51 protein-coding genes and 1 riboswitch are annotated in these 55,830 nt (G+C 68.4%); of the genes, 21 read left to right on the top strand and 30 right to left on the bottom strand.

Annotation, left to right across the window (positions count from 1 at the left end; translation table 11 throughout):
• Positions 1–264, bottom strand: a 264-nt coding sequence (locus ACTJLD_RS18125) for a COG4315 family predicted lipoprotein (RefSeq protein WP_440659392.1), incomplete at its 3' end; no start/stop codon positions are given.
• On the opposite strand from ACTJLD_RS18125, the gene ACTJLD_RS18130 reads away from it, so the two are divergent.
• Positions 263–475, top strand: a complete 213-nt coding sequence (locus ACTJLD_RS18130) for a hypothetical protein (protein WP_440659393.1) — start codon at positions 263–265, stop codon at positions 473–475. The two genes, ACTJLD_RS18125 and ACTJLD_RS18130, sit on opposite strands and share 2 nt — an antisense overlap.
• Before the next feature lie 75 nt (positions 476–550).
• On the opposite strand, the gene ACTJLD_RS18135 is transcribed toward ACTJLD_RS18130, so the two are convergent.
• The 3 genes from ACTJLD_RS18135 to ACTJLD_RS18145 all read right to left on the bottom strand — a co-directional run bounded on the left by ACTJLD_RS18135 (position 551) and on the right by ACTJLD_RS18145 (position 5,761).
• Entirely contained in the window at positions 551–3,169 is a 2,619-nt protein-coding gene (locus ACTJLD_RS18135) for a beta strand repeat-containing protein (RefSeq protein WP_440659394.1), read from the bottom strand.
• 500 nt (positions 3,170–3,669) lie between these two features.
• Positions 3,670–4,914 carry an NAD(P)/FAD-dependent oxidoreductase gene (locus tag ACTJLD_RS18140; RefSeq protein ID WP_060207084.1) on the bottom strand — a complete coding sequence of 415 codons (1,245 nt, stop codon included), beginning with the start codon at positions 4,912–4,914 and terminating at the stop codon, positions 3,670–3,672.
• Positions 4,915–4,981: 67 nt separating this feature from the next.
• The gene (locus ACTJLD_RS18145) at positions 4,982–5,761 is read right to left on the bottom strand and encodes an ABC transporter substrate-binding protein (RefSeq protein WP_059698940.1); all 780 of its coding nucleotides are present in this window, start codon (positions 5,759–5,761) and stop codon (positions 4,982–4,984) included.
• 378 nt (positions 5,762–6,139) lie between these two features.
• Between ACTJLD_RS18145 and ACTJLD_RS18150 the strand changes: the two genes are divergently transcribed.
• The 5 genes from ACTJLD_RS18150 (at position 6,140) to ACTJLD_RS18170 (ending at position 11,519) form a co-directional block, all read left to right on the top strand.
• Positions 6,140–7,102, top strand: coding sequence for an ornithine cyclodeaminase family protein (locus tag ACTJLD_RS18150; RefSeq protein WP_060174631.1), 963 nt, complete (start codon positions 6,140–6,142; stop codon positions 7,100–7,102).
• Positions 7,099–7,893, top strand: coding sequence for a helix-turn-helix transcriptional regulator (locus tag ACTJLD_RS18155; RefSeq protein WP_081066281.1), 795 nt, complete (start codon positions 7,099–7,101; stop codon positions 7,891–7,893). Before ACTJLD_RS18150 ends, ACTJLD_RS18155 begins: the two co-directional genes overlap by 4 nt.
• Before the next feature lie 230 nt (positions 7,894–8,123).
• On the top strand, positions 8,124–8,855 hold the full coding sequence (locus tag ACTJLD_RS18160) for a DsbA family oxidoreductase (protein WP_440659395.1): 732 nt from the start codon (positions 8,124–8,126) through the stop codon (positions 8,853–8,855).
• A gap of 136 nt (positions 8,856–8,991) precedes the next feature.
• On the top strand, positions 8,992–10,431 hold the full coding sequence (locus ACTJLD_RS18165; RefSeq protein WP_175862063.1) for a DHA2 family efflux MFS transporter permease subunit: 1,440 nt from the start codon (positions 8,992–8,994) through the stop codon (positions 10,429–10,431).
• A 299-nt stretch (positions 10,432–10,730) separates the two neighbouring features.
• Complete coding sequence (locus ACTJLD_RS18170; RefSeq protein WP_027788233.1) at positions 10,731–11,519, top strand: sulfite exporter TauE/SafE family protein; 789 nt, start codon at positions 10,731–10,733, stop codon at positions 11,517–11,519.
• A gap of 156 nt (positions 11,520–11,675) precedes the next feature.
• Here ACTJLD_RS18170 and ACTJLD_RS18175 read toward each other — a convergent pair whose 3' ends face one another.
• The 3 genes from ACTJLD_RS18175 to ACTJLD_RS18185 all read right to left on the bottom strand — a co-directional run bounded on the left by ACTJLD_RS18175 (position 11,676) and on the right by ACTJLD_RS18185 (position 16,718).
• On the bottom strand, positions 11,676–13,511 hold the full coding sequence (locus ACTJLD_RS18175) for a S10 family peptidase (RefSeq protein ID WP_027788234.1): 1,836 nt from the start codon (positions 13,509–13,511) through the stop codon (positions 11,676–11,678).
• 614 nt (positions 13,512–14,125) lie between these two features.
• Entirely contained in the window at positions 14,126–16,216 is a 2,091-nt protein-coding gene (locus ACTJLD_RS18180; RefSeq protein ID WP_124533993.1) for a D-(-)-3-hydroxybutyrate oligomer hydrolase, read from the bottom strand.
• A gap of 136 nt (positions 16,217–16,352) precedes the next feature.
• A complete protein-coding gene (locus tag ACTJLD_RS18185) occupies positions 16,353–16,718 on the bottom strand; it encodes a BON domain-containing protein (RefSeq protein ID WP_021157129.1) in 366 nt (121 codons plus the stop codon).
• 423 nt (positions 16,719–17,141) lie between these two features.
• On the opposite strand from ACTJLD_RS18185, the gene ACTJLD_RS18190 reads away from it, so the two are divergent.
• The 3 genes from ACTJLD_RS18190 to ACTJLD_RS18200 all read left to right on the top strand — a co-directional run bounded on the left by ACTJLD_RS18190 (position 17,142) and on the right by ACTJLD_RS18200 (position 20,333).
• Positions 17,142–18,584 (top strand): TAXI family TRAP transporter solute-binding subunit, encoded by a 1,443-nt coding sequence (locus tag ACTJLD_RS18190; RefSeq protein ID WP_027788236.1) that lies wholly within the window; start codon positions 17,142–17,144, stop codon positions 18,582–18,584.
• Between the two features lie 94 nt (positions 18,585–18,678).
• Complete coding sequence (locus ACTJLD_RS18195; RefSeq protein ID WP_060193526.1) at positions 18,679–19,317, top strand: DsbA family protein; 639 nt, start codon at positions 18,679–18,681, stop codon at positions 19,315–19,317.
• Between the two features lie 68 nt (positions 19,318–19,385).
• Positions 19,386–20,333 carry a LysR family transcriptional regulator gene (locus tag ACTJLD_RS18200; protein ID WP_021157131.1) on the top strand — a complete coding sequence of 316 codons (948 nt, stop codon included), beginning with the start codon at positions 19,386–19,388 and terminating at the stop codon, positions 20,331–20,333.
• 96 nt (positions 20,334–20,429) lie between these two features.
• Here ACTJLD_RS18200 and ACTJLD_RS18205 read toward each other — a convergent pair whose 3' ends face one another.
• The 4 genes from ACTJLD_RS18205 to xdhA form a co-directional block, all read right to left on the bottom strand.
• The gene (locus tag ACTJLD_RS18205; protein WP_440659396.1) at positions 20,430–20,831 is read right to left on the bottom strand and encodes a nuclear transport factor 2 family protein; all 402 of its coding nucleotides are present in this window, start codon (positions 20,829–20,831) and stop codon (positions 20,430–20,432) included.
• Between the two features lie 88 nt (positions 20,832–20,919).
• On the bottom strand, positions 20,920–21,537 hold the full coding sequence (gene xdhC / locus ACTJLD_RS18210) for a xanthine dehydrogenase accessory protein XdhC (protein WP_333994423.1): 618 nt from the start codon (positions 21,535–21,537) through the stop codon (positions 20,920–20,922).
• Positions 21,538–21,621: 84 nt separating this feature from the next.
• Positions 21,622–23,985 carry a xanthine dehydrogenase molybdopterin binding subunit gene (xdhB, locus tag ACTJLD_RS18215; protein ID WP_027788240.1) on the bottom strand — a complete coding sequence of 788 codons (2,364 nt, stop codon included), beginning with the start codon at positions 23,983–23,985 and terminating at the stop codon, positions 21,622–21,624.
• A gap of 18 nt (positions 23,986–24,003) precedes the next feature.
• The gene (gene xdhA / locus ACTJLD_RS18220) at positions 24,004–25,548 is read right to left on the bottom strand and encodes a xanthine dehydrogenase small subunit (protein ID WP_440659397.1); all 1,545 of its coding nucleotides are present in this window, start codon (positions 25,546–25,548) and stop codon (positions 24,004–24,006) included.
• A gap of 359 nt (positions 25,549–25,907) precedes the next feature.
• Between xdhA and ACTJLD_RS18225 the strand changes: the two genes are divergently transcribed.
• A complete protein-coding gene (locus ACTJLD_RS18225) occupies positions 25,908–27,122 on the top strand; it encodes an MFS transporter (RefSeq protein WP_059698925.1) in 1,215 nt (404 codons plus the stop codon).
• 96 nt (positions 27,123–27,218) lie between these two features.
• On the opposite strand, the gene ACTJLD_RS18230 is transcribed toward ACTJLD_RS18225, so the two are convergent.
• The 3 genes from ACTJLD_RS18230 to ACTJLD_RS18240 all read right to left on the bottom strand — a co-directional run bounded on the left by ACTJLD_RS18230 (position 27,219) and on the right by ACTJLD_RS18240 (position 29,500).
• Positions 27,219–27,815 (bottom strand): RES family NAD+ phosphorylase, encoded by a 597-nt coding sequence (locus tag ACTJLD_RS18230; RefSeq protein ID WP_440659398.1) that lies wholly within the window; start codon positions 27,813–27,815, stop codon positions 27,219–27,221.
• Positions 27,816–27,824: 9 nt separating this feature from the next.
• Positions 27,825–28,496, bottom strand: a complete 672-nt coding sequence (locus ACTJLD_RS18235; protein WP_440659399.1) for a hypothetical protein — start codon at positions 28,494–28,496, stop codon at positions 27,825–27,827.
• Between the two features lie 113 nt (positions 28,497–28,609).
• Positions 28,610–29,500, bottom strand: coding sequence for a DMT family transporter (locus ACTJLD_RS18240; RefSeq protein WP_027788245.1), 891 nt, complete (start codon positions 29,498–29,500; stop codon positions 28,610–28,612).
• A gap of 137 nt (positions 29,501–29,637) precedes the next feature.
• Between ACTJLD_RS18240 and ACTJLD_RS18245 the strand changes: the two genes are divergently transcribed.
• Positions 29,638–30,573 carry an AraC family transcriptional regulator gene (locus ACTJLD_RS18245; RefSeq protein WP_027788246.1) on the top strand — a complete coding sequence of 312 codons (936 nt, stop codon included), beginning with the start codon at positions 29,638–29,640 and terminating at the stop codon, positions 30,571–30,573.
• Between the two features lie 18 nt (positions 30,574–30,591).
• Here the strand turns inward: ACTJLD_RS18245 and ACTJLD_RS18250 are convergent, their stop codons facing one another.
• Positions 30,592–31,803, bottom strand: coding sequence for a pyridoxal-phosphate-dependent aminotransferase family protein (locus tag ACTJLD_RS18250; RefSeq protein ID WP_059698916.1), 1,212 nt, complete (start codon positions 31,801–31,803; stop codon positions 30,592–30,594).
• Between the two features lie 756 nt (positions 31,804–32,559).
• On the opposite strand from ACTJLD_RS18250, the gene ACTJLD_RS18255 reads away from it, so the two are divergent.
• The 5 genes from ACTJLD_RS18255 (at position 32,560) to ACTJLD_RS18275 (ending at position 38,184) form a co-directional block, all read left to right on the top strand.
• On the top strand, positions 32,560–33,543 hold the full coding sequence (locus tag ACTJLD_RS18255; RefSeq protein ID WP_059497303.1) for a LysR family transcriptional regulator: 984 nt from the start codon (positions 32,560–32,562) through the stop codon (positions 33,541–33,543).
• Between the two features lie 30 nt (positions 33,544–33,573).
• A complete protein-coding gene (locus tag ACTJLD_RS18260) occupies positions 33,574–34,572 on the top strand; it encodes a 2-hydroxyacid dehydrogenase (RefSeq protein ID WP_027788249.1) in 999 nt (332 codons plus the stop codon).
• A 179-nt stretch (positions 34,573–34,751) separates the two neighbouring features.
• Complete coding sequence (bluB, locus tag ACTJLD_RS18265) at positions 34,752–35,510, top strand: 5,6-dimethylbenzimidazole synthase (RefSeq protein ID WP_124839547.1); 759 nt, start codon at positions 34,752–34,754, stop codon at positions 35,508–35,510.
• A gap of 240 nt (positions 35,511–35,750) precedes the next feature.
• Entirely contained in the window at positions 35,751–36,920 is a 1,170-nt protein-coding gene (locus ACTJLD_RS18270; protein WP_176113603.1) for an MFS transporter, read from the top strand.
• Between the two features lie 103 nt (positions 36,921–37,023).
• Positions 37,024–38,184 carry an MFS transporter gene (locus ACTJLD_RS18275; protein ID WP_021157148.1) on the top strand — a complete coding sequence of 387 codons (1,161 nt, stop codon included), beginning with the start codon at positions 37,024–37,026 and terminating at the stop codon, positions 38,182–38,184.
• A 168-nt stretch (positions 38,185–38,352) separates the two neighbouring features.
• Here the strand turns inward: ACTJLD_RS18275 and fahA are convergent, their stop codons facing one another.
• Genes fahA through ACTJLD_RS18300 form a run of 5 tightly spaced genes read right to left on the bottom strand, consistent with a single transcriptional unit; the run spans position 38,353 to position 44,273 of the window.
• A complete protein-coding gene (gene fahA / locus ACTJLD_RS18280; RefSeq protein ID WP_334047045.1) occupies positions 38,353–39,657 on the bottom strand; it encodes a fumarylacetoacetase in 1,305 nt (434 codons plus the stop codon).
• Complete coding sequence (gene hmgA, locus ACTJLD_RS18285; protein ID WP_059698909.1) at positions 39,654–40,988, bottom strand: homogentisate 1,2-dioxygenase; 1,335 nt, start codon at positions 40,986–40,988, stop codon at positions 39,654–39,656. Before hmgA ends, fahA begins: the two co-directional genes overlap by 4 nt.
• Before the next feature lie 15 nt (positions 40,989–41,003).
• On the bottom strand, positions 41,004–42,365 hold the full coding sequence (locus ACTJLD_RS18290) for an MFS transporter (RefSeq protein ID WP_060084026.1): 1,362 nt from the start codon (positions 42,363–42,365) through the stop codon (positions 41,004–41,006).
• On the bottom strand, positions 42,362–42,592 hold the full coding sequence (locus ACTJLD_RS18295) for a DUF2783 domain-containing protein (RefSeq protein ID WP_021157152.1): 231 nt from the start codon (positions 42,590–42,592) through the stop codon (positions 42,362–42,364). Before ACTJLD_RS18295 ends, ACTJLD_RS18290 begins: the two co-directional genes overlap by 4 nt.
• 28 nt (positions 42,593–42,620) lie before the next feature.
• On the bottom strand, positions 42,621–44,273 hold the full coding sequence (locus ACTJLD_RS18300) for an FAD-dependent oxidoreductase (RefSeq protein ID WP_175853369.1): 1,653 nt from the start codon (positions 44,271–44,273) through the stop codon (positions 42,621–42,623).
• 373 nt (positions 44,274–44,646) lie between these two features.
• On the opposite strand from ACTJLD_RS18300, the gene ACTJLD_RS18305 reads away from it, so the two are divergent.
• On the top strand, positions 44,647–45,450 hold the full coding sequence (locus ACTJLD_RS18305) for an EAL domain-containing protein (protein WP_027788254.1): 804 nt from the start codon (positions 44,647–44,649) through the stop codon (positions 45,448–45,450).
• A gap of 145 nt (positions 45,451–45,595) precedes the next feature.
• Here the strand turns inward: ACTJLD_RS18305 and ACTJLD_RS18310 are convergent, their stop codons facing one another.
• Entirely contained in the window at positions 45,596–46,006 is a 411-nt protein-coding gene (locus ACTJLD_RS18310; protein ID WP_027788255.1) for a GFA family protein, read from the bottom strand.
• Positions 46,007–46,161: 155 nt separating this feature from the next.
• Complete coding sequence (locus tag ACTJLD_RS18315; RefSeq protein WP_027788256.1) at positions 46,162–46,953, bottom strand: IclR family transcriptional regulator; 792 nt, start codon at positions 46,951–46,953, stop codon at positions 46,162–46,164.
• A 164-nt stretch (positions 46,954–47,117) separates the two neighbouring features.
• Here ACTJLD_RS18315 and ACTJLD_RS18320 point away from each other — a divergent pair, with 164 nt between their 5' ends.
• Complete coding sequence (locus ACTJLD_RS18320) at positions 47,118–48,305, top strand: acyl-CoA dehydrogenase (RefSeq protein ID WP_440659400.1); 1,188 nt, start codon at positions 47,118–47,120, stop codon at positions 48,303–48,305.
• Positions 48,306–48,454: 149 nt separating this feature from the next.
• Here ACTJLD_RS18320 and ACTJLD_RS18325 read toward each other — a convergent pair whose 3' ends face one another.
• Entirely contained in the window at positions 48,455–49,093 is a 639-nt protein-coding gene (locus ACTJLD_RS18325) for a peroxiredoxin (RefSeq protein WP_021157158.1), read from the bottom strand.
• Positions 49,094–49,411: 318 nt separating this feature from the next.
• On the opposite strand from ACTJLD_RS18325, the gene ACTJLD_RS18330 reads away from it, so the two are divergent.
• The 3 genes from ACTJLD_RS18330 (at position 49,412) to ACTJLD_RS18340 (ending at position 50,714) form a co-directional block, all read left to right on the top strand.
• Positions 49,412–49,714: a DUF883 family protein gene (locus ACTJLD_RS18330; RefSeq protein ID WP_006494044.1), complete on the top strand. Its 303-nt coding sequence runs from the start codon at positions 49,412–49,414 to the stop codon at positions 49,712–49,714.
• A gap of 123 nt (positions 49,715–49,837) precedes the next feature.
• Complete coding sequence (locus ACTJLD_RS18335) at positions 49,838–50,227, top strand: phage holin family protein (protein WP_021157159.1); 390 nt, start codon at positions 49,838–49,840, stop codon at positions 50,225–50,227.
• 43 nt (positions 50,228–50,270) lie between these two features.
• Positions 50,271–50,714 carry a DUF3318 domain-containing protein gene (locus ACTJLD_RS18340; protein ID WP_059698903.1) on the top strand — a complete coding sequence of 148 codons (444 nt, stop codon included), beginning with the start codon at positions 50,271–50,273 and terminating at the stop codon, positions 50,712–50,714.
• A gap of 54 nt (positions 50,715–50,768) precedes the next feature.
• Here the strand turns inward: ACTJLD_RS18340 and ACTJLD_RS18345 are convergent, their stop codons facing one another.
• The 7 genes from ACTJLD_RS18345 to glyA all read right to left on the bottom strand — a co-directional run bounded on the left by ACTJLD_RS18345 (position 50,769) and on the right by glyA (position 55,560).
• Positions 50,769–51,215, bottom strand: coding sequence for a type IV pilin protein (locus ACTJLD_RS18345; protein WP_416360329.1), 447 nt, complete (start codon positions 51,213–51,215; stop codon positions 50,769–50,771).
• A complete protein-coding gene (locus ACTJLD_RS18350; protein WP_440659401.1) occupies positions 51,212–51,736 on the bottom strand; it encodes a hypothetical protein in 525 nt (174 codons plus the stop codon). The genes ACTJLD_RS18345 and ACTJLD_RS18350 overlap by 4 nt, the downstream gene beginning before the upstream one ends.
• 140 nt (positions 51,737–51,876) lie before the next feature.
• Entirely contained in the window at positions 51,877–52,710 is an 834-nt protein-coding gene (locus ACTJLD_RS18355; RefSeq protein ID WP_440659402.1) for a PilW family protein, read from the bottom strand.
• Positions 52,700–53,089: a hypothetical protein gene (locus ACTJLD_RS18360; RefSeq protein WP_440659403.1), complete on the bottom strand. Its 390-nt coding sequence runs from the start codon at positions 53,087–53,089 to the stop codon at positions 52,700–52,702. The genes ACTJLD_RS18355 and ACTJLD_RS18360 overlap by 11 nt, the downstream gene beginning before the upstream one ends.
• A 20-nt stretch (positions 53,090–53,109) precedes the next feature.
• Positions 53,110–53,673, bottom strand: coding sequence for a GspH/FimT family pseudopilin (locus ACTJLD_RS18365; RefSeq protein ID WP_027788262.1), 564 nt, complete (start codon positions 53,671–53,673; stop codon positions 53,110–53,112).
• A gap of 153 nt (positions 53,674–53,826) precedes the next feature.
• Complete coding sequence (gene nrdR, locus ACTJLD_RS18370) at positions 53,827–54,306, bottom strand: transcriptional regulator NrdR (protein WP_006476792.1); 480 nt, start codon at positions 54,304–54,306, stop codon at positions 53,827–53,829.
• Between the two features lie 6 nt (positions 54,307–54,312).
• Complete coding sequence (gene glyA, locus ACTJLD_RS18375) at positions 54,313–55,560, bottom strand: serine hydroxymethyltransferase (RefSeq protein ID WP_021157166.1); 1,248 nt, start codon at positions 55,558–55,560, stop codon at positions 54,313–54,315.
• A gap of 137 nt (positions 55,561–55,697) precedes the next feature.
• Positions 55,698–55,798: riboswitch (ZMP/ZTP riboswitch) on the bottom strand.
• Positions 55,799–55,830: the final 32 nt, after the last annotated feature.

Below are 55,830 nucleotides of genomic sequence, written 5' to 3' on the forward strand. Positions count from 1 at the left end.
ATACGCCCGTTGCTGGCGGCCGTCGTCGCGCGCGACGAGACTCAGTGCACCCACGGCCTTGTCGTACGCGTCGGCGAGCGCGGGCGGCCAGTTGGCCGCGCACGCGCTGTCGCACGCGCTCTTGCCGGGCGCGTCGCGATCGAACACGTACAGCGTCATGCGATCTTCGTCGACCAGCTTGCCGTCGCCGGCACGGGGCGGTTCCGCGGCGGCCGGCCGCACGATAGCCGCCGTCAGCGCGGCGGCAACGAGTATCCGTTTCATGTCCTTTCTCCTTGGCACGGCATCGCGACACGGCGGCACCGGCAGGGACGATCGGCTTCGTCGCGACCATTATCCCGCCGGCCGGCGCTGCCGGGATTCGGTATGTAAACGGGCGAAGGAGGCCGATTATTCCGCGCCGGCCGACGAATGCCGGCCGCGGCCGTTCATGCGACGAAAGAAAGCGCGCCCCAAAAAGGACAACGCGGCATGACATCCCTGTCATGCCGCGTTGCGCGACCCGTTGCGCACGGCGGCCGATCTCGCGCCGCCGTGCGTGTCCGGCCGATTACCTCGGCAGTGCGCCCGTCAGCGACTGGAGCAGCGACGACACCGGTGCGAGCGGGTTGCCCGGCGCGCTGTTGCCCGAATGCGGCGTGACCGACAGGCCCGGCGCGGAGCCGAGCGCCGTGCCCACCGTCGTGCCGACCGCGTTGACGACCGTCGCCGTCGCGTTGCCGCCCGTCGTCAGCAGCGAGCCAACCGCCCCCGCCGTGCCGCCGGCCGCGTTCGCGCCCGAGCCAAGCAGGCTGCCGCCCGCCGCTGCCGTCGAACCGGCCGCGCCCGACAGCGCGCCGGCCGCCTGCCCGAGGGCCACCGGACCGTTCGCGAGTGCGCCCGTCACCGAACCGAGCGCACCGGTCAGTGCGCCGGCCGGGTTGCTGCCGCCCGTCAGGCCGCTCACGAGGTTCGTGATCGGTGCGATCGGGTTGTTGCCCGCCGCGCCCGACAACGTGCCGACGACCTGGTTCACGACGCCTTGCACCGGCGCCAGCGGGTTCGACCCGCCGAGGTTGCCGAGCGTACCGACCACCTGGTTCACGACGCCCTGCACCGGCGCCAGCGGGTTCGTGCCGCCAAGGTTGCCGAGTGCGCCCACGACGGAGCCGACCGCGTTACCCAGTGCGTTCGTGGCCGTGCCGACCGCATTGCTGTTGCCCAGCGTGCCGACGACCTGGTTCACGACACCCTGCACGGGTGCCAGCGGATTCGAGCCACCGAGGTTGCCGAGTGCGCCCGTCACCGAGCCGAGTGCACCGGTCAGCGCACCAGCCGCGTTGCCGCCCGTCGGCAGCGCGTTCTGCAGGCCGTTGACGAGGTTCGTGATCGGCGCGATCGGGCTGCCGCCACCGGCGCCGGACAGCGTGCCGACGACCTGATTCACGACGCCTTGCACCGGCGCCAGCGGATTCGAATCGCCGAGCGTGCCCGCGAGCTGCGTGACGACACCCTGCACCGGCGCCAGCGGGCTGCCCGCGCCGCCGACGTTGCCGAGCGTGCCCGTGATCGTGTTGACCGCGTTGCTCAGCGTGCCGGCCGGGTTGCCGCTGCCGAGCGTACCGGTGACCTGGTCGACGACGTTCTGGATCGGGGCCAGCGGGTTCGAGCCACCGCCGATGCCGCCCAGTGCGCCCGTCACTGTGCCGAGTGCACCCGTCAACGCACCAGCCGGGTTGCCGCCGCCGAGCGCGCCCGTGACCTGGTTCACGACGCCTTGCACCGGGGCCAGCGGGTTCGAATCGCCGAGCGTGCCCGCGAGCTGCGTGACGACACCCTGCACCGGCGCCAGCGGGCTGCCCGCGCCGCCGACGTTGCCGAGCGTGCCCGTGATCGTGTTGACCGCGTTGCTCAGCGTGCCGGCCGGGTTGCCGCTGCCGAGCGTACCGGTGACCTGGTCGACGACGTTCTGGATCGGGGCCAGCGGGTTCGAGCCACCGCCGATGCCGCCCAGTGCGCCCGTCACTGTGCCGAGTGCACCCGTCAACGCACCAGCCGGGTTGCCGCCGCCGAGCGCACCCGTGACCTGATTCACGACACCTTGCACCGGGGCCAGCGGGTTCGAACCGCCGCCGATGCCGCCCAATGCGCCGAGCGCCCCCGTCACGTTGCCGATTGCACCGGTTACCGTGCCGGCCGGATTGCCAGCACCGAGCTCACCCGCCACGGTACCGAGCGCACCCGTCAATGCGCTGGCCGGGTTGCCGTTATTGAGCGCAGTCGTGACTTGATTGACGACGCCTTGAACCGCCCCCAGCGGGTACGAGCCGCCGCCGATACCACCCAGTGCGCCCGTGACCGTGCCGAGTGCGCCGGTCAGCGCACCAGCCGGGTTGCCACCGCCGAGTGCACCCGTTACTTGATTGACGACGCCTTGAACCGGCGCCAGCGGATTCGCCCCTCCGCCGACATTGCCCAGCGCACCCGTCACCGTACCGAGTGCCCCCGTCAACGCACCAGCCGGGTTGCCACCGCCGAGCGCACCCGTTACTTGATTGACGACGCCTTGAACCGGCGCCAGCGGATTCGACCCGCCGCCGACGTTGCCGAGCGCACCGGTCACCGTGCCGAGTGCACCCGTCAACGCACCGGCCGGGTTGCCACCGCCGAGTGCACCCGTCACTTGATTGACGACACCTTGAACCTGCGCCAGCGGATTCGCGCCACCGCCGACGTTGCCCAGTGCCCCCGTCGCCGTGCCAACCGCATTGCCCAACGCCCCCGTCGCCGTATTCAGCGCACCGGTCAACGCGCCGGCCGGGTTGCCGCCGCTCAGCGCACCCGTCACCTGGTTCACCACACCCTGAACCGGCGCGAGCGGCTGCACCGTGCCGCCGCCACCGCCGAGTGCACCCGTCACCGCCCCCACGGCGCCCGACAGTGCCTGGCCGGGGTCGCCAAGGGACGTCTGGATCGCGCCCGCCCCGCCCGCCGCCACGGTGACCGAACCCAGCGGCGACGTCCCCGTCGCGACCAGCCCGACCGAGACGCTGTTCGTCGGCGGGTTGACGATCACTTGCGGGATCGGCAGCCCATCAAGGGGCCCCGCTACCGCGGAACCTGAAGCCAGCACCCCGAACACCGTCGCGACCGACAGCGCTGCACCCGTCAATTTCAGATTTTGTCCCATCTTTGTTTTTTCCCCATCTCGGTTGGCACAACGTTGATAAAGCATGGGGACGGATTGCACGAAGTGTGCCAATTCGAAAAACCGGATTGATTCGTCTGTCTATTAGCGAGCAATAACGCTTTTTTAATCGAATTCAGACGAAAAGCATGACCCCGGCATCGCAATCATCTGATGAAAAACGGCGTCGGAGCACGGATGTAACGTAACGTTTGCGAGCCCCGTGGTAACGTGTTCCGGTACATTCCGCGTAACACCGGAGCGCGCCGCCAAGGTGGTGCATCAGACCGTCACAAGCGGCTGCCGATTACACATTTCAGCAAAATGAAAATGCATTGATAAATCGCCGATTTGCTGATTTTCTTTATTTGGCGATCATCTTTCTTGCCGATTACGCAGATCATTTCCGATTGCGCGATTTCCGGTAATTCGGATAGCAGAATGAAACATTGTAAAGGCCGCGTCGCAACCGGCGCGCGCGCGAGGCTGCGCGCGCCGCCGGATCAGCCGAAGCGTGCGGGCCGGTACGGATGGGGATCGATATAGGTCGGCGCGCCCGTCATCATTTCGGCGAGCAGGCGCCCGGTTGCGGGGCCGAGCGTGAGCCCGTGGTGACAATGGCCGAACGCGAACCACAGGTGGCGATGGCGCGGCGCGGGCCCGATCACCGGGCGCATGTCGGGCGTGCACGGCCGCATCCCGAGCCACGGCTCGGGATCGAGCCGCTCGCCGATGCCGAACGCGTCGCGCGCCAGCGGCTCCGCACGCGCGAGCTGCACGCCGGTCGGCGGTGCGCCGCGCAGCGCGATCTCGACGCCGGTCGTGAGCCGCAGGCGGCCGCCTTCCATCGGCGCGACGACGAAACCTTCCTCGGTATCGCACACCGGCACGTTCAACGGCGCGCGCGTCGGCCGGTAGTGCATGTGGTAACCGCGCTTCGCGCGCAGCGGAATCCGGTAGCCGAGCGGCGCGAACACGTGATCGGACCACGGCCCGAGCGCGACCACCGCCGAGCGCGCCGAGATCGGCCCGTGTTCGGTACCGACCTGCCAGCCGTCCTCCACCTGCGCGAGCGTCTTGGCATCGCCGAGCACGAACGTGCCGCCGTCGCGCTCGAACAACCGGGCGTAGGCCTTGGTCAGCCCGCCCGGGCTCGACACGGTCTTCGGGTCCTGCCAGTGGAATGCGCCGCAGAACGCGTCGCTGACGCCGGGCTCCGTCGCGCGCAACGCACGTGCGTCGAGCACCGTCATCCGCAGCCCGTGCGCGTCGGCCACGCGCTGCTGCACGCGCGTTTCCGCATCGAACAGCGCGGGCGAACGGAACGCCTCGATCCACCCGCCGTCGTGCACGAGCGGCTGCGCATCGGTACGCGCGAGCAGCGCGTCGTGCTCGACGACGCTCGCCGCGACGAGCGGCAGCAGGTCGCGCGCGGCGGCCGCGAGCCGCTGCGGCGACGATTCGCGCCAGAAGCGCGCGAGCCAGCCCGCATACGCGGGCAGCGCGCGGTAGTCCCAGTAGAGATCGACCGAGCGGTTGCGCGCATAGCGCAGCAAAGTGCCGAGCCGGCGCGGAAACGCGTACGGCACGACCGACGAGCGTTCGATCAGCCCCGCATTGCCGTGGCTCGTTTCCTCGCCGGGCGCGCGCCGGTCGACGAGCGCGACGCGCAACCCGCGATCCTGCAGATGCAGCGCCGACGACACGCCGACGATGCCGGCCCCCAGAACGATGACGTCGAAATCCATGGTTCCCCGTACTGCGTCGAAATTCGATGCGGCACACACCGGCCCGGCGGCCGGCGCGCGGCGGTCATTACTTCGCGACGATGTCGCGCTTGAAGTACTTCTGCGACAGCGCGCCGAGCGTGCCGTCCTTCTTCAGCGCGTCGAGCGCGCCGACGATCTTCGCCTGCAGCGCCTTGTCGTTCTTGCGCATCCCGAAGCCCGTGCCTTCGCCGAGCGTCGCCGGATCCTTCAGCGGCTCGCCGACGATCTGGTAGTCGCGGCCGGCCGGCTTGTCGAGGAAACCCTCCTGCGCGGTCTGCGCTTCCTGCACGGCCGCGTCGAGACGACCCGCGACGAGATCGGCGTAGATCTGGTCCTGATCCTGGTACGACACGACGGCCACGCCCGCGTTGGCCCAGTGCGCCTTCAGGAAATCCTCCTGCGACGAGCCCTGCAGCACGCCGACGTGCTTGCCGCGCAGGCTCGCGACGTCGGGCCGCAGCGGCGAGCCATGCTTCGCGACCATCACGATCGGCACCACGTAGATCGCCGGCGTGAAGTCGATGCTCTGCTTGCGCTTCGCGGTGATGTTCATCGCCGAATTGATCGCATCGAACTTGCGCGCCTGCAGCGCCGGAATCAGGCCGTCGAACGAATTCTCGACCCACACGCATTTCATGTTCAGCTTCGCGCACACCGCGTTGCCGATGTCGACGTCGAAACCCTGCAGCTGACCGGCCGGCGTCTTGCTCTCGAACGGCGGATAGGCGGCTTCGATCCCGAAGCGCAACGTGGTCTGTTCCGCGTGGGCCGTGACGGCCGCACAGGCGAGCGCCGCAGCGGCGCAAAGGGAGAGCTTCCAGTTCATGACGGTCCTTCCGTTCTGGATTGAGGCGATGAAGATCGGTACACGACGGCCGCGGCCGGGCGCTGGATCGGCATTCGAAGCAGGCGGTCGCCGCGCGGCGGCGGGTCGTGTCCTGCACGCGAAATATAGACTCAAAGTCTACTATAGACTATAGGGGATACGAGAATCGTGCCCCGATACGCGGCATCTGAAATTCGCCCGACATCGAAAACACCCTTGATTTATCGATGTTTTTCCCGAATCTCGCGATGACACACAGTCTCGAAAAGAAAAATTCTCCCGATTCCGTTTGTCTATATTAGACTTTTCGTCCATCACGAACACTGCCGGACACGTCGATCGAGACAGTCCAGTCCGGCCCCGACCGGAGATGTCCTCATGACGCAAACCGCCCCGACCCTGCCGCTGACCGTCGACGAAGCCGCGGTGCGCGCGGCCCTGCCGTCGCTCGACGTGCTCGGCACGCTGCGCAGCATGTTCGCGTCGCTCGCCGCGGCGCGCGCGGTGCAGCCGCCGCAAACGCTCACGCTGTTTCCCGAGCAGGCCGGCGACTTCATCACGTATCTGGGCGCGCTCGCCGACGCGCAGGTGTTCGGCGCGAAGCTGTCGCCGTATGTCGTGACGGGCGGCAAGCCCATCGTCACCGCGTGGACCGCGCTGATGTCGATGCGCACGGGCCAGCCGCTGATGTGGTGCGACGCGGGCCTGCTGACGGTCGAGCGCACGGCCGGCACGACCGCGCTCGCGGTCGATTGTCTCGCGCCGGGCAACGCGCGCCATCTCGCGATCGTCGGCGCGGGCGCGGTCGGCCTCGCGCACCTGCGGCACACCGCGGGATTGCGCGACTGGGAGACGATCCGCGTGTACTCGCCCGCGCTCGCCGGCGACGCGGCGCAGCAGGCGGCGCTTGCACAGCTCGACCCGCGCGCACGCGCCGCGGCGAGCGTCGAAGCCTGCGTGCGCGACGCGGACGTCGTGATGCTGTGCACGTCGTCGGGCACGCCCGTGCTCGGCGACGGGATGCTCACGCGCCCCGCGCTCGTCACGTCGATCAGCACGAACGTCGCGCGCGCGCACGAGATCCCGCCCGCCTGGCTGCCCGGCATGGACGTGTACTGCGACTACCGGCACACGACGCCCGCGAGCGCCGGCGAAATGCAGATCGCGACGGCCGAGCACGGCTGGGAAGCCGCACGGATCGCCGGCGACCTGCCCGCGCTCGTCGCTGGCACCTGCCCCGCACCGTCGTACGCGCGTCACGCATTCTTCCGCTCGATCGGCCTCGGGCTCGAGGACATCGCGATCGCGCACGCGCTGTACGCGCACCTGACGCGCGCATGAGCGGCACGCGAGCGCGGGGCCGATACAATGGCGCAACCGCCGCGGCGGCCGCGCGCGGGCGCACGGGCATGCCGGCCACCGGCACGCCGCCTCGCCGGCCCGATGGGCTGCCCGGCCCCCGCCCACCCGAGATGGCGACACCGATGCGCAAGAAGAAATCCCCCGTCAAAGACCTGCTGCTCACCCGCTATGCGCCGATCGCCGACGGTATCGCCGCGCTGTTCTTCCCGTACGCGGAAGTCGTGATCCACGACCTGCACGACCAGACCGTGCTGTATCTCGCGAACAACCTGTCGAAGCGCGAGGTCGGCGACGATTCCGCGCTGGAGGAAATCGATCATTCCGCGCGCGAGCGCGTGATCGGCCCGTACGAGAAGCTGAACTGGGACGGCCGGCGGATGCGCTGCGTGAGCAACGTGCTGTTCGACGACGAAGGCCACCCGGCCGGGATGATGTGCATCAACTTCAACATCGCGGTGTTCGACGAGGTGCGCGCGACGCTCGACCTGTTCATCAAGGGTGCGGGCGTGGTCGCGCAGCCGGACGAGCTGTTCCGCGACGACTGGCAGGAGCGCATCAACACGTTCCTGCACGGCTGGCTGCGCGAACGGCAGGTCGGGCTGAACGGGCTCACGCGCGAGCACCGGCGCGAGCTCGTCGAAGCGCTGTACGCGGAGGGCGCGTTCCGCGGCAAGAGCGCGGCGAACTACGTCGCGAATGTGCTCGGGATGGGCCGCGCGACGGTCTACAAACACCTCAAGCACCTGAAGGAAACGCAGGGCGACGCGTAAGGGAAACGCGGGGCGGGCGGGTTCGCCCGTTCGCCGGGACGACGAAACGCCTGTTCGTCGGAACGCGCGGCGGCGGCCCGTATCGGCCGTCGCTATCGGTGCGCCGCTTCCGTGTCTATGCTTCGTGATGCGGCGGGCGCCCGTTTCACGCGCCCGCCCGGCCTGGACGAAGCGTCGAAGCACAAAGTGATATAGTCCCGGTTACATTTTTTTGCTGCCCGGAATCGCCCATGACGACCGCTCCCGCCCCGATTGCCCGCCCGACCCTGACCGTCGAAATCTGGTCCGACCTGATCTGCCCGTGGTGCTGGATCGGCAAGCGCCGCTTCGACGAGGCGCTCGCCGCGTTCGCGCACGCCGAGCGCGTCGACGTCGCGCTGCGCGCATACCGGCTGATGCCGGGCCAGCCGGTCGAGCCGGTCGAGGCGATGCTCGCCGGCAAGTACCGGATGTCGCCCGCGCAGGTCGACCAGATGCTGCACCAGGTGACCGAGGCGGCCGCGAGCGTCGGGCTGCATTACGACCTGCCCGGCACGCTCGTCGGCGACACGCTCGACGGCCACCGGCTCGTGAAGCTCGCGGAAGCGACGGGCCGCGCGCACGCGCTGACCGAGCGGCTGTACCGCGCGTATTTCTGCGAGCACGGTTCGCTGTTCGATCACGCCGAGCTGACCGAATTCGCGGTCGAAGCGGGGCTCGAGCGCGCGGCCGTCGAAGACGTGCTGCGCAGCGACCTGTACCGCGACGAAGTCGAAGCCGACATCGCCCGCGCCGCGCAGATCGGCGGGCGCGGCGTGCCGCTGTTCGTGTTCGGCGGCCGTTACGCGGTGTCGGGCGCGCAGCCGGCCGACGCGTTCGCGCAGGCGCTCGACCAGGCATGGCGCGACGGCATCGTCGAACTCGACGGCAGCGACGCGGCCGCATGCGGCCCCGACGGCTGCGAACTGCCGGCGCGCGCGTAACGCCCGTCGCATCCGTCACGCGCGTCCCGCCCGGACGCGCGACTACGCATCGCTCCTGCCACAAACCGGCAGGAAGCCCGCGCCGAGGGGGCCTACAATGCATCCTTTCAAATAACTATCAGAAGGCTGCAAGCCCATGACCCACGGGATCCACGGCGAGAAGCGCTGGTACGCGCTGATCGTCCTCTGCCTCGGCGTGCTGATGATCGTGCTCGACAGCACGATCGTGAACGTTGCGCTGCCGTCGATCAGCACCGACCTCCATTTCACCGAAACAGCCCTCGTGTGGGTCGTCAACGCGTACCTGCTGACGTTCGGCGGCTGCCTGCTGCTCGGCGGCCGGCTCGGCGACCTGTATGGCCAGCGGCGCATGTTCCTCGCCGGCCTCGTCGTCTTCACGCTCGCGTCGCTCGCATGCGGCCTCGCCCAATCGCAGACGATGCTGATCGCCGCGCGCGCGGTGCAGGGGCTCGGCGGCGCGGTGGTGTCGGCCGTGTCGCTGTCGCTGATCATGAATCTCTTCACCGAGCCCGGCGAACGCGCCCGCGCGATGGGCGTGTACGGCTTCGTCTGCGCGGGCGGCGGCAGCATCGGCGTGCTGCTCGGCGGGCTGCTGACGAGTTCGCTGTCGTGGCACTGGATCTTCCTCGTCAACCTGCCGATCGGTATCGCCGTCTATGCGATGTGCGTCGCGCTGCTGCCGCGCCTGCGCGCGCCGGCCGGCACCGCACGGCTCGACGTCGCGGGCGCGGTCACCGTGACCGCGTCGCTGATGCTGGCGGTCTACGGGATCGTCGGCGGCAACGAAGCCGGCTGGCTGTCGACGCAGACCGTCGTGCTGATCGGCGCGGCCGTCGCGCTGCTCGCCCTGTTCATCGCGATCGAGGCGCGCGCCGCGCATCCGCTGATGCCGCTCACGCTGTTCGCCGCGCGCAACGTCGCGCTCGCGAACGTGATCGGCGTGCTGTGGGCGGCCGCGATGTTCGCGTGGTTCTTCCTGTCCGCGCTGTACATGCAGCGTGTGCTCGGCTACGGGCCGCTGCAGGTCGGTCTCGCGTTCCTGCCGGCGAACCTGATCATGGCCGCGTTCTCGCTCGGGCTGTCCGCGCGCATCGTGATGCGCTTCGGGATCCGCGGCCCGATCGCGGCCGGCCTGCTGATCGCGGCCTGCGGCCTCGCCCTGTTTTCGCGCGCGCCGGTGGACGGCGGCTTCGTCTGGCACGTGCTGCCCGGCATGACGCTGCTCGGCATCGGCGCGGGCGTCGCGTTCAACCCGATGCTGCTCGCCGCGATGAGCGACGTCGATCCGGCCGATTCCGGGCTCGCGTCGGGGATCGTCAACACCGCGTTCATGATGGGCGGCGCGCTCGGCCTCGCCGTGCTCGCGAGCCTCGCGGCCGCCCGCACCGACGTGCTCGCGGCCGCGAATGCCGCGCCGCTCGACGCACTGAACGGCGGCTACCATGCGGCTTTCGCGTTCGGCGCGGCATTCGCTGCCGCCGCCGCGCTGATCGGGCTCGCGCTGCGCATCCGGCGGCAGGACGCCGTCGAAGGCGCCGGCCCCGCGATGCACTGACGCCGACGAGCCGCAGGCGGCGGACGAATCCGGCCGTTTGCATCGAACCTGGGGCGCGCACCGTCGCGCCCTTTTTCTTCTTCCGGATGCCGCGCACCGCCCGTCCTGTCGTGGCTGGCCGGAGCCGGCCATCACGTTGTGCCTGCCCCGTTCAAACGCCCGTTTCACCGCCGCCTGCCGCCCGCGCCTTCCCGGCCGATTTTTAACGCAGTCGTACACCGACCCGCCACATTTGCGACAATGGCGGACTTTGACCCACGCGCCGCTGCCGCCGAACGCCGCATAACCGCCTCCTTCCGATGTCGCTTCCCCATATCGATCTGCTGTACTCGTTGTCCGGCCTGTTCGTCGGCATCCTCGTCGGCCTGACCGGCGTCGGCGGTGGTTCGTTGATGACGCCGATCCTCGTGCTGCTGTTCGGCGTCCACCCTGCGACGGCGGTCGGCACCGACCTGCTCTATGCGGCCGCGACCAAGGCTACCGGCACGCTCGTCCACGGCCTGAAGGGTTCGATCGACTGGCGCATCACGGGCCGGCTCGCGACAGGCAGCGTGCCGGCCGCGGCCATCACGCTGTGGTGGCTGCACACGCACGGGATGAACACGCCGGGCACCGCGCGGATGATCCAGCTCGTGCTCGGCGTCGCGCTGCTGCTCACGTCGCTCGCACTGATCTTCCGGCCGCAGCTCACCGCGTTCGCCGCGCGCAACCCGCTCGCGCCGAACCCCGCGCGCACGCTGTGGTCGACCGTGCTGACGGGCGCCGTGCTCGGCGTGCTCGTGTCGATGACGTCGGTCGGTGCCGGCGCGATCGGCGTCACCGTGCTCCTGCTGCTGTATCCGATGCTCGCGACGACCCGCATCGTCGGGTCCGACATCGCGCACGCGGTGCCGCTCACGCTGGTCGCCGGCATGGGCCACTGGCTGCTCGGCTCGGTCGACTGGTCGATGCTGCTGTCGCTGCTGCTCGGCTCGTTGCCGGGCATCGTGCTCGGCAGCCTGCTGTCGGCGCGCGCACCCGAGCGGCTGCTGCGCAACCTGCTCGCCGCGACGCTCGTCGCAGTCGGCGTAAGGCTCGTGCTCGCGTAGGCGGGCGCCGATCCCGCCCTTCGCCCGCGGTTGCGCCTTTTCCCGGCCAGCGCATCCGACGCGCGGCGCCCTCCGCTGCCGATAAAAAAACAGCCCGACCGGCCTGCGCCGATCGGGCTGTCGCCTGTCCGGGGCGGCTCGAGCCGCCCGCCGCGCTTACTGCCCCTGCTGCTGCAGTTTCTGCTGCTTGAGCTGCTGCGTGCGCGCCTGCAGCTTCAGCACCCGCTGCAGGGCGGTGCGGTTCGCGAGGATCCCGTCGTAGAAGTTGGCGAGATCGCCCTTCAGCGCGGTCCGCGACGCGTCGTTCAGGTAGATCATGTGGCCCGACGGGTAGTTCTTGATCGTCAGGTTCTGCGCCTTGAGCGTCGGGTCGAGCGGCATCTGCGCGAGCGTCAGCTCCGTCTGGTGGAACGGCGTGACGGCGTCGAAATAGCCGTTCGCCGACAGCACCTTCAGGTCCGGGTTCACGCTCATCGTCGACGCCAGGTCGCCGGCCGTGTACAGCGTGTTGCCGCCGCCCTTGTTCGCGCCGGTCGGGTCGGTATGGCTGAAGTCCCAGTTATTGAAGACCTGGTCGTTCAGGTCCACGAACGACGACGTCGACGTGTACTTGAGGTCGGTGTTGATGTAGCTGTTCCACAGCACCGTGTACGCGCCGCCGACGTTCGTGATCGACGGATCGTTGCTGCCCGAGTTCGGCAGGATGTACGGCGCGATGCCCTTGCCCGTGAAGTTCGCGCGACCGTCGTACTGGCCGATCTGCGTGCCCGGCACGAGCGTCAGGAAGAACGTGTACGGCGGGTTGTCGTCCGACGACGGCACGTTGCCGAGCGCGGCCGGGTTGCCGAACGTCTGGATCAGCGACGTCGGGTCCGTGCCGATGTACGCGCCCATCTGCTGCGCGGTCTGCAGGTTCAGGTTCAGCCGCACGTTCACGAAGCCGCCGTCCTGCGGGTTCGGCTTCTGCGCGAGCGGCGCGAGCGTGTTGTCCGCGTAGTTGCGGGCCTGGACCATGTACGCGTCGAGATCGGTCGGCGTCGGGTTGAGCGTCGTCTTCTTCCAGTAGAACGCATCGGCCGCGAGCGTCGGGAACGTGCCCGGCGCGGACAACGCATTCGCGTAGTCGAGGATCGACGACTGCAGCGTGATCCCGTTCAGGTCGATGCCGTCCTCGTGCAGCACCCACGACACCACCGCGCTGCGCGCGGTGCCGTACGACTCGCCGTACAGGAATTTCGGCGAATTCCAGCGCGAATACTTGGTCAGGTAGCGCTGGATGAAGCGGTCGATCGAGCGGGCGTCCTGGTCGGTGCCCCAGAAGTCCTTGTTCTTCGCCGGGGCGATCGCCGTCGAATAACCGGTGCCGACCGGGTTGATGAACACGAGGTCGGTACGGTCGAGCAGGCTGTCCGGGTTGTCGAGCAGCTTGTACGGCGCGGGCGGCGTGAAGTTCGGGAACGACGACTGCAAGCGCTTCGGCCCGTACGAGCCGAGCAGCAGGTAGACCGACGACGAGCCGGGGCCGCCGTTGTAGAAGAACGTGACCGGGCGCGGCTTCGACGGGTCCGGATTGTCCTGCGTGTACGCGACGTAGAACATCTTCGCGTTCGGCGCCGAGGTGACCGGGTCGATCGTCGTCAGGTGGCCCGTGGTGGCCGTGTACTTGATGGTCTTGCCGCCGATCGTGACCGAACGGTGGACGACGGCCGCCCCTTCCGTGGAATCCGTGACCGCGTCGTTCGGCCCGGTGCCGTACACGTCGTTGTCGACGTACGGCTGGTCGGCCGCCGCGGCCGTTGCGTTGGTGTTGGCCGACGTGCTGGCGCCGGCCGACGTCGCAGCCGCGGCGGCGGCCGAAGCAGCCGGGCTCGGCCCGTCGTCGCCGCCGCACCCCGTGACGAGCAGCGCCGCGGCCGCGGCTGCGGCGAGCGGCACGCTCAGTGTCGTTCCGAATAGCGCGAAACCGTCTTTCAAGGACTTCCGTGTCGTCATTATTGCCTCTCGAACAGAACGATAAATACCGCCGGTCGCAAAGGATCATTTGCGCCGGCGCTCCGCACCAGGAATGCATTCGTTATGCGACGCACTCCGAGTTTTTTACCGGATCGGTGAATACCGATCGGCACGATTTACCCCACCCATGTTTTTTTGCAACCGCACAATGGAATCAATTCCATTGCAAACGGCAATTCAATAATCCGCAGCAATACGAATTCATTGCACGAATTTGCATGCACACAAAATCGACGGCAAAAAACACACCCCGCAAGGCCGCCTGACAAGGGCGCCTCGCTTGGAACAGACGAACGATCCCCCTCGGCGAGATACCGATTAATCGCGGAATGGCGATCAACCGCGACTCGAGCCGATTTAACAAAATCGAAAGGATCGATTAACTAAACGGAAAGGATTATCTTCGTATCTGTAATTTATTAAATTAAGTGAAAATACCGGCGCATATTAGGGTTCTGATTTACCGCCGTAAAGTAAGAATTTGTTACAGCGCTCGCCATTCGGACAAAAGCCAATCCGGGACCGATTCCATTCGCACAAAGGAAAAAGCCGGACGGCTGTCCGGCTTCGTGCAGGCGGCGCGACGGGCGCCGTCAGAGCGGCACGTCGATCGTGCCGGCGCCGGTCGTGATCGCGTTCGCCCCCGGCGCGGCCGAGATCGGCGGCAGGTTTGCGCTCGTCAGCGCGGGCGCGGCGCCCGGCGTGCCGCCGCGCGGCACCGTGCGGATCACCTGCGACGGCGGCAGCGGCGCACCGTTCTTCAGGTGCCGCCACATCAGGTTCAGCGCCTGCACGTTGTAGTAGTGAACCGGCACGAAGCGTGTGTCGAAGCCCGGAACCGGCAGGAACGCGTCGAAGTGCTGGCCGTTCGTCACCTCGTAGAACACGAGCCGGCTGCGTCCGCCTTCGCTGATGCCGTTCTGCGCGACGTACGCGCGCGATGCGTGGTTCACGGGCACCAGCGCATCGCTGCGGCCCTGGACGATGATCGCCGGCTTGCCCTGCAGGTTCGCGTTCACGCGCACCGCATCGACGTTCGCGGGCATCCCGAGCATCCCGTTGGTCCAGAGCCGGCGCAGGCACAGCGCGCCCGCGAAGCTCGCATCGGGTGTCGCGAGCCGGTGGTCGATACCCGCGCCCGTGTTGAACACGAGGTCGATGCCGGCCGTCGGCGGCACGCCGTTGCCGACGCCGAATACGGCCGGCATCGGCGATGTGGCCGGCGCGGCGACGGCGCCCGTCGCCGGGTTCGTCGTCGCGAAGCTGAAATTGCACAGGTTGTCGGTGACGCGCGAGCGCGTGTACGCGTTCGCATACGTGACGGCGATCGCCGGAATCGCCTGCGAATCCCACATCGGCGCTTGCAGCAGGTCGGAATCGGCAAGGTAGCCGGCCGCGTGGAGCTGCGCGAGCGCGTCGGCGGCCTGGCTTTGCGTATCGGCCCCCGACACGAGCCCGGCCGCGGCGAGCGTCGCGCAGCGCTGCGTGCGGATCGACTGCGTGGTCGCCGCCGGCAGCGCGCTCAGGTACGGCGCACCGGCAAGCGACGCCGACGCGGCCGCGCACGGCTGAAGCAGGTTCGCGAGGGTCGCGTAGTCGGCCAGCGGCCGGCCGAACGACGGCACCGGCTGGCCGCCCGAGCGCACGACCGCGTTCGGCGCCATCCGCACGTTGATTTGCGGCTCGCCGACCACGACCGCGGTGATCCAGCCGCGATTGTCCTGCTCGGCCGCCGCGAGCGACGCGCCGCCGCCGTTGCTGACCGACGCGGCGATCGTCGTGATGTCGCCCGCGCGATAGCGCACGCCGTGATGCGAGCTGTCGATCAGCGGGCCGAACTGCTCGTTGAGCGCCCAGTACGCGAACTCGACCGACTGCAGCGTCACGCGCCCCCAGTCCTGCTCGGGATTCTGCTGCGAATGCGCGTGCTTGAACGCATAGCGGTTCGGGAAGCGGGAATTGAAGGTGGCGAGATCGCCGCTCGTCACGTTCGCGGTGAACAGGCTCGCGGTGCCGGCCAGCACCGCGTTGGCGAGCGTGCCGTCGATCAGCGTGACGGTGTCCGACATGAGTTCGTGCGCGCCGTTGCCGCCGCCCTTGTCGTTGTAGGCAACCGCGCAGCCGCGCTTGAGCGCCCATTCGCCGGCCGCGGAAATCGCGCCGTACACGCCGCGCGAGCCCGACGACGTCGCGGTGACGATGCACGGCTGCGCGGGATTGAAGCTGGCGGGCACCTGCACGAGCAGCGTCACGTTCTTGCTGCCGCTGCCGTCGTCGGAGTACGCGAGATATTCGGTGCCGGGGATCTTGCCTTCGCCGAGCGTGGCGTTGCCGTCGAGATCGACGTTCGGCCCCCAGAAGCGGCCGTAGCCGCCGTTCGCGCTCATGTCGACGAGCGCGCGGTAATTCGACCAGATCGCGAGGCGGCGCAGTTCGGCGCCCGTCGGCCGGGCGGCGTTCGCGAAGCCCGGCGCGGTGGCCGAGCCGAGGCCCGTCTTGCCGAGGCCGGCCGTCAGCAGGTCGTCGCTCGCGCCGTCATAGGCTGTCGTGCGCACGCTGCCGGACACGAAACCGGGCAACCGGTTGCGCTCGGCCGATTCGTCGCCGTTGCAGGCGCCGAGTAGCGCGATCGCGGCCAGCGCCGCGCCGAAAACCATCCGCCTGCCCCACCCGAGCCTCGTCATCGCCGCCCTCTCGATATCGTTATCGGTCCGCCACCGCTTCATGCGGCTTGCGGCCTCTCAAGCGCAAACGGGCCCCGGCATGCCGGGGCCCGCCTGGAAACGGGCGCACGCGGCGCTCGCGCGCCGCCGCCCGGCATCACTGCTGCTGAACCGTCAGCTTGTTCGTGACCGACGTCACGCCCGCCACGCCCTTGGCTGCGGCTTCGGCCTTGTCGATCTGGTCCTGGGCCGGCATCGTGCCTTCCAGCGTGATCGCGCCGCCCTTCGAACGCACGACGAGGTTCGACACGTTGACGCCCGATTCCTTCGAAATCGCCTTGCGCACCGTATAGCCGAGCTTGCGGTTCGCCTTCTTCGCGGTTTTCGCGGCGGCCTTCGGCGCGCTGGTCGCTGCCGCGGGCGCTTCCGTTGCCGCCGCATCGCTCGACTGCGCATACACGCTGCCCGACAGACAGGCCGCCACGGCGGCGACACCCAACGCTCTCAACACGATCGACTTCATGCTATCTCCTTATCACTCCGGAACGGCCGTGCACAGTACGGCCGGATACCCCCAAAAACAGCCGGCCCGCGCGCGAACGGGCGGGACAGCCGGTGTTTTCCACGGCGATACGAGAGAGGCAAGACGGGCTGGCGGACGGCGCACGCGAGAGCGGGCCGGCCGGGCCGGACAGCCGCCGGCCGGACGCGCCCGGTCTCATTGCGTGCCGGGTCGCGCGCGAATCGGGCGCGGCTGCGTCGCACAATGTAATCCAGCGCCCGCGGAAGCGCAAAGCTTTTGACGCGGCGGCCCCCGCCGCTGTCGTCGCGCCGCCGCGCCGCACTCGCGCACGCACCGCGAAACCGGGTACCATCGCCGCGAGAATCCGCATCGTCCGCGCCGACCGTCACCGATACGTCACGCCAGCGTCATCCGCCGCCCCCCATGAAGCCAGCCCGCCCCCGCCCGCCTCGCCGCATCCTCGCCCGCTTCGTCGCGGTGTCGTGGCGCGACCTCGCGCTGTCGATCGGCCCCACCGTGCTGCTCGCCGCCACGGCCGTCTGGCTCGCGGTCAAGCTGATCCAGCCGGCCCCGCCGTCCACGCTCGTGATCTCGTCCGGGCCGCCCGGCAGCACGTACTGGAACGCCGCGCAGAAATACAAGACGATCCTCGCGAAGAACGGCGTCACGCTCGACGTCCAGTCATCCGAAGGGTCCGCCCAGAACCTCGCGCGGCTGTCGAACCCGAACGCGCCGGTCGACGTCGGCTTCGTGCAGAGCGGCATCGGCCCGAAGGAGCGCGACGAACACCTCGTGTCGCTCGGCAGCATCGGCTACGTGCCGCTCGCGATCATGTACCGCGGCCCGGTCGTCGCGCGCCTGTCCGATTTCAAGGGCAAGCGGCTCGCGCTCGGCGCGGAAGGCAGCGGCGCGCGCGAACTGAGCCTCGCGCTGCTGAAGATGAACGGCATCGTGCCGGGCGGGTCGACCGAGCTGCTGCCGACCGCCGGCGAGGATGCGGCCACCGCGCTGCTCGACGGCAAGATCGACGCGGCATTCCTGTCCGGCGACTCGACGCAGATCCCGGTGATGGCGAAGCTGTTCCGCGCACCGGGCGTGCACGTGTATTCGTTCACGCAGGCCGAGGCGTACGCGCGGCGCTTCCCGTACCTGACCGCGATCACGCTGCCGATGGGCGTCTACGATCTCGGCCGCAACCTGCCGCCCGCCGACATCCACACGGTCGCGCCGACCATCGAGCTGGTCGCACGCGACTCGCTGCACCCCGCGCTGTCCGACCTGCTGATCGAGGCCGCGCGCGAGGTGCACGGCCACGCGACGATCCTGCAGCACGCGGGCGAATTCCCGTCGTCCGTCACGCGCGGCTTCCCGCTGTCCGACGACGCCGCGCGCTATTACAAATCCGGCAAGACCTTCCTGTACCGGCGGCTGCCGTTCTGGGTCGCGAGCCTCGTCGACCGGCTGCTCGTCGTGGTCGTGCCGCTGATCGTCGTGCTGATCCCCGGGCTGCGGCTCGTGCCGTCGCTGTACGGCTGGCGCGTGCGCTCGCGCATCTACCGCTGGTACGGCGCGCTGATCGCGCTCGAGCGCCGCGCGCTCGGCGAGCACACGGCCGAGGAGCGCGTGCAGCTGCTCGACGAACTCGACGACATCGAGGAAGCCGTGAACCGGATGAAGATGCCGCTCTCCTATGCGGGCCAGTTCTACGTGCTGCGGGAGCACATCGGCTTCGTGCGCGAACGGCTCACCGCGCACGACCACGACACGCCGGCCGGCCCGCCGGGCGCCGGCGGCCCGCCGCAGGCACGTGCCGACGCCGCGCCGCCGGCCGGCACGCCCCCTCGGGCGACTCCCGGTTCCGCTTGACCGGACGATCCGCGATCATTGCCGCATGCGTGCACCGCCGCGTAACATGGAGGCCGCCGCCAGACGCCGCACGCCCCATCCACTGGAGATCGACATGACAACCGGCCTCGATATCGCCCAGCCCGCCTGGTTCTTCGACTTCGTGTCGCCGTTCTCCTACCTGCTCCTCGAACAGCACGACAAGTGGCCGGACGTGCCGTTCGAACCCGTCGCCGTGTCGCTGCCCGACCTGCAGCGGCACTGGGGGCAGCGCCCCAGCGCCGACGTGCCCGCCAAGCGCGTGTTCACGTACCGTCACGCGCTGTTCCGCGCCGAGCAGCTCGGTATCCGCTTCAAGATGCCGCCCGCGCACCCGTTCGAGTCCGACAAGGTGCTGCGCCTCGCGATCGCGCTGCGCGCCGACATCGCGACCGTGCTGGAGATGTTCCGCTTCATCTGGCGCGACGGCAACGATCCGTCGACGCCGGAAGGGTTCGCGGCATTGTGCGAGCGGGTCGGCGTCAGCCACGGCGACGAGCTGATCGAATTCGAGGAGACCGCCGCGCAACTGGCACGCAACAACGCCGACGCGATCGCGCTCGGGGTGTTCGGCGTGCCGACGTTCTGGATGAACCAGCAGCTGTTCTGGGGCGAGGATGCGCTGCCGATGGTGCTGTACTGCGCGCGCACGCCGAACTGGCTCGAATCGCGCGAGGTCAAGCGGATCAGCGCGCTGCCGAAGGGCCGCGCGTGATGGCCGGTATCACGCACGGCAACGCGCGATTACGGTAACGTTACGCGTCACCCGAATCACCCCCACCGATGGAAGACGACGACCGTACCGCCTCGCTCGATATCTGGCTCGTGCGTGTGCTGCGCACGCTGCTGCTCGAGCGCAGCGTCACGCAGGCCGCGCTGCGGCTGAACCAGACCCAGCCCGCGATCAGCACCGCGCTGCGCAAGCTGCGCGAGACGCTGAACGACCCGATCCTCGTGCGCGGCAAATCCGGCATGGTGCCGACCGAATACGGCGCGTCGCTGCTCGAGGCCGCGCAGCGCGCGCTGCGCGAGGTCGATTTCATCGCGACGCCGCACGGCGACTTCGATCCGTCGTCCGCACGGCGCACGTTCCGCGTCGCCGCGCCCGATTACCTGAACGATTTCTTCATGCCGACGCTGATCGAGCGCTTTCGCGACGCGGCGCCGCATGCGCACCTGGAAATCGATTCGCTGAATCCCGCGCTCGATCACGCGGGCGCGCTCGAATCCGGCGCGCTCGATCTCGTGATCGGCAACTGGCCGAAGCCCGACCCGCAGTTCGCACGCCAGGACCTGTTCTCCGACACGATCGTGTGCCTGATGCGCGATGCGCACCCGCTCGCGCGCGGGCCGCTCACGCGCGAAGCGTACGCGTCGGCCGCGCACGTCGCGCCGACGCCGTACACCGGCGACAAGCGCAACGCGATCGAGATCGGCCTTGCCCGCGCGCACCTCACGCGGCGCATCGTGACGACGCTTCCGTACTTCGGGATCGTGCCGCAGGTGCTGCTGCAATCGGACCTGATCTTCACGACGACGCGCCGCTTCGCGACGCATTATGCGCAGTTGCTGCCGCTCGTCGTCGTCACGCCGCCGGTGCCGTTTCCGCGCATCAAGAGCTACCTGCTCACGCATCCGCAACCCGACCGGCCGACCGACATCGCGTGGCTGTGCGCGCTGATGCAGAGCGTGTCCGACGAGCTGACGGTCGCGCGCGGCCGCAAGCGCTGAGCTGAGCTGAGCCGGCGCGGCCGTTCAGCCGTTCAGCCGTTCAGCCGTTCAGCCGTTCAGCCGTTCAGCCGTTCAGCCGTTCAGCCGTTCAGCCGTTCAGGCCGTGCAGAAGGTTTCCTGCAGATGGGCCCAGCGCACGACGCCCGCCGCGTCGCGTTCGAACACGGCGGTCGCGCGGCGCGCGGGCAGCTCGCCCGAGGCCGCGTGCTGCGCTTCGAGATAGGTAAGCGTCGCATGCGACGCGTCGGCGGCGAGCACGCGGGTGTCCGACAGCGTGATGCGCAGCCCCGGCTTCGCGCCGGCGAGCTTCGCGAACAGCGCGCGCGTGCCGTCGTGGTCGACCTCGCGGCCGTCGGTCAGGATCATCGTGAAATCGGCGGAGAACGAAGCGAGCAGCGCGTCGAGCGCCCCGGGCGCGGTATCGACGCCGGACAGCCAGCGCTCGATGGCGACGAGGCTCGCATTGAGCGTGTCGAGATAAACCTGGTGATCGGACATGGTGCGTGCACGGTAAGGCGCGGCCCGGTGCCGCGCGTCGTCGTGCAGTGTATGCAAAAACGCGCGGCCATGCGCTGGCCGCGCGGTGCTATCGCGCGCAGGACACGTCGTCGCGCGCACGCCCCGCCGCGGCGGCCTTCGCGTCCGCCACCGGCATGCCCGAGCGCGCCTGCAGCAGCTCCGCGCAGACGGCCACCGCGATCGCGCCCGGCGTCTTGTCGACGATGCCCGCGACGCCGATCGGGCACACCATCTCGACGAGCCGCACCGGATCGACGCCGCGCGCGGCAAGCCGGCGCTCGAACTTCACGCGCTTGGTGCGCGAGCCGATCATCCCGAAGTACGCATAGTCGCGCCGCCGCATGATCTGCGCGGCGAGCGAGAAGTCGAGCGCGTGGTTGTGCGTCATCACGAGGAAATATGCGCCGGGCGGCGCCGCGTCGACGACGGCCTCCGGCGTGTCGGTCGGCTCCGGCTGCACGTTCGGCGGACATTCGTCCGGAAACAGCTCGTCGCGCGTGTCGACCCACTGCACGACGCACGGCAGCGCGCCGAGCAGCGTGACGAGCGCGTGACCGACGTGCCCGGCGCCGAACAGCACGATGTGCATCGGCGCCGGCGTGCCGCTCGCGCGGTTGCGCTGGCCGGTGCCCTGCGCGAACGCCGGGGGCGGCGCGGTGCGAAGCGAGCGTGCGGGGCCGTTCATGTCAGCCTCCGCCGGGCCGCCCCGAGGAGGCTGACCGCCCCCGTCGGAAGCGGCGAACGAAGCGAGCGCGGGAGCCGTTTCATCTCAGCCTGCCTGACCGGCGCGCGCCGCACGCACCGCGCTGACCGCGCGCAGGATCGACTCGCCGGTGGCCGGCGCGTCGAGCGGCGGGTTCACCTGGTAGTCGCCGACCGCGGCCACCGCGTCGCGCACCGCGAAGAACACCGAGAACGGCAGCAGCAGCGGCGGCTCGCCGACAGCCTTCGAGCGGTGGATGCTGTCCTCGACGTTGCGGTTCTTGAACAGCTGCACGTTGAACTCGGGCGGCGTGTCGTTCACCGTCGGGATCTTGTACGTCGACGGCGCATGCGTCATCAGCTTGCCGCCCTTGTTCCACCACAGCTCCTCGGTCGTCAGCCAGCCCATCCCCTGGATGAACGCGCCTTCGACCTGGCCGATGTCGAGCGCCGGGTTCAGCGACGCGCCCACGTCGTGCAGCGCATCGACGCGCAGCGTGCGCATCTCGCCCGTCAGCGTGTCGATCACGACTTCCGACACGGCCGCGCCGTACGAGTAGTAGTAGAACGGCCGGCCCTGCAGCTTCGACTGATCCCAGTACAGCTTCGGCGTCGCGTAGAAACCGTCGGACCACAGCTGCACGCGCGCGAGGTACGCCTTCGCGACCACGTCGCCGAACGGCACGCCGTTGCCGCCGACCCACACGAAGTCGTTGCCGAACTTCACGTCGGCCGCATCGACCTTGCCGTCGCCGAACTGCTTCGCCGCGAACACCGCGAGCCGCTCGCGCAGCTGGCGCGCCGCATCCTGCGCGGCCTTGCCGTTCAGGTCCGAGCCCGTGGAAGCGGCCGTCGCGGACGTGTTCGCGACCTTGCTGGTGTCGGTCGCCGTCACGCGGACCCGGCCGAAGCGGATGCCGAGCTCGTGCGCGACGACCTGCGCGACCTTCGTGTTGAGCCCCTGCCCCATCTCCGTGCCGCCGTGGTTCACGAGCACCGAGCCGTCGGTATAGATGTGCACCAGCGCGCCGGCCTGGTTGAAGTGCGTGACGTTGAACGCGATGCCGAACTTCACCGGCGTGAGCGCGATGCCCTTCTTCAGCACCGTGTTGCGCGCGTTGAATTCGCGCACGCCCGCGCGCCGCGCGCGGTAGTCGCTCGTCGCCTCGAGTTCGCCGAGCAGCTCCTGCAGCACGTTGTCCTCGACCGTCTGCCCGTAAGGCGTCACGTTGCGTTCGGTCTTGCCGTACAGGTTCGCGTAGCGCACGTCGAGCGGATCGCGATCGAGCGAACGCGCGATGTCGTCGAGGATGTACTCGATCGCGAACGCGCCCTGCGGGCCGCCGAAGCCGCGGAACGCGGTGTTCGACTGCGTGTTGGTCTTGCCGCAGTAGCCGGCGATGTTCACGTCGCCGAGCCAGTACGCGTTGTCGAAATGGCATACCGCGCGCGTCATCACCGGGCCCGACAGGTCGGCCGAGAAGCCGCAGCGCGACGTCATGTCGAGCGCGACGCCGTCGATGCGGCCGTCGTCGTCGTAACCGACGTCGAAGCGGTAATGGAAGTCGTGCCGCTTGCCGGTGATCATCATGTCGTCGTCGCGATCCGGACGCAGCTTCACCGGGCACAGCAGCTTCCACGCGGCAAGCGCCGCGCAGCACGCGAACAGGCCCGACTGCGATTCCTTGCCGCCGAACCCGCCGCCCATCCGGCGGCACTCGACGAGCACGTTGTGCGACGCGACGCCGAGCACGTGCGCGACGAGGTGCTGCATCTCGCTCGGGTGCTGCGTCGAGCAGTACACGTGCATCCCGTCGTCGTCCTTCGGCACCGCGTACGCGATCTGCCCTTCGAGGTAGAACTGCTCCTGGCCGCCGAGCAGCATTTCGCCCGACTCGCGGTGCGGCGCGACGGCGAGCCGTGCGGCCGCGTCGCCGCGCGCGAGCTTCAGCGGCGGGATCACGTAGGTTTCGGCCGCGCGCGCTTCCTGCGCGGTGAGAATCGCCGGCAACTCCTCGTAGTCGACCTGTGCGCGGCGCGCGGCGAGCCGCGCGGTTTCATGCGACGTCGCGACGACGATGAACATCGGCTGGCCGACGAACTGCACGATGCCCTTCGCGAGCACCGGGTCGTCGTGGATGATCGGGCCGCAATCGTTGACGCCCGGGATGTCGTCGGCCGTGAACACGGCGACCACGCCCGGCGTCGCGCGCACCGCGTCGAAGTTCATCGACACGATCTTCGCGTGCGGCTTCGCCGACAGGCCAAGCGCCGCGTGCAGCGTGCCCGCGACGATCGGGATGTCGTCGGTGTAGGTGGCACGTCCGCTGACGTGCAGGTGCGCGGATTCGTGCGCGCGCGAGACGTGGACCTGCGCGGCGTCGGCTTGCGGATCGAGGGTGTTCAGGAACGGTTCTGCTTGCTGGTTCATGTTCGGGGTTCTCCGTCTTCAGACGCGCGCCGCGTCGGTGCCGGTCTCGGCGGCCACTTCACGCACATTCAGGGCTTGCGGCGGCAGCGGGTCGTGCGGGCGCGTCTCCAGCCAGAATCGGTACATCAGGTTCTTCGCGGCATCGAGGCGATACGTGCTCGTCGCGCGCATGTCGGACAGCGGCTGGTAGTCGCGCTCGAGCGCCTGCATCGCCGCCTGCGCGGTGGCTTCGTGCCATTGCGCGCCGTCGAGCAGGCTTTCCGTGTGCGTCGCCCGCTTCGGCGTCGCGGCCATCCCGCCGAACGCGATGCGCGGCTCGCGGATCGTGTCGCCGTCCGCGATGAACGCGAACGCCGCGCACACGGCCGAGATGTCGGAGTCGAACCGCTTCGACAGCTTGTACGTGCGGAACTGCAGCTTCGCGCGCGCGCCGGTGCGGGTCGGCACCTTCAGGCCGACGACGAATTCGTGCGGCGCCATGTCCTTCTGCTGGTAGCCCGTGTACAGCGCCTCGAGCGGCAGCTCGCGCACCGTGTCGCCGCCGCGCAGCACCACGCGCGCGCCGAGCGCGATCAGGCCCGGCATCGAATCGCCGATCGGCGAGCCGTTCGCGACGTTGCCGCCGATCGTGCCGGCATTGCGGATCGGCAGCGACGCGAAGCGCTTCCACATTTCGGTCAGCTCCGGATACGTGCCGGCCAGCGCCGCATACCCGTTCTCGACCGTCACGCCCGCACCGATCTCGATCCAGTCGTCGCCGTGCACGACGCGCTGCAGTTCGGCGATCTGGCCGACGTAGATCAGGTCGTCGAGCCGGCGCATCTGCTTCGTGACCCACAAGCCGATGTCGGTGCTGCCCGCCAGAATGCGCGCGTCGGGCCGCTCGACCTTCAGCGCGGCCAGCGCATCGAGCGTGCGCGGCGCCGCGAAGCGCGCGCCGTCGAGCGTCGTGTAGTCGAACGTGTCGTCGCGCTTGAGCGACGCGAGCGTGCGAGCCAGCGCGGCCGTGTCGACCGGTGCCGACGGCGCCGGCCCATCGAACATCTGCACGGCCGCGTCGACGATCGGCCGGTAGCCGGTGCAGCGGCACAGGTTGCCGGTCAGCGCATCGGCGATCTCGGTGCGCGTCGGTACGTCCTTCGCCTTCGCGCACGCGCTGCCGCAGCCTTCGTGGCCGTGCTTCTCGTACAGCGCCCACATCGACATCACGAAGCCGGGCGTGCAGAACCCGCATTGCGAACCGTGACAGTCGACCATCGCCTGCTGCACCGGATGCAGCGCGCCGTCCGGCTGACGCAGGTCCTCGACCGTCAGCAGCGCCTTGCCGTCGAGCGTCGGCAGGAACTGGATGCATGCGTTGACGGCCTTGAACTCGACCGCGCCGGTGTCGGTCAGCTCGCCGACGACGACCGTGCATGCGCCGCAGTCGCCTTCCGCGCAGCCTTCCTTGGTGCCGGTGCAATGCGCGTCCTCGCGCAGGTATTGCAGCACGGTGCGGGTGACGTCCGCGCCGCTGACTTCGCGAATCGCGTGACGATGGTAGAAGCGGATCGGCTCACTCATGTCTCGAGGGTTCTTCAAATGGGGGGCAAGGCGGCCTGCGCAGTGCGCTCGACCGACGTTTTTCTGACAGTTTGCACGCTATCACCATCAAATTTCGCAACCCATAGCCCATCACGCATGGGGCCCATATAACTGCCGCGATATGAACGCCGGGGAACGCCGGGGGAGCGCCGGGGCCGCTCGCAGCCCTTTCCGCACGGTGCCCTGCACCCGTTCCCGACGCCTTCGACACCGTCCGCCATCGTCAAAAACGGGGCGCGATTAACTAAATGGTACCTGCGTGAAAACCGGTTCCATGGGAAAATCCCGATTCCCTTTTTCGCCGTCTTCCGTTCGTTTCGTTCATTCGTTCCGACCCCATGTCAACCGATTCCGCCACACCGCCGCGCAGCGGGTTCGCGGTCACGCTGCAAATCGTGTCCGTCGTCTGCTTCACGTTCATCTGCTACCTGACCATCGGCCTGCCGCTCGCGGTGCTGCCGGGCTTCGTCCATGACGACCTCGGTTTTTCCGCGATCGTCGCGGGCGGCGCGATCAGCGTCCAGTATTTCGCGACGCTCGCATCGCGGCCGCTCGCCGGGCGCTTCGCCGATACGCTCGGGCCGAAGCAGACGGTGCTGCGCGGGCTGGTCGGCTGCGGGGTGTCGGGCGTGCTGCTGCTCGTCGCGCTGCTGCTCGCGCACTGGCCGGTCGCGAGCCTCGTGCTGCTGGTCGCGAGCCGGCTCGTGCTCGGCGTCGGCGAGAGCCTGTGCGGCACCGGCGCGATCCTGTGGGGCATCGGCCGGGTCGGCGTCACGCACAACGCGAAGGTCATCTCGTGGAACGGGATCGCCACCTACGGCGCACTCGCGCTCGGCGCGCCGGTCGGCGTCGCGATCGCGCATACGCTGAATCCGGCGCTGATCGGCGTGATCGTGATCGCGCTCGCCGCGACCGGCTTCTATCTCGCGCGCCTGATCGATTCCGTGCCGCTCGTGCACGGCGAGCGGATGTCGTATGCGAGCGTGTTCACGCGCGTGCTGCCGCACGGCCTCGGCCTCGCGCTCGGCTCGGCCGGCTTCGGCTCGATCGCCACCTTCGTCACGCTGTACTACGCCGCGCGCCACTGGCCGAACGCCGCACTGTCGCTGACCGTGTTCGGCACGCTGTTCATCGGCGCGCGCCTGCTGTTCGCGAACACGATCAAGACGTACGGCGGCTTCCGCGTCGCGATCGTGTCGTTCGCGTTCGAATGCTCGGGCCTCGTGCTGCTGTGGCTCGCGCCGGTGCCGCACGTCGCGCTCGTCGGCGCCGCGCTGACGGGCTTCGGCTTCGCGCTGATCTTCCCGGCACTCGGCGTCGAGGCCGTCGCGCTCGTGCCGCCCGCGAGCCGCGGCGCGGCGCTGTCCGCGTACTCGGTGTTCCTCGACCTGTCGCTCGGCATCACGGGCCCGCTCGCCGGCTATGTCGCGGGCGCGTTCGGTTATCCGCAGGTATTCCTGTTCGCGGCGGTGGCCGCCGCCGCGGGCGTCGCGCTGTCGATGGTGCTGTACCAGCGGCAGGCGCGGGTTGCGGAGAGCGGCGCGGCGGCATGAGCGCCCGGGCCGCGGGATATCGCGCGAGCCCTCGTTCCGACGAAAGGCCGCGCGGGGCCATTCGTCGGCGTCCGGCGAGACACGGCTTGACGTGACTTAACGCGGCAGTATGTTGAAGTCCCGCAGCACGCGCGCAGCGTCGACGTGGCGCCGGAACGGCACGGCGCGCTCGAGCATGAGCTTCGGTTCGGCACGATCGAAAAGCACGAGCGCTTCCGACGTGTTGAGATGGCGTGACATATACAGAAAACCGTCGACCCGGCGGCCATGCCCGTGCACGGCGAGCGACCATTGCTGCGGGATGTCGTACGGTACGACGGTCGACAGCGCGCCGTCGCCGCCAAGGTTTTTCAGCGGCAAGCCGTGCAGGACGGCCACCGTCAGCGGAGAGCCGGTAAACGACAGCACGAAGCGCTCAAGCTCCGTCGTCACGAGCGGAAAGCCGCCAACGGCGAGATCGGCGACTTCGTCGTGCAGCACCGTCTCGGCGAACGCACAGTGCAGGTCGAAACCCAAATAGCTGGTGCCATACCGGCGCCGCTTGCGCGGGTCGTCGAAACGGTTGCCGCCCGACTTGCCGAAGTACGGCTCGCCCGTCTCGTACCGGGAAACGCGCACCAGCGCCGCCGGCGGAATCGTTCGCGTAACCAGCGTCGCATTCGCGAAGTGTTCGCTCGGTGGCCTCAACGTCAACCGCGCCTCCTAGCGTTCCGCGAACGCCGCCGCGGCACGCTCGACCTCGGCAAGCTTCCCCTGCGACAGCGCCTTCAGCGGCGTGACGTTACCGAGGGACGCCTTGGGCGTCCTGAAGAATTGCCATTTGCTCCACCCCGGCAAACCACCCAGGCATTGCGTCACCTTCCCGAGCGTCTTGCGATCGATATCGCCCGTCAGATAAAAGGCCGGGTAGTACTGCGCCGCCCCCACGTCGACCGCGAAGATGCGCCCCGACACGACCGCCTTGCTGAGCGCCTGCCGTGTCATGCCGAGCCCCGCCCAGATCTCCGCGGCCGGCAGCAGCGCGCCCTTCGCGACGAGCGCCCGCCGTTCGGCCAGCGCGCGCTGCTCGAAATCGGCGGCCGCGGCATCCGCGCGGGCCGCCGGCCTCGCAGGCGGTTTCCTGCGAACGGGCGGTTGCCTGTCGCGGGTCGCGGCGGCAGCGATGCCGAACGTGATCGTGCCGGCCAGATCGATGACCTGGGCGATGCCGGCCTTGAACAAGTGCCCCAGCTGTTCGTCCGACAGCCTGAGCAGCGCCCGGGCCCGATCGGGCCCGAGCATGGTCGCGGCGCCGACGGCGCTGCGCAGCGCCTCCTCGGTCTCGACATCGAGAACCGCAGCCACGCCTTCAAGCGCACGAGCCTGCCTGACCATCGCTACCTCCTTGCACGACCGGAAGCTCGAGACTAGGCCCGATTCGGAACCAAGTCAACCATGACAACCAAACTGACGACCGGGCAGGCGACATCGGGCAGCCCCGTCATCCGTCACGCCGTCCTCGGAAACAGCCTCCGCGTCAGGTCGAACGCAACCAGGTTGCCGGCCACCACCAGCAGCAGCCCGACCACCGCGAGCGGCGACCACTGGTAACCCTCGAACACCGTCGACACCGCCAGCGCGACGATCGGGAACAGCACCGTGCAGTACGCGGCACGCTCCGGCCCGATCCGGCCGACGAGGGTCAGATAGGCGGTGAATCCGATCACCGAGCCCGGCACGGCCAGGTAGACGAGCGCGCCGAGATAACGCGGGCTCGTGTCGAGCGTGAACGGCAAGCCGGCCGCTGCGCTGCCGACGGTCAGGATCGCCGCGCCGATCAGCATCGCCCAGCCGTTGGTCGCGAGCGGGTGCAGCCCCATCGACTGCATCCGGCTCGACAGCAGGTTGCCGGCCGAGAAGCACATCGTGCCCGCCAGCGCGATCGCGAGCCCCGTCCAGGTCGCGTGGTCGTCGAGATGGCCGGCCATCTGCTGCCAGAACAGGCATGCGATGCCGGTCAGGCCGAGCAGCGCGCCGGCGATCGCCGACGGCCGCAGCGGGCGGCCCATGAACAGCCGGCCGTTGATCGAATTCAACAGCGGCGCGGTCGAGAAGATCACCGCGACGAGGCCGCTCGGTACGACCTGTTCCGCGTAGTAGAAGCACAGGAAGTTCAGGCAGAACAGCGCGAAGCCCTGGGCCAGCAGGAAACGCCACGCTTCGCGCGGCGGGCGCACCGGCCGGCGCATCACGCGCAGCAGCGCGAACAGCACGGCGGCCGCGAGCCAGAAGCGCCAGGCGATCGACACGGGCGGCGGCACGGAGCCGAGCTGCCACTTGATCGCGATCCAGGTGGTGCCCCAGATCAGCACGGTGACGAAATAAAGCGACAGGTTCATGGCGGCAACGATCCAAAAGAGCGGGTGAAACGGGACTCCGACTATGCCGCCGCCCGGCGCGCGCCGATTGTCCGGATTTGCGGTCTTTTTCGGGCCGCCGCCCGCGGCGCCGCCCGCCCGCTTATACTCGGCCCATCATGAGCCTCACCCTTTCCGCGCCCCCCATCGACCACCCCGCCGCCCTGGCCGGCGGCGATCTGCCGTTCGGCCTGCAGTCGGTCTGCCGCACGCTCGCCGACGCGAACGCGACGCTCGAGCGCTTCGCGTGGCTCGGCGACCATCTCGCGATCGCCGAATGGACGCGGATCACCGACGAAAGCGAGACGATCTACGAGCAGCCGGGCCACCACACGCTGTCGTGCTACCTCGACGGCGGCTACCAGACGGAACGCCAGCGCGTGCCGCGCTACGGCGCGCCGAGCCTGCTGTGCGCGCTGCCGGGCGACCACGAATCGCGCTGGTGGGTGCGCGGCGAGATGCACTTCATCCACCTGTATTTCCTGCCCGAGCACTTCACGCAGCGCGCGATCCGCGAACTCGACCGCGAGCCGCGCGAGCTGAAGCTCGCCGACCGCACTTACTTCGAGGATGCGCGCGTCGCCTCCCTGCTGCGCTCGCTCGCGCTGGACGGCTGGGACGATGCCGACGAGCGGCTGCGCGTGAACGAGACCGCGCACGAGGTGCTGAGCCTGCTGCTGCGCGGGCAGAGCACGACCCGCACCGACACGTCGTTCCGCGGCGGGCTCGCGCCGGCCGTGCGGCGCCGTGTGCGCGACTACATCGACACGTACCTGACGCAACCGCTGACGCTCGGCGAACTCGCCGACGTCGCCGCGCTGTCCGAGTACCACTTCTCGCGGATGTTCCGGTTGTCGTTCGGCCGGGCACCGCACGCGTGGGTGGCCGAGCAACGGCTGGCGCGGGCGCGCGAGCTGTTGCGCACGACGGCGCTGCCGCTCGCGCAGATCGCGGCCGACTGCGGCTATGCGAACGCCGGCCACTTCAGCCATCGCTTCCGCGACGCTCACGGTACGACGCCGATTACCTACCGGCGTGCGATGCAGGGCCGCTGAGCGCGGCCCCGTCGCGGCTTATGCGCCGCGTCGCGACAGTTCCTGCTCGAGCGCCGCGACGCCGGCCGGCAGGTCGACCGGCACCTTCAGGTCGACCATCGTGCGGCCGAACGCATGCAGCGTACGAAACAGGTTGTGCTCACGGCACTGCTCGCCCATCTGTCCGATCCGCACGATCGGCAACCCGAACGAGCCCGAGATCTCGACTTGGTACTGCTTCGAGATGTGACCGCAGACCATCCCCGGCGTCAGCCCTTCCGGCGTCTCGATCCCGACGACCGAGTTCAGCCGGCAATCCTTCGGCGCATAGAGCTTGAGCCCCATCGACTCGACGCCTGCCTGCAGCGCGAGCGAGCAGCGCAGGTGGCGCGCGAAGCGGCTTTCGAGCGTCTCCGCGCAGACGAGCCGCAGCGCTTCGTGCAGCGCGAGCACACCCGACACGGGCGCCGTGTAGTGATAGCCCGCGTTGTGCCAGAAATTCTCCGCGAGCGCCATGTCGAGGCACCAGTGCGCGTTCGGTTCGGGGCGCCGCTTCATCCGGTCCCACGCGGCGTCGGAGAACGCGATCAGCGACACGCCCGGGATCGACGACAGCCCCTTCTGGCCGCCGGTGATCACCGCGTCGATGCCCCACGCGTCCATCTCGAGCGGCATCGTCGACAGCGTGCACACCGCGTCGACCACGACCAGCGCACCGGCCGCCTTCGCGAGCGCCGCGATGTCGCGCAGGTCGCGGTTCCACACGGTATTCGACGTCTCGCCCTGCACGATCGTGACGATCTCGGGACGCTCGCGCGCGATCGCGTCCGCGATCTCGTCGAGGCTCGCGACCGCGCGATCGGCCACTTCGAGCGTCGCGACGTCGGCGCCGACGCGCGTGGCCATCTCGGCCATCCGCGCGCTGAAGAAGCCATTGCGGATCGACAGCACGCGGGTACCGCGCCACGCGAGGTTCGAGATCGCCATTTCCATCGCGGCCGAACCGGGGCCCGCGACGCCGAGCACCCACTTCGTGCGGGTCTGGAACACGTAGCGCGCCATCTCCTTCACCTGCTCGATGATCTTCGCCATCGTCGCGCCGAGGTGGTTGATCACGATCGTGTTCGCCTTCGCGACGGCGGCCGGGATCGGAACCGGGCCGGCCCCCATCATCAGCAGCGGTTCTTCGGGCAGGATCGCGTCGAGCGGCACGACGACGGGACAGGGAATCGGCGAGTAATCGATGGACATGGCAGGTAAAAGGTGAGGAAAGGAAGTGCACGGACGCTCGCCGCGCAGCATGGCGAACTGATCGATCATTCCGTGTTCCGCCGCCTCGCGCAAGAGGCACGCACGTGCCGGACAGCGCAACGCTGGCCCGGTCGCCGGACCGGGCCAGCCAGCCGTGCGCGTGCCGCACGCCAGCCATTCGAAATGAGAAACGATTGCGGGCCGGGTTGTGAAACGGTTCCATTCGTACACCAGGTGCACGATTTTCTCCGTCAATAACACAACGAATCGTCGAAACCGCCGGTTCAACGCGACTTCTGTATCAAAAAAATAGGCCGAATCCGCCCTAAAAATCGCTTCACGGAATCCGGCACGCAAAACAGACGTGCGGCCCCAAAAAACATCCATTACTTCTACATGTATTGGGGCACGCTTTCCCTCAATACCGGAACAAGCGTGCCAGAATAGCGATCAACCCCTTGATTAACATAAGAAATACTCGAACAACCGCGCTTACTCTAATACCCTGCCGTCTTTGAACGGCAGGCATCGATACAGCACCGCGTTTAACGCGTTACTCCCTATTTCGATTTTCCGCAACCCGCCCCTTTTCTCAGGTTGACGGATATCGCTTCTGTATTGAACAATCGTCTGCGGAATCGAAAAAAACGATTTTTCGATACGAAGGAAAACTGGGTGCCGCGCGATACGCTTTCGAGGTTGCGCGGCGAAAAGCATCAACCATAATCAATCAACCGGGCCAGAAATACGCAAGCCATGAACCAGATTCAGACCATGCGTGTATTCGTCTGCGTCGCCGAGCAGCAGAGCTTCCGGCGCGCGGCGCACCATCTCGGCGTGTCCAATGCACTCGTCACGCGTTCGATCGCGATGCTCGAGGGCCACCTGAACACACGGCTGATCCACCGCACCACGCGCAACCTGTCGCTTACCGAGGCCGGCGTGCGCTACCTCGACGGGTGCCGTGCGCTGCTCGAGGAATTCGACCACCTCGAATCATCCGTCGCGCATGCCGTGCGCGAACCGGCCGGCACGCTGCGCGTCGTCGCGTCGGGCCTGCTGTCGCCGCTTGCACTGACGCCGCTCGTCAGCAGCTTCCGGCACCGCTACCCCGAGTTGCGCGTGCAGCTGACCGTCTCCGAGGGGCCGCTCGACGTGCTCGATTCGGGTTACGACGTCGGCATCGTCACGGGCAACCGGCTCGACGGCAACCCGACGCTGATCGGCCACGCGCTCGCGCCGAACCCGTTCGTCGCGTGCGCGGCACCGGCCTATCTCGAGCGACGCGGCGAGCCGCGCTTGCCCGACGACCTGCCGGGCCACGACTGGGTCACGCTCGCATCGCACCAGCATGCGCCCGCGTGGCAACTGGTCGGCCACGACGGCATCGCGCATTCCGTCACGGTGCGCCCGACCTGCACGGTCAACCAGCTCGCGCTCGTCCAGGCGGCCGCCGTGGCCGGGGCCGGCATCGCGGTGCTGCCCGAGCCGTGCGTCGCCGACGCGCTCGCGAGCGGCACGCTCGTGCGGTTGATGGCCGGCTACCGGATCGACGATCCCGACACGCAGCTGTCGCTCGTCTACCCGAACCGCCAGTACGTACCGGCCCGCACGCGCAGCTTCGTCGAGCACGCGCTCGACCACTTCAGTGCGCAGCCGGCCCGCGAACGAACCGACTACGGCTTCCTGCGGCCGCCGCGCGGGCCCGACCGCTCCGACATCGTCACGGGCCTGCAGTAAACTGCGCGCGTCAGCCTTCGGAGGTGCAGCGTGCGCGTGATCCTGTTCAGCAGCCGGCAGTACGACGACGATTCGTTCGCTGCCGCCAACCGGCAGTTCGGCTATCGGCTGCACTTCCAGCCGTCGCACCTCGACGCGGAAACCGCGATCCTCGCGCACGGCTATGAGGTCGTCTGCCCGTTCGTCAACGACACCGTCGACGCGGCCGTGCTCGAACGGCTGGCCGACGGCGGCACGCGCCTGATCGCGCTGCGCTCGGCGGGCTTCAACCATGTCGACCTGGCCGCCGCCGAGCGGCTCGGCATCACGGTCGTGCGCGTGCCCGCCTATTCGCCGCACGCGGTGGCCGAGCACGCGGTCGCGCTGATCCTCGCGCTCAACCGCCGCCTGCCGCGCGCGGTCGCGCGCACCCGCGAAGGCGACTTCTCGCTGAACGGCCTGCTCGGCTTCGACTTGCACGGCAAGACCGTCGGCGTGATCGGTACCGGCATCATCGGCAGCGTGTTCGCGAAGATCATGATGGGCTTCGGGATGCATGTGCTCGCGCACTCGGTGCCGCCGTACAACGACGAACTGATCGCGTTCGGCGCGCGTTATGTCGAGCTCGACGAGCTGCTGCACCACGCCGACATCGTCAGCCTGCACTGCCCGCTGCTGCCGTCGACGCACCACCTGATCAACGAACGGACGCTCGCGCGGATGAAGCATGGCGCGATGCTGATCAACACCGGGCGCGGCGGCCTCGTCGATGCGCAGGCGCTGGTCGATGCGCTCAAGAGCGGCCAGCTCGGCCATCTCGGGCTCGACGTGTACGAAGAGGAAAGCGGGCTCTTCTTCGAGGATCACTCCGACCTGCCGCTGCAGGACGACGTGCTCGCCCGCCTGCTGACGTTCCCCAACGTGATCGTCACGTCCCACCAGGCGTTCTTCACGCGCGAAGCGCTGGCCGAGATCGCGCACACGACGCTGCTGAACATCGAGGCGTGGCATGCGGGCACGCCGCAGAACGTCGTGACCGCGAATCGCTGACAAACCGACGAAAACGGCTCATTTGACGGTTGCCGGCGCCACCGCAATCGTTTGCTTGTGGCCGTCGCCGCAAACGAAGCGCGTTTCATCAACAATTTCGCGCTTTGTTTCGACTGATGTAACGATTCCGGTGCGCCGTCTGCTATCGTTGCGCCGACGTTATCCCGCCCCTCCCGCTCATGCGTTTCGACGACTCCGACATCGCCGCCGTCTACCGCGCCATTTTCGAACGGCGCGACATGCGCCACTTCACGCCGGCGCCCGTCGATCCCGCCGTGCTCGCGCGCCTGCTGCGCGCGGCGCATCACGCGCCGAGCGTCGGCTTCATGCAGCCGTGGCGCTTCATCCGCATCACCGATCCCGCGCTGCGCACCGCGATCCACGCGCTGGTCGAGGCCGAGCGCCGCGCGACCGCCGACGCACTCGGCGAGCGCCAGGACGAATTCATGCGGCTGAAAGTCGAAGGCGTGCGCGAATGCGGCGAGTTGCTGGTCGTCGCGCTCGCCGACGGCCGCGAGCGTCACGTGTTCGGCCGCCGCACGCTGCCGGAAATGGATCTCGCGTCCGCCGCGTGCGCGATCCAGAACATGTGGCTCGCGGCCCGCGCCGAAGGGCTCGGAATGGGCTGGGTTTCGCTGTTCGACGTCGACGCGCTGCGCGCGCTGCTGCGCATGCCCGACGGCGCGAAGCCGATCGCCGTGCTGTGCGTCGGGCACGTCGACGCGTTCTATGCGAAGCCGATGCTCGAGCAGGAGCGTTGGGCCGCACGGATGCCGATCGAAGCGTGCCTGTTCGAAAACGGCTGGGACGATCCGGCCCCGATCGATGCCGCCGGCGCGCCTTCGTCGCGCGCGGACGCGACAGCGGCCCCCGACTCGGCAAGCACACCGGGCGCATCGACCACGAGCGTCGACGGCTCCCCCGAACGCATCGCCTGACGTGTACGCGGTCGCCGGCATCGTGCCAGCACCGCCGCCCATTCACCGCGGCAAGCCCTGTTGAATCCCACACTGTGAGCTTCGCGCGCGCAGCCTCGTCGCACGCCGGCAACATCCGTTTTGGCCCCAAGCATAGGGGTTTTCACTGAAGTAGAATCGCGGCTGTCGTTCGCCTTCCCGCCCGCCCGTCCCGCGCATCCTGCGCCAGCCCGAGCGGCGGCTTTTCCCGAGCCCACCGCGATGCCCTTACCTCTTTTCGCCCTCGCCGTCGCCGCATTTGGAATCGGTACCACCGAATTCGTGATCATGGGGCTGCTGCCCAATGTCGCGCGCGATCTCGGCGTGTCGATCCCGGCCGCCGGGATGCTCGTGTCGGGTTACGCGCTCGGCGTGACGATCGGTGCGCCGATCCTCGCGATCGTCACCGCGAAGATGCCGCGCAAGCGCGCGCTGATGGGCCTGATCGGATTGTTCATCGCGGGCAACCTGTTCTGCGCGATCGCACCGGGCTACGCGGTGCTGATGGCCGCGCGCGTCGTCACCGCGTTCTGCCACGGCGCGTTCTTCGGGATCGGCTCGGTGGTCGCGAGCAACCTCGTCGCGCCGAACCGCCGCGCACAGGCGATCGCCCTGATGTTCACCGGCCTCACGCTCGCGAACGTGCTCGGCGTGCCGCTCGGCACCGCGCTGGGCCAGGCATTCGGCTGGCGCGCGACGTTCTGGGCCGTCACCGGCATCGGCATCGCCGCGGCCGCCGCGCTCGCGGTGTGCCTGCCGAGGAACCTCGCGATGCCCGACACCAGCATCACGCGCGAATTCAGCGTGCTGAAGCACCCGCAGGTGCTGATGGTGCTCGGCATCAGCGTGCTCGCGTCGGCAAGCCTGTTCAGCGTGTTCACGTACATCACGCCGATCCTCGAGGACGTGACGGGCTTCTCCCCCCGCCAGGTCACCTACGTGCTGCTGCTGTTCGGCCTCGGGCTGACGGTGGGCGGCACGCTCGGCGGCAAGCTCGCCGACTGGCGCCGGATGCCGTCGCTGATCGCGACGCTCGCGCTGATCGGCGTGGTTCTCGCGCTGTTCGCGGGCACGATGCACCTGCCGCTCGCCGCGCTCGCGACGATCTTCGTGTGGGGCATCCTCGCGTTCGCGATCGTGCCGCCGCTGCAGATCCTGATCGTCGACCGCGCAAGCGATGCGCCGAACCTCGCATCGACGCTGAACCAGGGCGCGTTCAACCTCGGCAACGCAACCGGCGCGTGGCTCGGCGGGATGGCGATCGGCTCCGGCGTGTCGCTCGTGAGCCTGCCGTGGGTCGGCGTCGCGATGGCCGTCGCCGCGCTGGCGCTCACGCTGTGGTCGGCGTCGCTCGAACGCCGCCCGGTGACCGTGCCGACCGAATACGTGTAACGCCGCCCCGCGCGCATTCGTTGCGCGCGCAACGCCAGCAACACCATCCGAACCTGATGGCCTTCATGGACCTTTCAAGGTCCGCGGTGTAGCATCCCGGCCGATGAAAGCCATTCTCAATCGCGATTTCCTCGCGCTGATCCTGAGCGTCGCGGTCGTCGGCCTCGGCACCGGCGCCACGCTGCCGCTCACCGCGCTCGCGCTGACCGAGGCCGGGCACGGCACCAACGTCGTCGGCATGCTGACCGCCGCGCAGGCCCTCGGCGGCCTCGCGATCGTCCCGTTTGTCACCGCGCTCGCACGCCACATCGGCTCGCGCCGCGCGATCGTCGTATCGGTCGTGCTGCTCGCGGCAGCCACGGCGCTGATGCAGTTCACGTCGAACCTGATCCTGTGGGGTGCGCTGCGCGTGCTGTGCGGCGCCGCGCTGATGCTGCTGTTCACGATCGGCGAGGCGTGGGTCAACCAGCTCGCCGACGATTCGACGCGCGGCCGCGTCGTCGCGATCTATGCGACCAATTTCACGCTGTTCCAGATGGCGGGCCCCGTGCTCGTGAGCCAGATCGCCGGTGCGACGAGCATCCGCTTCGCGCTGTGCGGCGCGCTGTTCCTGCTCGCGCTGCCGACGCTCGCGACGATCCGGCGCGCGCCGCTCGCCGGCGACGACGCGCATCACGAAGCGCACGGCCGCTGGCTCGACGTGCTGCCGCGCATGCCCGCGCTGATCATCGGCACCGGGTTCTTCGCCCTGTTCGATACGCTCGCGCTGTCGCTGCTGCCGCTCTACGCGATGGATCACGGCGTCGCAAGCGCAACGGCCGTGCTGCTCGCGTCGATCATGCTGTTCGGCGATACCGCGATGCAGTTCCCGATCGGCTGGCTCGCGGACAAGCTCGGCCGCGAACGCGTGCACCTCGGTGCGGGCTGGATCGTGCTGGCCGGCCTGCCGCTGCTGCCGCTCGTCATCGCGAACCCGTGGCTGTGCTGGCCGCTGCTGTTCGTGCTCGGCGCGGCGGCCGGCAGCATCTACACGCTGTCGCTCGTCGCGTGCGGCGAACGCTTCCGCGGCGCGGCGCTCGTCACCGCGAGTTCGCTCGTGTCGGCGTCGTGGAGCGCCGCGAGCTTCGGCGGCCCGCTGGTCGCCGGCGCGTTGATGGAGCAACTGGGCAGCAACGCGCTGGTCGGCGTGCTGGTCGTCTGTGTTGCCGCGTTCGTCGCGGCCGCGCTGTGGGAGCGCCGCGCCGCGTTGCAGCGCGCGGTCTGATATCGGCGCTGTCGATATCGCTGTCGCAAACGCAAACATTGACGCTCGTACTCGGCGCCCCACACGGACGCACACGCGCCGCCCGCGGCCTGCCAAACGAAAACGGCCCGCGCAATGCGGGCCGCCCTGTCCTTCCGGACGACTTGTTGCGTGTCGCGCCGCGCCCCGTCACGCGCTCCGCGCGGGCAGGATCTTGCCGGCACACGTGCCGAAGCCGACGCGATAGCCGTCGCCCTGGCACCATCCGGCGAGCGTGAGCTCGTCGCCGTCCTCGATGAACGCGCGACTGCCGCCGCCGTTCAGCGCAACCGGCTCCTTGCCGTTCCACGTCAGCTCGAGCAGGCTGCCGAACGAATCCTTCGTCGGCCCGCTGATCGTGCCCGAACCCATCAGGTCGCCCACGCGCGTGTTGCAGCCGGCCACCGTGTGATGCGCGAGCTGCTGCGCCATCGTCCAGTACATGTGCCTGAAATTCGTGCGGCAGATCGACGTCGCCTCCGCCGCCCCTTCCGCGCGCAGCGTCACTTCGAGCGCGATGTCGAACGCATGCTTGCCCGCATGCCGCAGATACGCGAGCGGCTGCGGCGACTGCTCGGGCTGCGCGACGCGGAACGGTTCGAGCGCATCGAGCGTGACGATCCACGGCGAGATCGTCGTCGCGAAGGTCTTCGCGTTGAACGGGCCGAGCGGCACGTATTCCCACTGCTGGATGTCGCGCGCGCTCCAGTCGTTCAGCAGCACCATCCCGAAGATATGTGCTTCCGCGTCCTCGCATGCGATCGGCTCGCCGAGCGCATTGCCGCGGCCGACGATGAAGCCCGTCTCCAGTTCGATGTCGAGCTTGCGGCACGCGCCGAACACCGGACGCTCCTGGTCGGGCAGCTTCAGTTGCCCGTTCGGGCGCCGCACCGGCGTGCCGCTCACGACCACCGACGACGCACGGCCGTTGTAGCCGATCGGCATCTCCGACCAGTTCGGCAGCAGCGCGTTCTTCGGATCGCGGAACATCGAACCGACGTTGGTCGCATGCTCCTTCGACGAATAGAAATCGGTGTAGCCGGGAATCTCGACCGGCAAATGCAGCGTCGCGTCGCGCTGCGCGACGAGCACCTGCGCGCACAGCGCCGCATCGTCACGCAGCCGCGGGTTGTCGCGCGAGAACAGGTCCGACAGCTGCACGCGCACGCTGCGCCATGCGTCGCGGCCGAGCGCGATGAACGGATTGAGCGTCGGCGCGGCGAACACGTCGGCGCCGGCCGGCAGCGTCACGAGGCCCGCGCGTGCGAGCGCGGCGAGATCGACGATCCGGTCGCCGAGCGCGACGCCGGCGCGGCGCGCCGTCTGCTTCGCATCGCTGAAGATCCCGAACGGCAGGTTCTGGATCGGGAAATCGCAGGCGGGATCGTTCGCCGTCTCGACCCAGCTCTTGCGGGCCGGGTCGAGCGTCGCGCGCCAGTCTTGGGTATCGCTCATCTTTGCTCCGGGTTGAAGTGTTTCCTGATGCCTTGCCAGCATTCGAAGTAGTCGGCCTGCAGCTGCGCCGTGTCGAGCGCGTAGCGCGTCGGCCGGATCAGCGTGCGGGTTTCGAACATGAACGCCATCGTCGCGTCGACCTTGTGCGGCTTGCTCGTATCGCTCGCGGACGCCTTCTCGAACGTGTCCGCGTCGGGCCCGTGGCCCGACATGCAGTTGTGCAGGCTCGCGCCGCCCGGCACGAAGCCTTCGGCCTTCGCGTCATACGCGCCGTGCACGAGCCCCATGAACTCGCTCGCGACGTTGCGGTGGAACCAGGGCGGGCGGAACGTATCCTCGGCCGCGAGCCAGCGCGGCGGGAAGATCACGAAGTCGATCGTGTCGACGCCCGGCGTGTCGCTCTGCGACTGCAGCACCAGGAAGATCGACGGATCGGGATGGTCGTAGCTGATCGAGCCGATCGTGTTGAACAGGCGCAAGTCGTATTTGTACGGCGCGTAGTTGCCGTGCCATGCAACGACGTCGAGCGGCGAATGGCCGATGTCCGCGCGCCACAGCCGGCCGTTCAGCTTCGCGATCAGCTCGAACGCGCCTTCGCGGTCTTCGTAAGCGGCCTGCGGCGTCAGGAAGTCGCGCGGGTTCGCGAGACCGTTCGAGCCGATCGGGCCGAGGTCCGGCAGACGCAGCAGCGCGCCGAAGTTTTCGCAGATGTAGCCGCGCGCATTGCCGTCCGGCAGCGCGACGGAGAAACGCACGCCGCGCGGGATCACCGCGATCTCGAACGGCTCGACGTCGAGCCGGCCGAATTCCGTCGCGATGAACAGGCGCCCCTGCTGCGGCACGATCAGCAGTTCGCCGTCCGCGCTGTAGAAAAAGCGGTCCTGCATCGAGCGGTTCGCCGCGTACAGGTGGATCGCGCAACCGTTCATCGCGGCGGCCGACCCGTTGCCGGCCATCGTCACCAGCCCTTCGACGAAATCGGTCGGCTCGACCGGCATCGGCAGCGGGTCCCAGCGCAGCTGGTTCGGCGGCGTTGGCGGCACGTCGGCCGAGTCGCCGAATTCCGACACGAGCCGCTGCGGGCCCGCGTACGGCTCGAACGGCCGATGCACGGCCGCCGGGCGAATGCGGTACAGCCACGAGCGGCGGTTGTGGCCACGCGGCGCGGTAAACGCGGTGCCCGACAACTGCTCCGCATACAGCCCGTACGGCGCGCGCTGCGGCGAGTTGCGGCCGTGCGGCAGCGCGCCGGGCAGTGCCTCGGTCGCGAATTCGTTCGCGAAACCGCTCAGGTAGCCGGCGTTTGCCGGTTTCGACAGGTCAAGCGTCATCGTTTCCTTTCTCCCTCAATTCGTGGCGGCGGTCGGCGCCTGCACGCCGTTGCGCCGCGTTACGCCCGCAAGCCCGAGGACGAACAGCGCCGAGCACAGCACGGGCACCGCGGCCGCGTGGAACAGCGCGCCGTTCGACCAGTTGAGCGCAATCAGTTGCCCGCCGACGAGCGGCCCGAGCACCGAGCCGATCCGGCCGATGCCGAGGCTCCAGCCGATGCCCGTCGAGCGCAGCGACGTCGGGTAATACTGGCCCGCGAGCGCATTCACGGCCGGCTGCCCGCCGACCACGCAGAACCCGCCCGCGAACACGACCACCAGCAGCCACGGCAGCGCATGCGCAACCGAGCCGATCAGCCCGACCGACACCGCGGCACATGCAAAGCAGGCGAACAGCACGCGCACGAAGCCGTAGCGTTCGATGAACCAGCCGAGCGACAGCGTGCCGATCACGCCGCCGGTCTGCAGCACCGTGCCGACGATCACGGCCGTACCCGGCGAATAACCGGCATCGCGCATCACCGTCGGCAGCCAGTTCGACAGGAAATACAGGTCGATCAGGTTCATGAAGCTGATCGCCCACAGCAGCAGCGTGACCGGCAGGCGGCCATGGCTGAACAGCTCGGCGACCGGCGCGCCGGTCGCGGCCCGCTCGCGCACGACGAGCCGCGTGTGCGCATCGATGCCGGCCTGCGGCGCGAAACCCGCGAGCCAGTCGCGCGCCTGCGCGACGCGCCCTTTCAGCACCAGAAACTGCAGCGATTCGGGCAGCCGCGCGACCATCGCGATCGTGAGCACGAGCGGCACCGCGCCGCCGACGAAGAACACCGAGCGCCAGCCGAGCGCCGGAATCAGCGCGGCGCTGATGAAGCCGCCGAGCGCCGCGCCGAGCGTGAAGCCGCACGACACGATCATCATCCGCTTCACGCGATGCGCGGCCGGGCTGAACTCGCCGACCAGCGCCATCGCGTTCGGCATGATGCAACCAAGGCCGAGGCCCGTGACGAAACGCAGCGCCATCAGCACCGGGATCGAACCCGCGAACGGCGTCGCGAGCATCGTCACCGCGAAGAACAGCGTCGAGCCGATCAGCACCGGGCGCCGCCCGATCCGGTCGGCCAGCACCGACAGCCCGAGCGCGCCGAGCAGCATCCCGAACAGGCTTGCGCTGAACACCGGCCCGAGCGCCTGTTTCGGCACGCCCCATTCGGCAATCACGCTCGGGGCGACGTAGCCCATCGCCTGCGCATCGAACCCGTCGATCACGAGGCACAGCCCGCACAGCACGAGCAGCATCCAGTGAAAGCCCGGGCGATGGGTTTCATCGATCACGTGCTCGACTTCGAGCACGCGTGCGTCGGCCGGCGCCGCGCTCATTGCGCGACCTCGGCGGCCGGATGCACGGGCGGCGTCACGCCCTGGCGCGCGAGCGCCATCGCTTCGCGCAGCACGTCGGCATCGCCGATCTGGTTCGCGAGCAGCAGGATCAGCTTCGCGTTGACGAGTTGGCTGTCGGCGTCGGACAGGTCGCGATGCATGTCGATCAGCGCTTCGTAGAACGCGTCCGGGTCGGCCAGGCGCGGGCGGGTGTCGAGTGAGGGCATGACGGAGTCTCCGGTGTCTTTATCGTATTCAGCGTGCGCAGGTCGCGCGCGCCAGTGCGTCGGCAAGCGCCTGACGCTCGAGCGTGCGCATGCGGGCGCAGACATGCTGGTCGGGGCGCAGCAGGTAGAACGTGCCGGGCTTCGCGTCGTAGCGTTGCGCGGCGAAACCGTCGACGTCCTCCACGACGTCGACACCCGCGACCGGCTGCGCGTGCCCGGCCGGCACGACGAGCACGGGCCGCACCGGCAGCGCGAGGCCGTCGAGCGCCTGCGCGAGCGCGCCCGCATCGCCCGGCAGCCCGAACAGCACGCCGGTGAAGCCGCTGCCCAGATGCTGCAGCAGCCAGCCCGACGCGCCCTGCACACGCACCGGCGCATCGGCTGCCGCCGCGCCCGGGCGCATCGCGCCCGCGAATGCGTCGCCATTGCGGTCCGGCGTGTTCAGCGGCGAATCGGCCAGCACCGCCGGCACCGACAGGCGGCCGCTGTTCACGAGCTTGCGCGCGAACTCGCAGTCGCGCGCGAGCTTCAGCGTCGCGTCGCGGAATACGCGCGACACCGGGCTTTTCGGCGTGATGAAGTCCGTCGAGCGCGTCGAGTTGCGGATGTTCTCGTCGGCCGCGAACTCGCGCTCGCTCGCATACGTATCGAGCAGGCTGTCGGCCGAACGGCCGTCGAGCACGAGCTTCAGCTTCCAGGCGAGGTTGTCGGCGTCCTGCACGCCGCTGTTCGCGCCGCGCGCGCCGAACGGCGACACGCCGTGCGCGGAGTCGCCCGCGAACAGCACGCGGCCGTGGCGGAACGTATCCATCCGCTGGCAGCGGAACGTATAGACGCTCACCCATTCGAGCTCGAACTCGACGTCCGGCCCGAGCAGCGCGCGCACGCGCGGGATCACGCGCTCCGGCTGCTTCTCGGCGACCGGATCGGCATCCCAGCCGAGCTGGAAGTCGATGCGCCACACGTTGTCGGGCTGGCGATGCAGCAGCACCGACTGATTGGGGTGGAACGGCGGGTCGAACCAGAACCAGCGCTCGGTCGGAAACTCCGCCTTCATCTTCACGTCGGCGATCAGGAAGCGGTCCTTGAACGTGCGGCCGCGGCTTTCGAGGCCCATCATCGTGCGCATCGGGCTGCGCGAGCCGTCGGCCGCGATCACGTACTGCGCGCGCAGCGTCGCGGTGCCTTCCGGCGTCTCGATCGTCAGCACCGCGTGTTCGGCCGCCTGCTCGATGCCCGTCACCTTGTGCTTCCAGCGGATATCGATGTTCGGCAGCTCGAACGCGCGGTCGGCCAGATAACCTTCGACGTAGTACTGCTGCAGATTGATGAACGCGGGGCGCGCATGCCCTTCCTCGGGCAGCAGGTCGAATGCGTACAGCTGCTCGTCCTGCAGGAACACCTTGCCGACGTGCCAGCTGACGCCCTTGTCGACGAAGCGCTCGCCGCAGCCGAGCCGGTCGAAGATCTCGAGCGTGCGCTTCGCGAAGCAGATCGCGCGCGAGCCGGTGGACAGCGTGTCGTCGTCGTCGAGCAGCACAACGGGCACGCCCTGCTGCGCGAGGTCGATCGCCGCCGCGAGACCCACCGGGCCCGCGCCGACGACGATCACCGGGTGAACGGTTGCGTCCTGCGCACGCGGACGGTATTCGAACTTCAGCGTCTGGTAATCGATGCTCATGGTCGCCGTCCGCCCCTCAACCCTGCCGGGCGGGCGCCGGCTCGCCCGTCATCCCGCCCGTCGCCTGCCGGCGCGCCGCGCCGCCGTCCCGCGTGCCATTCCTGTCAACCGCCACGTCTCGCTCCTTGCTTCCTGTTGATTCGCGAACGGCGCCGTTTCACGGCGCCCGCCTGCCGCATTTCTTGATCGGCAACAAATTCTGGATTTACGAATAGTAAAACCAATTACGAATAGTGAAATCAACGTAAACCCTAGGCGAAGGCTCGGAGACGGGATAACCATATAAGTGAAACGCCGAGCCGACCTTGGCCGGCACTGCTAATATCAAGCTACGAGGCGGCCCGTTCGGCCGCCGTTTTTCCTTCTTACGCCGATGATTCCGCCCACCATTCCCGAGCTGGTCGCCCGTGCCGGGCAACTGCCGTATCTGCGGGATCACCTCGCGCTCGCCGATGGCGGCACCGCAAGCGCGAACCTGCCCGAGCGCACGCTCGGCAGCGCCTACGAACCGATCTACGACGTGACGATGCCGGGCGCACCGCAATCGACGTCGTTCGCCGACGCCATCGAGCGCTATGGCGACGAGCTCGGCTTCCAGGCCGTGACGGTCGTCACGGGCGCGCCGCACGATCCGGTCGACTCGGCCGTCGACGACCAGACGCTCGTGGCGATCGACCGCCTGTCGCGCGCGCTGCACGCGATCAATTTCTTCGGCGCCCAGCGCCACGGGCTGTTGTTCCTGCGCGTGCACGAACGCCTGCTGAAGAGCGTGAAGTACGACCACGGCAAGCATTTCTCGTCGGTGCTGCAGCGCTTCGGGCTGCCGACCGAGCGGATCGTGATCGAGCTGCCGGCGGTCGCGGTCGCGCACAAGACCTTCCTCGGCTACCTGACACGCAGCTACCAGCATCACGGCTTCAAGGTGGCGGACAAGCTGCCCGACCCGGGCCGCATCCTCGCGGTCGAATCGGACATGGCGCGCCCCGACTACATCAAGATGGATGCGGGCATCGCGTTGCGCGACGGGATGGTCAAGGCGCTCGTCGCGTATGCGCAGCGCGTGCGGATTCCGCTGATCTTCGACGGCGTCGTCGACGAAACGCAGTGCGAACTGCTGCGCCAGCACGACGTGCGGTTCATGCAGGGGCCGGTGTTCGCGAAGGTCGTGACGGCCTGAACGGATGAGGTAGCCGGCGCACGCGGGGAGCGGCGCGCCGGATGCGCGGCGAGGGTGTGGCGCCGCTTGAAGAAGGATGAAGCGATCGGGTGACCCGGCGCGACCCGCGGCTCGACGCCTGCCCGTCGGTGCAGACGGTTACCGCCTACGCGCTTCCGCCATCGTCGTACTTGGGCAGATCGTCGTCGATCTCGATGCCCGGGAAACGATCCCCATACCAGACGTGCCACGCCGGACGTAGCCGCGACGGCTCATCGAGCGTGGCGTAATTGATCTCGACCGTTTTCGGTGCGTCGATCAGCCGGTATTCGAGCTGCGCGCCGCAACGGCCGCAGAAGCGCCGCTCGCCCCACGCGCTCGACGCGTAGACGGTCGGTTCGCCCTGCAGGTATTCGAACGCGTCGATCGGCACCGATGCCGATGCGACGACCGCCGCACCGGTCGTGCGCTGGCAGAGCCGGCAGTGGCAGAAGCCAGCGTCGGTCGGGACTTGGGCGATACGGTAGCGGATTGCGCCGCACGCGCATCCGCCTTCCATGGATTCCGGGTGAGACATCGCAGACCTCGTCGTCGGGAAGCTGGCGAACGATGATGAGCGCGGTTCGAGCGCGGCACAAGAGACGGCGGCAGCCGCCGCCCGCCGTCACCATCCCCCTCACCTTCACCGGCGGCGACGCGGTTGCGGTGCGAGGGCAACGCGCGCCGCGTTTCTCAGGCCGTCTGCCCGAGCCGCTGCGCGAGCGCCTTCAGCTTCGGCCCGACCTGCGTGCGAAACACCTCCTCGTCCATCGACGATGCGGGGCCGCTGCAGCTCAGGATCAGCCAGCGCCCCTCGCGCGGCTCGCGAAACGGCACGGCCGCCGCGTTGACGTCCATGTGCCACGCCCGGAACGAATAACAGCAACCGCCCGCCGAGAACTCGGCCACCGCGTGCTGCGCGGCGGCGACGAGCGCATCGGCGTCGGCCGCGCCGCCGGCCGCGCGGTGCAGCTCCGCATAGAGCGCGCGGCGCACGTCCTCCGGCTGCACGGCCAGGTACGCGCGCCCCATCGAGCTCGTCAGCATCGACAGCCGCGAGCCGGGCGCGAGCCCGAGCGTCAGCGCGGTCTCGCTGCGGATCGTCTCCAGATAGATCATGTCGAGCCCGTCGCGGCAGCCGAGCGACACGGCCGCGCCGATGTCGCGCGCGAGCGCCTGCATGTGCGGCCGCGCGAGGTCGAGCGTCCCCGAGCCGGACAGCAGCGCGTAGCCGAGCGACAGCACGCCGGCGTCGAGCGCATACTTTCCGAGCGTCTCGTCGTAGCGCAGGTAGCCGAGCACGGTCAGCGTATAGGCGAGCCGGTTCACGGTCGCCTTCGGCAGTCCGGTGCGCTCCGCGAAGTCGCGGTTGCCGAGCATCGTCTCGCCGGGCCGGAATGCGCGCAGCAGGTCGAGCCCGCGCGCGAGCGCGACGACGAACTTGCGCTCGTCAATCGTGGTTTCGTCGATGGTTGAAAGTGTCATCTGGTGCTACACTGGGTTCGATTTGCAAAACATTGTTCCGCACAGCGGAACATCAGTCAAGCGAACTTTTGGCATGGGGCCCGGCTGGAAGACCGGACCGACCGCTAAGCATGGGGCCAGAGTAAGCGCTGAAGCGCCAACTCTGCCCGACAGGAGATGAGACGATGAGTGCTGCAACTTTTCATTGGGACGATCCGCTGCTGCTCGACCAGCAACTGACCGAAGAAGAGCGGATGGTGCGCGACGCGGCGCAGGCGTATGCGCAGGACAAGCTCGCCCCGCGCGTCACCGAGGCGTTCCGCCATGAGCGCACCGACGCCGAAATCTTCCGCGAGATGGGCGAAGTCGGCCTGCTCGGCCCGACGATTCCCGAGGAATACGGCGGCCCCGGCCTCAATTACGTGAGCTACGGACTGATCGCGCGTGAAGTCGAACGCGTCGATTCGGGCTACCGGTCGATGATGTCCGTCCAGTCGTCGCTCGTGATGGTGCCGATTTACGAATTCGGCTCCGACGCGCAGAAGCAGAAATACCTGCCGAAACTCGCGACCGGTGAATGGATCGGCTGCTTCGGGCTGACCGAGCCGAACCATGGCTCCGACCCGGGCAGCATGGTCACCCGCGCGACGAAGGTGCCCGGCGGCTATTCGCTGTCCGGCGCGAAGATGTGGATCACGAACTCGCCGATCGCCGACGTGTTCGTCGTGTGGGCGAAGCTCGAGGAGAACGGCAAGGACGCGATTCGCGGCTTCATTCTCGAGAAGGGCTGGAAGGGCCTGTCGGCGCCCGCGATCCACGGCAAGGTCGGGCTGCGCGCATCGATCACCGGCGAGATCGTCCTCGACGAGGTGTTCGTGCCGGAAGAGAACCTGATGCCGAACGTGAGCGGCCTGCGCGGCCCGTTCACGTGCCTGAACTCGGCCCGCTACGGGATCGCGTGGGGCGCGCTGGGCGCCGCCGAATCGTGCTGGCACACCGCGCGCCAGTACGTGCTCGACCGCCAGCAGTTCGGCCGGCCGCTCGCCGCGAACCAGCTGATCCAGAAGAAGCTCGCGGACATGCAGACCGAAATCACGCTCGGCCTGCAAGGCGTGCTGCGCCTCGGCCGGATGAAGGACGAAGGCACGGCGGCCGTCGAAATCACGTCGATCATGAAGCGCAACTCGTGCGGCAAGGCGCTCGACATCGCCCGGCTCGCGCGCGACATGCTCGGCGGCAACGGCATCTCCGACGAATTCGGCGTCGCGCGCCACCTCGTGAACCTCGAAGTGGTCAACACGTACGAAGGCACGCACGACATCCACGCGCTGATCCTCGGCCGTGCGCAGACGGGCATCCAGGCGTTCTTCTGATCGTACGGCTACGGCGCGCCCGGCAGCCATGCCGCGCCGCGCACGCATAAACGACACGGCCCGCCCGGCATCACTGCCGGGCGGGCCGTTTTTCATCGGATCCGCGCTCCGGGCTGGCGGCCCGGTACGCGTTCACGTGCCGCAGATGCTTACTTGTTCGGCTGCGGCGTGAGGCGCAGATACGGACGCACTGCTTTGAAGCCCTTCGGGAAGCGCTTCTTCAGCTCTTCCGGATCCTGCAGCGACGGCACGATCACGACGTCGTCGCCATCCTTCCAGTTGCCGGGCGTCGCGACCTTGTAGTTGTCGGTCAGTTGCAGCGAGTCGATCACGCGCAGCACTTCGTCGAAGTTGCGCCCCGTGCTGGCCGGATACGTGATGATGAGCCGCACCTTCTTGTTCGGGTCGATCACGAACAGCGAACGCACCGTCAGCGTTTCGTTCGCGTTCGGGTGGATCATGTCGTACAGCTGCGAAACCTTGCGGTCCGCATCGGCGATGATCGGGAAGCCGACGACCGTCGACTGCGTTTCGTTGATGTCGTTGATCCAGCCCTTGTGCGATTCGACACCGTCGACCGACAGCGCGATCACCTTCACGTTGCGCTTCTCGAATTCGCCCTTCAGCTTCGAGGTCAGCCCGAGTTCGGTCGTGCATACCGGCGTGTAGTCGGCCGGATGGGAGAACAGGACACCCCAGCCGTCACCCAGCCACTCGTGAAACTTGATCGGGCCCAGGCTCGATTCCTGCTCGAAATCCGGTGCGATGTCGCCAAGACGCAGACTCATGATGTTCCCTCCTCGAACGATGCTGGTTGAAACCGCGCCCGGGTCGGCGCGGGAAAGTGTGTCAGCTTACGGGAAGCAATGGGGCATGCGAACGATTATTCCGTTTGATATTCATACTTTTTTGTCATTTTTGCCCGGTGTCGGTGCAGCGCGGGCAGCCCTGCGGGAAACTTTTCACCCCGTTTGCCGCTCTGTTGATCATTACAAGTCGTTTACCATGCGGTCTTGCGCTGCCGTCGTGTGTCTTCCCGGCTCGCCAGCAGGCAGGCGTTTCGCTACGATGTGAACCTGCAGCATGACAGCATGAAGGGAGTTGCAATGTCGGAAATCAACAAGGAGAAACTGATGTCGGATATCAAAACCGTTCTCTCGGACGCCGAAGACCTGCTCAAGCAAGCTGCGAGCAGCACGGGCGACCGTGCGGCCGAGCTGCGCGAGAAAGCCATGTCGCGCCTGAAGCAGGCCAAGGAAAAGGCAGCCGACGTCCAGGTCGTCGTGGTCGAGAAAGGCAAGAAGGCCGCACGCGCGACCGACGATTACGTGCACGAGCATCCGTGGACGTCGATCGGCGTCGCCGCCGGCGTCGGCGTGCTGATCGGCCTGCTGATCAACCGCAAGTAACGCGCCCTGCGTCGTTCCGTCCCGCGGGCCGCTTCACGCGGCCTGCGGGCGTCGAAGCCAGCCGGCGGTTTCCGCCGGCCGGCTTTGTCCTAGCTGCACACTGCACGCGCACGCACCTCACCCATGACGACAGACACCACCTCGCAGCCGTCCGGCCAAGGACCGCTGCGCCGCCTCGTCGGCTCCGCGATCGGGCTTTTGCAAACACGCCTCGAACTGGTGGGCATCGAGCTTGCCGAGGAGAAGGAGCGCCTGATGGGCGTGCTGTTCCTCGGGCTCGCCGCGATGATGCTCGCGACGATGGCACTCATCAGCCTGACCGTACTCGTCGCGATCGCGTTCTGGGATACCTACCGCTGGCAGTCGCTCGCGGCGATCACCGCGCTCTATGCCGCAGGCGGGATCGCGTGCGCACTGAAAGCCCGTTCGGGCCTGCGCGACGCGCCGACCGTATTCGAGGCGACGCTCGCCGAACTCGAGAAAGACCGCGAACTGTTCCGCGGCAAGCCGTGAACGCAGTCGCGCTCACCCCTCCCACCTACTTCGCCGACGCGCCATGAGCCAGAACGTCACGGGCAATTCCCCCCGCTCCCATTCGTCGCGATCGAACTGGAGCGCGTCGCAGCATCGCGCGCTCCGCAAGGAACTGCTGATCCTGCGATCCGAAGTCGAGCGGCTCGAACTCGCGGAAGCCGCCGGCGAAATGCGCCAGGCCGTCACGCGCTTCAGCTGGCTCAAGGTGTTCATCCCCGGCCTGTCCAGCAACAAGTTCAGCCAGTCCGCCAAGAACCTGAACGCGAGCCTCGGCCAGCTCGTCAACCAGTATCCGATGCTGAGTTCGCTCGCATCGCTCGTGCTCGCCAAACCCGTTCGCTCGCTGCTGCGCGCGAGCGCGGGGCCCGCGCTGAAGTGGGGCACCCTCGGTTTCGCTGCATGGGAGGTCTACCGGATCTGGAAGGCGTCCCGCAACGAGCGCGGGCTCGACGCGCACGACGACTGATCGTCGCCATCCTGCGCGCACGGCCATCCGCCGTGGCGCGCCTTTCATTCGAACTCAACGCACACCCCAGCACGCGGCGACCTGTTCGTCGACGGCATCACTTCGGACATTGCCCTTCGTCCCGTCCGAGCGCAGCGTGAATGCGCCGCATGCATCGCCGTGCATCGGGCCGGTGTCGAGCGGAATGGCTTCCAGCTCATAGCTCACGGGCGAATCGTCGCCGTCCGGCCACCGGAGCGCCAGACGATAGACCACGCGCCCGTCCGGCGGCGCTTGCGCGAGTGCCGCGGGCAACGCCGAAGGCGGCACCCCCTCCAGTGTTTCGAGATATTGGGCCGCCCGGTACAGCGCGGCGACTGCCGATGCGCGATGAGCGCGCGCCACATGCTCGCGATACGACGGGATGCCCCATCCGGCCAGCACCGCGACGATCGCGAGCACGATCATCAGCTCGATCAGCGTGAATCCCGCCGAGCGTTGCATGGATGGGCGACCGCTCATCGAAGCACCGTCGCGACGTGACGCCAGCGCAAGGCGACGATGTGTCCGTCGCGGATCGCGACCTGATGCTGCAGCCAGACGGCGCTCGATGCATGCGCACCGACACCCCGCGCGGTGACCACGTACGCACGGGCATCGGCCGGCCCGGCCCCACGCCACGCTTCGATCAGGCATCGCGGCGGTTGCACGACCGTCGGCCATCCTGCGAACGGCTCGAACGCTTCGGCCGCCGCCAGCGCCGGCGTGCGCCGCCACGCGTCGGGCTCCGCGTGCGACTCGCCTTCGCTTACGTAGGGCGCCGAGCCCCGGCGCAATCGCGCGGTGCACGCGGCAAGCGCGGCATCGGCCGCGTGAAATGCGACCAGCCGATCGGACAACGCGCGCGTGCGGCGCGATTCCATCAGTGCAGCTTCGAACCACGTGCCTGTCAGCGCCGCAACCGCCGCGCCGACCGCGATCACCGCAGGCAATGCAAGGCCCGCTTCGCGACGCCGATAGCGGATGGTTGACCGCAAGCGCATGTGCAACGCTCGCCGTCTCGACGCCAGGGCCTCCGCACCCGCAGCCCGCCGCGGGTCTTCGCCACTTGTCGCGACACGCTCGTGCGGGTTGCCTGCCGCGACGCATCCCGACCGCTGCGGCACGTGCCGCCCCGCTCCGTTCATCGCAGCACCTCGCGGTCCTCCGTTGCATCGCGCGGCGTATCGTCAAATGCGCCCGCGACATTCCTCAATGCGACGATGCGATCGAGCGTCATGCGCGCGCGGCCGTCTTGTGCAACGACGGTGCGGCCATCGCAGTCGACGTGCCGCGCCGGCTCGCCCGACGGTTCACCGCGCGCCCGCACGCAGACATGCACGGCCACGACCTCGTGCCAGTCGTCGACGCGCATGGCATCGGCATCGACGAACTGCGTGCCGTCGCGACGAAGATAGCGCACCCGCAACTGATCGATTCCCGACACGACCGGCTGTGGCGTGCCCGGACGGCCGTTTCCTTCGCAATACAGTTCGGGCTCGCCCGTCGACGGACTAACGTGCACATCGAAGCGGTTCTCCACCGGCGCACGTTCACCGGCCCCGCCGATACCCTGCCCGAGGCAATCCGGCACCTGGCCGCTAACGGTGGGCCACGTCGACACGGCGTCGCCGACATACCGGATCAGCAGCGCATCCGATGCAGCGCGCACGGGCTCGCACCGTACTTGCGCGCCACGTCCCCTCACACGCGCCATCGAACAACCGAACACCGGCGGCAACGACGACACGCCCCCTGCATCGAGCGGCCGGAATCCTGCCATCTGGATCTGCTGGCCGATCAGCATCAGTGCGGTGCCGGCCGCGTCGCGCATCCGGAACCCGTCGTCCGCACGCCGCTGGGCGATGCGCTGCGCGTGGAGCAGCGCAACGGCCGCCGCGAGCACGAGCAGACCGACGGTCATCGCAATCAATACTTCAAGCAGCGTATGCGCACGCATGCGGCGATCAGCGTTCATCGGCGTCAGTCTCCCGATACGGAATCCGGACGCAAGACGACGGCTGCGTCGGCCTGCCCGTCGCATCGCATCGCGGCCCGGTAGCCGAATGACCGCCGCGCCAGCCGACAACCGCGTAGCTGGCGCCACCCGGCCCATCGCCACGCATCATCGCGCCGCCGGGTAGCGACGCCGCTGCCCGCGCCGCGAGGCCATCGTCAGCCTGCGCGGCTACGTGCAAGCGCTCGATACGCGCATCAGCCAGCCACAGCGCGCGTTCACGCCAGATCGTCGCGCGCTGCGCACGCGTCATCGCAAGCTGGCTGCCCGCCACAGCCAGCATTACGGCCGCGAGGAGCGCGACGGCCAGCATCGCTTCGAGCAACGACGTGCCGCGCATTGCGTTGCGCATCATGACACTCACGCCGCGTCGCAACGGCCGGCGACAACCCGCGCCCGGCCGCCTGCCGCAATCCGCACGCAACGCGACGCACGTGTGGCGTCAGCCTCCGATACGTCGCGTCGTGGACTCAATTCGAACCGCCGGATACCACCGATTGCCTGACCGACCGGCGGCGCAAACGCGAGATCGTGCGCCGCACCCGCGACAGCCACTTCGGCATCGCGCGGATAGCGCCTCAGCACGCGTGACTGCCCGTCGACCTGCCCGCTGACGATCCAGTCGCACGACCATTCGGCCGGATCGCACCGTTCACCCGCACGCAAACAGGCGCCGCCGCTCCCGGCCCTGCACAGCGTGACACGCACGCCGAGGCGCATCGCCTCGGTACGTGCAAACGACAGCGCGCCGAGCAGCGCGCGCGAGCGTGCATCCACACGTTCACGCATGCGCCACTGATCGAACGCGGGCGCCGCATGGAGCGCGAGCCCGGCCGCCAGCGAGAGCGCGACCATCAGCTCGACAAGCGTGAACCCGCCCGAGCGGCGCAACACATTTTTCAGGGGTAAAGCGTGCAGTCCCATCGCAGCCGTCCTTCGCCAAGGTGATGCGACGACTGTAGCGACGCGTGCGGACGCGCGCCATTTGCCGAACGGCCGACTGGCGGCATGCGATCGCGACCGACACAATCGGCGCGAACTGATCCAACGGAGAAGACGATGAACGGACGCAGCGCGTCAGCGCTTACGCGGAGTCTTGGCGGGAGAGGCGCGACGGAACTCTTCGATCACGTCGGCAAATTCGGAAACGTCCTCGAACCGGCGATACACCGATGCGAAGCGGACATAAGCGATCGTATCGAGGCCGCGCAACTCGTTCATCACGAGTTCGCCGAGCTTCTCGCTACGCACTTCGCGCTCGCCTGTCGCGAGCAGTTGATACTCGATGCGGGCGACCGCCGCGTCGATCGCGTCGGCAGCAACCGGCCGCTTGCGCAGCGCGAGTTGCATGCTGGCGACGATCTTGCGACGGTCGAATTCCGTGCGGCTGCCGTCCTTCTTCACGACGAACGGCAGGGACAACTCGACCCGCTCGTACGTCGTGAAGCGCTTGTCGCAAGCCGAGCAGCGACGGCGCCGCCGGATCGCGGCGCCATCTTCGGACACGCGCGAGTCCACGACCTGCGTGTCGTCATGCCGGCAGAACGGGCAGCGCATCGTCGATCAGCGATAGACCGGGAAACGCTTGGTCAGCTCGGCGACCTGCGCGCGCACGCGCTCGATCGTCGCTGCATCTTCCGGGTTGTCCAGCACGTCAGCGATCAGGTTGCCCACCTGTTCCGCTTCCGCCGGACCGAACCCGCGCGTCGTCATCGCCGGCGAGCCCAGGCGCACGCCGCTCGTCACGAACGGCTTTTCCGGATCGTTCGGGATCGCGTTCTTGTTGACCGTGATGTGCGCGGCGCCGAGCGCGGCTTCCGCTGCCTTGCCCGTGATGTTCTTCGCGCGCAGGTCGACCAGCATCACGTGGCTTTCCGTGCGGCCCGACACGATGCGAAGGCCGCGCTTCACCAGCGTTTCAGCCAGCACGCGTGCGTTCTCGACCACCTTCTCCTGGTACGCCTTGAATTCCGGCGACAGGGCTTCCTTGAACGCCACCGCCTTGCCCGCGATCACGTGCATCAGCGGGCCGCCCTGGATCCCCGGGAAGATCGCCGAATTGATCGGCTTCTCGTACTCCGCCTTCATCAGGATCACGCCGCCGCGCGGGCCGCGCAGGCTCTTGTGCGTCGTCGTCGTCACGAAGTCCGCGTGCGGCACCGGGTTCGGGTACACGCCTGCCGCGATCAGGCCGGCGTAGTGCGCCATGTCGACCATCAGGTACGCACCGACCGACTTCGCGATCTTAGCCAGACGCTCGAAATCGATCTTCAGCGAGAATGCCGACGCGCCCGCGACGATCAGCTTCGGCTTGTGTTCCTGCGCAAGCTTCTCGGCCGCTTCGTAGTCGATGTCTTCGTTCTCGTTCAGGCCGTAGCTCACCACGTTGAACCACTTGCCCGACATGTTCACCGGCGAACCGTGCGTCAGGTGGCCGCCGTGCGCGAGGCTCATGCCCATGATCGTGTCGCCCGGCTTGAGCATCGCGAAGAACACGCCCTGGTTCGCCTGCGAACCCGAGTTCGGCTGCACGTTCGCCGCTTCCGCGCCGAACAGCTGCTTCACGCGATCGATCGCCAGCTGCTCGACCACGTCCACGTATTCGCAGCCGCCGTAGTAACGCTTGCCCGGATAGCCTTCCGCGTACTTGTTCGTGAGCTGCGAACCCTGCGCGGCCATCACCGCCGGGCTCGTGTAGTTTTCCGACGCGATCAGCTCGATGTGATCTTCCTGGCGGCGGTTTTCCTGCTCGATCGCAGCAAAGATTTCGGGATCGACGTTCGCGATGGTGCTTTGGGCTCTGTCAAACATACGGTTTCCGTTAAGTGTGTACAGGTTGACCGAAGTGGCCGAGTACGGTGCGCTGCTGGCGGGACCAGCTCGACGTGGCGGAGGAATCCGTATGACGCGAGGCAGGACAGCCACCGGCGATGCACGCGACGGCGCACAACGGCTGCCCAGGCGAACGGCAAAAACGGCGCCCCGCGCTTCACGGTGGGATGCTCCACCTTGAACCCGAAGGGTTCTATCGCCAGTCACGCAGGGGTGATGAGCGCGTTAGTGTATTGGATGCGTCATGAA

The sequence above is a fragment of the Burkholderia sp. 22088 genome (assembly GCF_052045915.1).
GTDB lineage: Bacteria > Pseudomonadota > Gammaproteobacteria > Burkholderiales > Burkholderiaceae > Burkholderia > Burkholderia cepacia.

Excerpts from the sequence above, each read along its gene's own strand:
- ACTJLD_RS18130 (WP_440659393.1), top strand. The coding sequence starts at position 263 with ATGTCCTTTCTCCTTGGCACGGCATCGCGACACGGCGGCACCGGCAGG.
- ACTJLD_RS18135 (WP_440659394.1), bottom strand. The coding sequence starts at position 3,169 with ATGGGACAAAATCTGAAATTGACGGGTGCAGCGCTGTCGGTCGCGACG.
- ACTJLD_RS18140 (WP_060207084.1), bottom strand. The coding sequence starts at position 4,914 with ATGGATTTCGACGTCATCGTTCTGGGGGCCGGCATCGTCGGCGTGTCG.
- ACTJLD_RS18145 (WP_059698940.1), bottom strand. The coding sequence starts at position 5,761 with ATGAACTGGAAGCTCTCCCTTTGCGCCGCTGCGGCGCTCGCCTGTGCG.
- ACTJLD_RS18150 (WP_060174631.1), top strand. The coding sequence starts at position 6,140 with ATGACGCAAACCGCCCCGACCCTGCCGCTGACCGTCGACGAAGCCGCG.
- ACTJLD_RS18155 (WP_081066281.1), top strand. The coding sequence starts at position 7,099 with ATGAGCGGCACGCGAGCGCGGGGCCGATACAATGGCGCAACCGCCGCG.
- ACTJLD_RS18160 (WP_440659395.1), top strand. The coding sequence starts at position 8,124 with ATGACGACCGCTCCCGCCCCGATTGCCCGCCCGACCCTGACCGTCGAA.
- ACTJLD_RS18165 (WP_175862063.1), top strand. The coding sequence starts at position 8,992 with ATGACCCACGGGATCCACGGCGAGAAGCGCTGGTACGCGCTGATCGTC.
- ACTJLD_RS18170 (WP_027788233.1), top strand. The coding sequence starts at position 10,731 with ATGTCGCTTCCCCATATCGATCTGCTGTACTCGTTGTCCGGCCTGTTC.
- ACTJLD_RS18175 (WP_027788234.1), bottom strand. The coding sequence starts at position 13,511 with ATGACGACACGGAAGTCCTTGAAAGACGGTTTCGCGCTATTCGGAACG.
- ACTJLD_RS18180 (WP_124533993.1), bottom strand. The coding sequence starts at position 16,216 with ATGACGAGGCTCGGGTGGGGCAGGCGGATGGTTTTCGGCGCGGCGCTG.
- ACTJLD_RS18185 (WP_021157129.1), bottom strand. The coding sequence starts at position 16,718 with ATGAAGTCGATCGTGTTGAGAGCGTTGGGTGTCGCCGCCGTGGCGGCC.
- ACTJLD_RS18190 (WP_027788236.1), top strand. The coding sequence starts at position 17,142 with ATGAAGCCAGCCCGCCCCCGCCCGCCTCGCCGCATCCTCGCCCGCTTC.
- ACTJLD_RS18195 (WP_060193526.1), top strand. The coding sequence starts at position 18,679 with ATGACAACCGGCCTCGATATCGCCCAGCCCGCCTGGTTCTTCGACTTC.
- ACTJLD_RS18200 (WP_021157131.1), top strand. The coding sequence starts at position 19,386 with ATGGAAGACGACGACCGTACCGCCTCGCTCGATATCTGGCTCGTGCGT.
- ACTJLD_RS18205 (WP_440659396.1), bottom strand. The coding sequence starts at position 20,831 with ATGTCCGATCACCAGGTTTATCTCGACACGCTCAATGCGAGCCTCGTC.
- xdhC (WP_333994423.1), bottom strand. The coding sequence starts at position 21,537 with ATGAACGGCCCCGCACGCTCGCTTCGCACCGCGCCGCCCCCGGCGTTC.
- xdhB (WP_027788240.1), bottom strand. The coding sequence starts at position 23,985 with ATGAACCAGCAAGCAGAACCGTTCCTGAACACCCTCGATCCGCAAGCC.
- xdhA (WP_440659397.1), bottom strand. The coding sequence starts at position 25,548 with ATGAGTGAGCCGATCCGCTTCTACCATCGTCACGCGATTCGCGAAGTC.
- ACTJLD_RS18225 (WP_059698925.1), top strand. The coding sequence starts at position 25,908 with ATGTCAACCGATTCCGCCACACCGCCGCGCAGCGGGTTCGCGGTCACG.
- ACTJLD_RS18235 (WP_440659399.1), bottom strand. The coding sequence starts at position 28,496 with ATGGTCAGGCAGGCTCGTGCGCTTGAAGGCGTGGCTGCGGTTCTCGAT.
- ACTJLD_RS18240 (WP_027788245.1), bottom strand. The coding sequence starts at position 29,500 with ATGAACCTGTCGCTTTATTTCGTCACCGTGCTGATCTGGGGCACCACC.
- ACTJLD_RS18245 (WP_027788246.1), top strand. The coding sequence starts at position 29,638 with ATGAGCCTCACCCTTTCCGCGCCCCCCATCGACCACCCCGCCGCCCTG.
- ACTJLD_RS18250 (WP_059698916.1), bottom strand. The coding sequence starts at position 31,803 with ATGTCCATCGATTACTCGCCGATTCCCTGTCCCGTCGTCGTGCCGCTC.
- ACTJLD_RS18255 (WP_059497303.1), top strand. The coding sequence starts at position 32,560 with ATGAACCAGATTCAGACCATGCGTGTATTCGTCTGCGTCGCCGAGCAG.
- bluB (WP_124839547.1), top strand. The coding sequence starts at position 34,752 with ATGCGTTTCGACGACTCCGACATCGCCGCCGTCTACCGCGCCATTTTC.
- ACTJLD_RS18270 (WP_176113603.1), top strand. The coding sequence starts at position 35,751 with ATGCCCTTACCTCTTTTCGCCCTCGCCGTCGCCGCATTTGGAATCGGT.
- ACTJLD_RS18275 (WP_021157148.1), top strand. The coding sequence starts at position 37,024 with ATGAAAGCCATTCTCAATCGCGATTTCCTCGCGCTGATCCTGAGCGTC.
- fahA (WP_334047045.1), bottom strand. The coding sequence starts at position 39,657 with ATGAGCGATACCCAAGACTGGCGCGCGACGCTCGACCCGGCCCGCAAG.
- hmgA (WP_059698909.1), bottom strand. The coding sequence starts at position 40,988 with ATGACGCTTGACCTGTCGAAACCGGCAAACGCCGGCTACCTGAGCGGT.
- ACTJLD_RS18290 (WP_060084026.1), bottom strand. The coding sequence starts at position 42,365 with ATGAGCGCGGCGCCGGCCGACGCACGCGTGCTCGAAGTCGAGCACGTG.
- ACTJLD_RS18295 (WP_021157152.1), bottom strand. The coding sequence starts at position 42,592 with ATGCCCTCACTCGACACCCGCCCGCGCCTGGCCGACCCGGACGCGTTC.
- ACTJLD_RS18300 (WP_175853369.1), bottom strand. The coding sequence starts at position 44,273 with ATGAGCATCGATTACCAGACGCTGAAGTTCGAATACCGTCCGCGTGCG.
- ACTJLD_RS18305 (WP_027788254.1), top strand. The coding sequence starts at position 44,647 with ATGATTCCGCCCACCATTCCCGAGCTGGTCGCCCGTGCCGGGCAACTG.
- ACTJLD_RS18310 (WP_027788255.1), bottom strand. The coding sequence starts at position 46,006 with ATGTCTCACCCGGAATCCATGGAAGGCGGATGCGCGTGCGGCGCAATC.
- ACTJLD_RS18315 (WP_027788256.1), bottom strand. The coding sequence starts at position 46,953 with ATGACACTTTCAACCATCGACGAAACCACGATTGACGAGCGCAAGTTC.
- ACTJLD_RS18320 (WP_440659400.1), top strand. The coding sequence starts at position 47,118 with ATGAGTGCTGCAACTTTTCATTGGGACGATCCGCTGCTGCTCGACCAG.
- ACTJLD_RS18325 (WP_021157158.1), bottom strand. The coding sequence starts at position 49,093 with ATGAGTCTGCGTCTTGGCGACATCGCACCGGATTTCGAGCAGGAATCG.
- ACTJLD_RS18330 (WP_006494044.1), top strand. The coding sequence starts at position 49,412 with ATGTCGGAAATCAACAAGGAGAAACTGATGTCGGATATCAAAACCGTT.
- ACTJLD_RS18335 (WP_021157159.1), top strand. The coding sequence starts at position 49,838 with ATGACGACAGACACCACCTCGCAGCCGTCCGGCCAAGGACCGCTGCGC.
- ACTJLD_RS18340 (WP_059698903.1), top strand. The coding sequence starts at position 50,271 with ATGAGCCAGAACGTCACGGGCAATTCCCCCCGCTCCCATTCGTCGCGA.
- ACTJLD_RS18345 (WP_416360329.1), bottom strand. The coding sequence starts at position 51,215 with ATGAGCGGTCGCCCATCCATGCAACGCTCGGCGGGATTCACGCTGATC.
- ACTJLD_RS18350 (WP_440659401.1), bottom strand. The coding sequence starts at position 51,736 with ATGCGCTTGCGGTCAACCATCCGCTATCGGCGTCGCGAAGCGGGCCTT.
- ACTJLD_RS18355 (WP_440659402.1), bottom strand. The coding sequence starts at position 52,710 with ATGAACGCTGATCGCCGCATGCGTGCGCATACGCTGCTTGAAGTATTG.
- ACTJLD_RS18360 (WP_440659403.1), bottom strand. The coding sequence starts at position 53,089 with ATGCGCGGCACGTCGTTGCTCGAAGCGATGCTGGCCGTCGCGCTCCTC.
- ACTJLD_RS18365 (WP_027788262.1), bottom strand. The coding sequence starts at position 53,673 with ATGGGACTGCACGCTTTACCCCTGAAAAATGTGTTGCGCCGCTCGGGC.
- nrdR (WP_006476792.1), bottom strand. The coding sequence starts at position 54,306 with ATGCGCTGCCCGTTCTGCCGGCATGACGACACGCAGGTCGTGGACTCG.
- glyA (WP_021157166.1), bottom strand. The coding sequence starts at position 55,560 with ATGTTTGACAGAGCCCAAAGCACCATCGCGAACGTCGATCCCGAAATC.